This is a genomic window from Saccharopolyspora sp. NPDC002578 (assembly GCF_053592695.1).
Genome location: NZ_JBSFWJ010000027.1, coordinates 1 through 57,671 on the forward strand (window position 1 = coordinate 1; position 57,671 = coordinate 57,671).

Below are 57,671 nucleotides of genomic sequence, written 5' to 3' on the forward strand. Positions count from 1 at the left end.
CGAGGACAGCTTTTTCCCTCGTGGCGGAGCCACTCGGGAAAAAGATCCCGCAGCGAGAGACCGACTGAGGTTCCGCTACCCGGACACCCCAGCAACACCAGCCGTGGAAGCAATCCTGAAACCCGACCTTCCACGCACCACCGCAACCACACGCCCAAACCCGGGAAGGCTCTAAAACCCGACCCCACACGCCAAGCCGAACGCAGCTCTAAAACCCAACCCACACGCCAAGCCGAACCCCACTCCAAACTCGACCCCGCACGCCGAGCAAGGCATTGCTGAGGTGCCCCAGAGGGGGCGTGCGCTGTGAAGTCGGTGCTGGGGCGGCACCGGGCTGTTGCGGACACGTACGCTCTAGGAGTGCTCTCCGTGGTACCCACCCCCATCACCGTGCGTGTCCCGGCCAAGGTGAACCTGCATCTGTCGGTCGGCGATGCTCGCCCGGACGGCTACCACGAGCTGGTCACCGTCTTCCAGGCGTTGTCGCTCACCGATGAAGTGACGGTGCAGACCGCCGACGAACCCGGCATCGAGGTGCACGGCGAAGGCGCCGATTCGGTGCCGACCGGGCCCAGCAACCTCGCGTGGACCGCTGTCCGCCTGCTCGCCGAACATTCCGGGCGCGACCCGGAGGAACCCGGTGTGCGGCTCTCGATCCGCAAGGGCATTCCCGTGGCGGGCGGCATGGCAGGCGGCAGCGCCGACGCCGCGGCCGCACTGCTGGCGCTGAACACCTTGTGGCGCCTCGAAATCGGGCGCGACGAGCTCAGCGACATCGCCGCCAAGATCGGTAGCGATGTGCCGTTCTCCTTGCAGGGCGGCACCGCGTTGGGAACCGGGCGCGGTGAGCGGCTGGTGCCGGTGCTGGCCCGGCACACCTTCCACTGGGTGATCGCGCTGGACCGGCGCGGCCTCGAAACGCCCGGTGTCTACGGCGAACTCGACCGGCTGCGCGGGGACACCGGGCCGCACGGCGTCGGTGAGGTCGAGCCCCTCCTGGAGGCGCTGGCTTCCGGTGATCCGCGGCAGCTGGCGCTGCTGCTGGGCAACGACCTCCAGTCCGCGGCCGTGTCGCTTCGGCCGAACCTGCGCCGCACGCTGCGCGCGGGTGTCGAAGCGGGTGCCCTGGCCGGGATCGTGTCCGGTTCCGGGCCGACGTGCGCGTTCCTGTGCACCGACAACGACGCCGCGGTCCGGGTGGCCGCCGAGCTCTCCGGTGCGGGCGTCTGCCGCACCGTGCGGGTCGCGCAGGGCCCGGTGCCCGGCGCCCGGATCGTCAGCGATGAGCGCGCGGACCGGCCGACCCCGCCCCAGGTCCACGCCTGAACCACCCCTCACGTTCCTCTGGAGATCAACACCCCCGATGGCGAACCTGATCAATCTCGAATCGGTGAGCAAGAGCTACGGAGTGCGACCGCTGCTGGACGGCGTCTCGCTCGGCATCAACGAAGGCGAACGCATCGGGGTCGTCGGCCTCAACGGCGGCGGCAAGACGACGCTGCTGGAAGTCCTCTCCGGGGCGGAGGCCCCCGACTCCGGGCGGGTCAGCCACTCCCGCGACACCCGGATGGCCGTGGTCACCCAGCGCACGGAGCTGCCGCCCGAATCGACCGTGCGCAACGCGGTGCTCGATCCGCACGGATTCACCGCCGAGCACGAGTGGGCGGCCGACGCACGAGTGCGATCGGTGCTCACCGGGCTCGGCATGACGCGGCTCGGGCTCGACACGCCCGTCGCGAACTTCTCCGGCGGGGAACGCCGCCGCGTCGCGCTGGCCGCGGCCCTGGTGCGCGACCTCGACGTGCTGGTGCTGGACGAACCGACGAACCACCTCGACGTCGAAGGGGTGCGCTGGCTCGCCGACCACCTGCTGTCCCGGCGCTGCGCGTTGGTGATCGTCACGCACGACCGCTGGTTCCTGGACACCGTCTGCAACCGCACCTGGGAGGTCACCGGGGGCAAGGTCGAGCAGTACGAAGGCGGCTACGCGGACTGGATCTTCGCGCGGGCCGAGCGCAACCGGCTCGCCCAGCAGGCCGAGGACAAGCGCCAGAACCTGGCGCGCAAGGAACTCGCCTGGTTGCAGCGCGGGGCGAAGGCGCGCACGTCCAAACCGCGCTACCGGGTCGAAGCGGCCGAGGCGCTGATCGCCGACGTCCCGCCCGCGCGGGACACGGTGGAACTCGTGAGCTTCGCCAAGCGCCGGCTCGGCAAGACCGTGATCGACCTCGAAGACGTGGACCTGCGGATCGCGGACCGGACGTTGCTGGAGGGTCTGACCTGGCAGATCGGGCCCGGCGACCGGATCGGCGTCGTCGGGGTCAACGGCTCCGGGAAGACGACTCTGCTGCGGCTGTTAGCCGGTGAGCGCGAACCGGACGGCGGCACCCGCCGCGAAGGCACCACGGTGCGGCTCGCCCACCTCACGCAGGAACTGCACGACCTGCCCGGGGATTGGCGCGTGCTCGAAGCCATCGAGGACGTGGCGGAGCGCGTGCAGCTCGGCAAGTACGAGCTCACCGCCTCCCAGCTCGGCGAGCGGTTCGGCTTCGGCAAGGGCCGCCAGTGGACGCCGGTCGGCGACCTCTCCGGCGGGGAGCGCCGCCGGCTGCAACTGGCGCGGCTGCTGATGGGCGAGCCGAACGTGCTGGTGCTCGACGAGCCCACCAACGACCTCGACATCGACACGCTGCAGCAGCTCGAAGACCTGCTCGACGGCTGGCCGGGCACGCTGGTGGTCGTGTCGCACGACCGCTACCTGGTGGAGCGGGTGTGCGACAAGGTCGTCGCGCTGTTCGGCGACGGCAAGCTCAGCGACCTCGTCGGCGGCATCGAGGAGTACCTGCGGCGGCGCAGCTCGCTGCTGTCGGCCGACGACGGCGCCGTCGGCAAGCAGGCCGAGGACGTCGTGGCGGCCAAGCCGAACAAGCTCTCCGGAGCGGAGGACCGGGCCGCGCGCAAGGACCTCGCGAAGCTGGAGCGCCAGCTCGACAAGCTCGGCCAGCGCGAGGAGAAGCTGCACGTCGAGCTCGCGGAGGCGGCCACCGAGCCGAGCCGCTTGCAGAGCCTCAACGCGGATCTCCGGACCCTCCAGCAGGAGAAGGACGACGTGGAAGCGCGCTGGCTCGAACTGGCCGATCAGCTGGATTGATCCCGCGGCTCCGGGCGTTCGGGGCAAGCGCGGTGCGCCGGTTCCCGCGCCCGATTAGGCGCTGAGACGGTTCCGATGGTCCCGCGACGGACGTAATGTGCGTCACATGAGTCGGTTCGTGGACGGGATCGTGGCCTCGGCGCTCGACTGCGGCGGGGAAGGAGGCCGGGGTCTGGTCACCGGCGAACCCCGGCAGGGGCGACGCCGCACCTGGGCCCAGGTGCACGACGAGGCCCGGCGCATCGCCGCGGCGCTGCGCGACTCGGTCCGGCCCGGTGCCGCCGTCGCGGTGCTCGCCGCCGACCCGGGGCTGATCGCCCCCGCCGTGCAAGGCGGCTGGCTGGCCGGGAACAGCGTGACCATGCTGCACCAGCCGACCCCGCGCACCGACCTCGCCCGCTGGGCGCAGGACGCGGTGCGGGTGCTGGGCGTGGTCGACGCCGAGCTGGTGCTGCTGGGCTCGCCGTTCGAACCGCTCGCCGACCTGCTGCGCGCCCAAGGCATCCGGTACCGCGAACTCGTTGAGCTCGCCGCGCACCCGGAGGCGCTGGATCGGCCGGTGCCCACCGCTGAGGACGCGGCGGCGCTGCTGCAGCTGACCAGTGGTTCCACCGCCGACCCGAAGGCCGTGCGGATCACCCACGGCAACCTGCACGCGAACACGGCGGCGATGGTCACCTCCGCCCGGCTCGACCCGGTGCACGACGTCGCCGTGTCCTGGCTGCCGCTGTTCCACGACATGGGCCTCGTCGGCACCCTCGTCGTGCCGATGACGATCGGGATGGAAGCGGTGCAGGTGACGCCGACGGACTTCCTCACCGCGCCGCTGCTGTGGCCGAAGCTGATCAGCAAGTACGGCGGCACCGTGACCGCCGCCCCGAACTTCGCCTACGCCGTCACGGCGCGCCGGATGGCTCATGCCGAGGACGGCGCGTTCGACCTGTCGGGGCTGCGGTTCGCGCTCAACGGGGCGGAACCCGTCGACACCGGCGCCGTGCGGGCCTTCACCGAGGCCGGGGCCCGCTTCGGGCTCGCGGAGACGGCGATGGTGTGCGCCTACGGCATGGCGGAGGCGACGCTGGCGGTGTCGTTCGCCGCGTTGAACCGGCCGGTGCGGGTCGACACCGTCTCCGCCGACGCGCTGGAACGCCGCCGCCTCGCCGACCCCGCCGACGACGGCGAGGAAGGCGGCACCCGGTCGTTCGCGCTGCTCGGCAGGGCACTGCCGGGGATGGAGATCCAGGTCGTCGACGACGCGGGCACCGAGCTGGGGGAGCGGCAGGTCGGCAGGCTGCGGATCCGCGGCGCGGCCGTCACCCCGGGCTACCTCACGGCGGACGGGCCGGTGGCGGCCCAGGACGCGGAGGGCTGGCTCGACACCGGCGACGACGGCTACCTCATCGACGGCGAGGTCGTCATCTGCGGCAGGCGCAAAGACGTGATCATCATGGGCGGGCGCAACATCTACCCGGTGGACATCGAACGCGCGGCCGGTGAGGTCGACGGGGTCCGCGCGGGCAACGCGGCGGCCGTCCGGCTCGACGCCGGCAGTCGCCGGGAGCGGTTCGCGGTCGTCCTCGAATCGAAGACCGCGGGCACCCTCGACGACGAGAAGGCGCTGCGCGCCGCCGTGGCCTCGCAGGTCGCTCGCGCCGTGGGGGCGCGTCCTGCGGCGGTGGTCGTCGTGGCGCCGGGAGATCTCCCGAAGACCCCGTCCGGCAAGCTCAAACGAGCGGCCACCGCGGCTCTGGTACCGGACTAGGCGCCGGAAGGGGTCAGTGGAACCGGTTCTGCGCGGGCTCCAGGCCGTCGGCCGCGAGCGCTTCGACGGCATCGGCGCAGAGGTCCACGAAGTACCCGAGGTCCTTGCGCTCCGCGCCGGAGAAGTCCTTGAGCACGTAGTCGGCCGGATCCATCCGGCCGGGCGGCCGGTCCACGCCGAACCGCACCCGCAGGTATTCCTTGGTGCCCAGGGACTTGGTGATGGACCGCAGCCCGTTGTGCCCGTTCTCGCCACCGCCGCGCTTCAACCGGACGGTGCCGTAGGGCAGGTCCAGCTCGTCGTGCACCACGATCAGCGATTCGGGCGCGACCTTGTAGAACTTCGACGTCCCCGCGACGGGACCGCCGGAGAGGTTCATGAACGACCGGGGCTTGGCCAGCACCACCCGGCGAGCGCCCAACCGGCCTTCGACGACGTCGGAGCCGGCCTTGTGCGCCTTGAACTTGCCGCCGATGCGGGCCGCGAGCTCGTCGGCGACGAGGAAGCCCACGTTGTGCCGGTTGCCCTCGTAGCGCGGGCCGGGGTTGCCGAGGCCGACGATCAAGGTGGGCGCTTCAGGAGTGGTCACCAGGCTGCATCCTCGGAACGGGGGTCACGACAGGTGGAGCCGGGGTGCGGCGATGCCGCACCCCGGCCACCGGCCCGACGTCGTGGGCTCAGGACTCCGAGTCGGTCGTGCCCTCGGACTCGTCCTCGACGACGCCCGCACCCTCGGCGTCGATCTCGGACTCCATGTCCTCGGCGCTCGGGGCGTCGCTGATGTGGGCCACCAGCACCTCGGCGTCGGCGGACAGCGTGACCCCGTTGGGCAGCTTCACGTCGGAGGCGTGGATCTGGGTGCCGTCCTCGGCGCCGTCGACCGACACCTCGAACTGCTCGGGGATGTGCAGCGCCTCGGCCTCGACCTCGAGCTCGTTGAGGGTCTGGGTGACCAGGGTGCCGGAGGCGGCGTCGCCGACCAGCACGAGCGGCACGTTGACGGTGACCTTCTCGCCGCGCTTGACCAGCAGCAGGTCCACGTGCTCGATGTAGTTCTTGATCGGGTGCGCGGTGACGGTCTTGGTCAGCGCCAGCTCGTTGGCGGAGCCGGCGACCTCGAGGGTCAGCACCGCGTTCTGCCCGTTGTCGCGGACGGCGCGGGCGAACTCGATCGCGGGCAGCGACAGGTGCTTGGGGTCGGAGCCGTGACCGTAGAGCACCGCGGGGATCTTGCCGGCGCGGCGGGTGCGGCGGGCGGCGCCTTTACCGAACTCGGTGCGCGGTTCGACGGAAATACGTACCTCGGACACGGTGGTGCACTCCTCGTGACGTCGGGCGGAAATGAAACTGGTCGGCGGCCTGCGGCGGCGGGTGTGCCACTGGCGTGGGCGGCGCGTACCGGAATGGGGCGGCACCTGGTGCGAACGGCACCGGCGGCGTCCTTCGCGTCCACGAGGGCGAACACCGAGCCGCCGCGTCGATCACGCCGGGTGGAAGGAACCCGGCCTCGCCGAGGCAACCCGAACAGTTTAGAGCCTGCTTTCCCGGCGTGCGTTGCCCGGGGTGGCCCTGCGGCGGTCAGCGCTCGTCGCGGGCCGCGTCGTAGTCGGCGCGCGAGGCGACCACTTCGGCCATGTGCGCCTCGGCCCAGTCGGTGATGGCCTGGATCGGGGTGCGCAGCGAATGGCCGAGTTCGGTGAGCTCGTAGTCCACCCGCGGCGGCACTTCCGCGTGCACGGTGCGGCTGAGCAGGCCGTCGCGCTCCATCGCGCGCAGGGTCTGGGTGAGCACCTTCGGCGCGACGCCGCCGATGGCCGCGCGCAGCCGGGTGAAGCGCATCGGACCGGACGCCAGGTGCAGCACGACCAGCGACGTCCACCGGTCGCCGACGCGGTCGAGCACCGCGCGGGTGGGGCAGGCGGGGTCGTACACGTTCGGGACCAGGTCGGTAACCACGAGGTACTTATAGCACGTTGAAGTCACTGATTACCAATGGTTACCGTCAAGGTCAGGTTCTGGATCGAGGAGGTTTTCATGCGGATCGTTCTGTTCGGTGCCACGGGTTACGCGGGTGGCCGGATCTTGGCGGAGGCCCTGTCGCGCGGCCACGAGGTCGTCGGGGTCGCCCGCGACGTGAGCGGCCTCGCGGAGCGCCGCGGCCTCACGGCGCGCGCGGGTTCGATGCACGACGCGGACTTCGTGGTCGACGTGACGCGCGACGCGGACGCGGTGCTGATCGCGACGCCGGGGCGCCCGCTGGAGGGCGGCAAGAAGCTGCTCGACGCGGTGCCCGCGCTGTTCGACGCCGCGCGCAAGAACGGCTTCCGGCTCGGCGTCGTCGGCGGGGCGGGCAGCCTCCGGGTGGCCGAGGGCGGGCCGCGGGTGATCGACACCCCGGAGTTCCCGGAGGAGTTCAAGCTGGAGGCGAGCTCGCACGCGGAGGTGCTGGACGCGCTGCGCGAGGCCCCGCAGGAGGTGGACTGGTTCTACGTGAGCCCGCCCGCGGTGTTCGGCTCCTACGTGCCGGGTGAGCGCACCGGCGGCTACCGGGTCGGCGGGGACGTGCTGCTGTCGGACGCCGACGGGCGCTCGACGATCGGCGGGGACGACTACGCGCTCGCCTTCGTCGACGAGCTGGACCGGCCCGCGCACCGCCGCACCCGGTTCACGGTCGCGTACTGATCCGACTCCGCTCCGGGGGAGGCGGAGGAGCACCGCCGCCGAGGGGTGCCGGTCCGGCCATGTTGATCGCGCTCAGGCATGGTTCCACCGGACCGGTGTCACTCGCGACAGTGAGCGATCCGCGCGCCGTCGGCGGAAAGTGATCAGCCTCGCCGGACTCCACAGAACCGGGGAAAGCACAAGCCACCGTCACGGTTTGGTCGCTTGCGGATGACCGCCGCCCGACTCGGCGATAGTTTGACGCGCATGTCCGCTGATACGAGCTCTGATCCCGGCTCCGAGAGCACCGCCGCCGGCCCCCCGGAGGTCGAACCGGCCACCGGCTGGGCCCGGTTCAAGCAGGTCGGTCCGGGCATCATGGCCGCCGCCACCGGCGTCGGCGCGGGCGACTTGGTCGCGACCATGGTGGCCGGAGCCCGCTACGGCTACACGCTGTTCTGGGCGATCTTGGTCGGCACGCTCTTCAAGCTGGCGCTCGGCGAAGCGGTCGGGCGCTGGCACCTCGGCGGCGAGCGCACCATGCTCTCCGGCTGGCGTTCCCTCGGCCGGTGGGCCACCACCTACTTCGGCGTCTACATCGTGATCTGGGGCTTCGTCTACGGCGCCACCGCGATGTCGGCCTCGGCGCTGCCGCTGAACGCGCTGTTCCCGGTGCTGCCGGTCGGCGGCTGGGCCGTCGTGTGCGGGCTGCTGGGGATCGCGCTGGTCTGGTTCGGCCGCTACGCCGTGCTGGAGAAGATCATGACCGTGCTGGTGGGGGTCATGTTCGTGACCGTCGTCGGCACCGCGATCCTGGTCGGGCCGAACCTGCCCGCGCTGGGGGAGGGCCTGGTCCCGACGCTGCCGGACGGTTCGGTGGCTTACGTGCTCGGCCTGATGGGCGGCGTCGGCGGCACCATCACGATGGCCGCCTACGGCTACTGGACCTTCGCCAAGGGCTGGCGGACGCCGAAGTGGCTGCCGATCATGCGGATGGACAACGCGGTCGGCTACGTCACCACCGGGATCTTCGTGGTGGCGATGCTGGTGGTCGGTGCGGAGATCCTGCTCGGGCAGGACCTCACCGAGAGCGACAAGGGGCTGCTCAACCTCGGCGACGTGCTCGCCGCGGACTACGGCCAGTGGGCCCGGATACCGTTCCTGGTGGGCTTCTTCGCCGTCGCGTTCAGCTCGGTGATCGGCGTGTGGAACGGCGTGAGCCTGCTGTTCGCCGACTGGTGGCGGACCTGGCGGCTGCCGAAGGACGCGCCGGTGGAGACCGCGGCGGCCTACGACCACAAGGCGGGCATGCACAGCGCCCCGTACCGGATCTACCTGCTGTGGCTGACGTTCCCGCCGATGCTCCTGCTGATCTTCAGCAAGCCGTTCCAGCTGACCTTGGTCTACGGCGTGCTCGGAGCGTTGTTCATGCCGTTCCTGGCGGGCACGTTGCTGGTGCTGCTGAACTCGCGCTCGATGATGCCCGCCGCGCACCGCTCCCGGTGGCTGTCGAACACGTTGCTGACGTTGTGCCTGGTGCTGTTCGTCGGCGTGGCGGTCAACGAGCTGATCGGGCTGTTCTGAGCCGCGGATGTGATCCGGAACGGGTTCCGGAATGCTGGAAGCTTCAAATACGTTGGGCGGAGAAACCCCGAGCAAGGAAGTGATCATGACTTCGACCGACGCCACCACCGGGCTCCAGCTCTCCGCGGAAGCCCAGGACCTGCTGTTCAGGGATGCCCGCACCGCCAACACCTTCAGCTCCGAAGACGTCACCGACGAGCAGCTGCGGGCCATCCACGACCTGGTCAAGTGGGGGCCCACCTCGATGAACCAGCAGCCGCTGCGGATCGTGCTGGTGCGGTCGGACGAGGGCAAGCAGCGCCTGCTGCCGCACCTGTCCGAAGGCAACCGCGCCAAGACGGAGAGCGCGCCGCTGGTCGCGGTGCTCGCCGCCGACACCGACTTCCACGAGAACCTGCCGCGGATGTTCCCGCACGCGCCGAACGCGAAGGACATGTGGGCCGGTGACGACGGCTTCCGCGCCGACCACGCCAAGCTCAACGGCACCCTGCAGGTCGCGTACTTCATCCTCGGCGTGCGCGCCGCCGGCCTGGTGGCCGGCCCGATGACCGGGTTCGACGCGGCCGGCGTCAACGCCGAGTTCTTCCCCGGCGGGCGGGAGAAGGTGCTCGTGGTGGTCAACATCGGCAAGCCCGGCGAGGACCCCTGGTTCGACCGCCTCCCCCGCCACGACTACGACGAAATCGTCACCACCGTCTGAAGCGCGCCCAGAACGGCCTGCGCAGCAGGTCGGGTAGCGGAACCTCAGCGGCTTCCTCGCTGCGGGATCGATTTCTCATGTAGCTGCCTACACAGCGAAATCGCTGTCCTCGCGAGGAAGCCGCTGAGAACCCGCCGGTGGTCTTCTTGCTCAAGCTGGTCACTGCTCAGCGGCTCCGCCGCTGACAAGACGACGACCAATAGATCGTTCTGCACGGACCCCGCGCGCAGCGGCGAGGGCCGGTCCGCGCGCGCGGAAGGCCCGGCCCCGAGGGGGGACCGGGCCTTCCGCGGCTGATCAGGCTCAGGCGTGGCCGTCGAACAGGCTCGTGACGGAGCCGTCCTCGAACACCTGGTGGATCGCTTCCGCGACCAGCGGGGCGATCGAGAGCACGCGCAGCGTGTCGAACTGGTGCTCGTCGGAGATCGGCAGCGTGTTCGTCAGCACGACCTCCTTCGCGCCGCAGGAGGACAGCCGCTCCACCGCGGGGCCGGACAGCACGCCGTGGGTCGCCGCGATGATGACGTCCTTCGCGCCGGACTCCAGCAGCTGCTCGGTGGCCTTGGTGATCGTGCCGCCGGTGTCGATCATGTCGTCGACCAGCACGCACAGCCGACCCTCGACGTCACCGACGACGCGGTTCGCGACGACCTGGTTCGGCTTCGTGGGGTCCCTGGTCTTGTGGATGAACGCCAGCGGGGTCCCGCCGAGGTTGTCCGCCCACTTCTCCGCGACCCGGACCCGGCCGGAGTCCGGCGAGACCACGGTGATCTTCTCGTCGACGTAGGTCTGGCGGATGTAGTCCGACAGCACCGTCTGCGCGAGCAGGTGGTCGACCGGTCCGTCGAAGAAGCCCTGGATCTGGTCGGTGTGCAGGTCCACCGTCATGATCCGGTCGGCGCCCGCGGTCTTGAACAGGTCCGCCATCAGCCGTGCCGAGATCGGCTCGCGGCCCTTGTGCTTCTTGTCCTGCCGGGCGTAGCCGTAGAACGGCATGACCACGGTGATGCGCTTCGCGCTGGCGCGCTTGAGCGCGTCCACCATGATCAGCTGTTCCATGATGGCGTCGTTGAGCGGCGTGCAGTGCGACTGGATCACGAAGGCGTCGCAGCCGCGGACCGACTCGTCGTAGCGGACGAAGATCTCGCCGTTCGCGAACTTGTATGCCGCCTGGGGCGTGACCGTCACGTCAAGTTGCTTGGCCACCTCCTCGGCAAGTTCCGGGTGGCTGCTCCCGGAGAAGAGCTTGAGGCTCTTCTTCGGGGTTGCAGACATGGCACTCACGGTCATCGTCCCTCCCCGTTGACCCCCGTCATCGGGTGTCACTCATCGGATTGGTGGTCAGGTCAGATCCGGACCGCTCCTGCGCCTGCTGAGCGGCCTGGTCGGCGGCGGTGTCCGGGCGGCGTCGAGCCACCCAGCCTTCGATGTTGCGCTGCCTCCCGCGGGCGACCGCCATGGCGCCCGGGGGGACATCTTGGGTGATGACCGAACCGGCGGCGGTGTAAGCGCCGTCCCCGACCTCGACGGGCGCGACGAACATGTTGTCCGCCCCCGTCCGAGCGTGGGAACCGATCACGGTGCGGTGCTTGGCGACGCCGTCGTAGTTCACGAAGACGCTCGCCGCGCCGATGTTGCTGCCTTCACCGATCTCGGCGTCCCCGACGTAGGTCAGGTGCGGCACCTTGCTGCCGGTGCCGATCTCGGAGTTCTTGACCTCGACGAAGGTGCCGATCTTGCCCTTCTCGCCGAGCCGGGCGCCGGGGCGCAGGTAGGCGAACGGGCCGACGGAGGCTCCGGGCCCCACTTCCGCGCCTTCGCCGTGCGTGCGCACGACGGAGGCGCCGGGGTGCACGGTGCAGCCGGTGAGCGTGGTGTCGGGGCCGATCAGCGAGCCTTCGCCGACGGTCGTCCCGCCGCGCAGCTGCACACCGGGCTCCAGCGTCACGTCGCGGCTCAGGGCCACGTCGCAGTCCAGCCACACCGACGCCGGATCGGTGACGGTGACGCCTTCGCGCATCCAGCCGAGCACCAGCCTGCGGTTGAGCTCCGCGCCGAGCCGGGCCAGCTGCACCCGGTCGTTGACGCCCTCGACGAGCCAGGTGTCCGCGCACACCAGCGCGCCCACGGAGTGGCCGTCGGAGCGGGCGATGGAGAGCACGTCGGTCAGGTACAGCTCGCCCTGCGCGTTGTCGGTGGAGAGCCGGTCGAGCGCGTCGGAGAGCACGGTCGCGTCGAACGCGTAGACGCCGGAGTTGATCTCGCCGATGGCGGCCTGCGCCGCGGTGGCGTCCTTCTGCTCGACGATGCCGGTGACCTGGCCGGCGTCGTCGCGGACCAGCCGTCCGTAGCCGGTGGGGTCGTCGACCACCGCGGACAGCACGGTCACGGCGTTGCGGCGTTCGTGGTGCTCGGCGAGCAGCGCGGTGAGCGTGGCGGTGTCCAGCAGCGGTACGTCGCCGTAGCTGACCAGCACGGTGCCGTGGCGCTGGTCCGCCAGCGCGGTCAGCCCGCAGGCCACCGCGTGCCCGGTGCCGAGCTGCTGGTCCTGCACGACGGTGTGGACCTTGCGGTCGAGGTCGTCGGCGACCCGCGCGAGGTGCTCGCCGACGGCGTCCCGGCCGTGGCCGATCACGACGACCAGATCATCCGGCCCGGTGCCCGCCGCGGCCCGCACCGCGTGCTCGACCAGCGGCCGGCCGGCGATGGGGTGCAGCACCTTCGGCGTGGCCGAGCGCATCCGAGTGCCCTCGCCCGCGGCGAGCACGATCGTGCTGACCGCGGAGCCGAGTGCGGAGTGGGAATCGGAGGAAGCCGCGCCGGACGTGCTGCGGGGGGCGGGCCGGGCGTTCTCGCCCTGAGGCATCAACGCACTCCCTTGGGTCTCAAGCGGGTTCGACGCCGACACGCCGGAGTCGCCCTGGTCGGTGCGGTCACGGTGAGCATTCTCGTCGTGAACCGGCTGCTGGTGGCGTCCAAGCGGGTGAAGGGTAACCGGGGCGTTCCGTTCTCGCGCCGGTGGCCCTTGCCGCTTGTCCGGCGGAAGCCGATGCTACCCGTCCGGTCCACCGGCCTCCGGCTGCCACAGCCTTCCCGAGCTGCGGCTTTGTGATCAAGCGCCGTGAAACGTGGCGGGTTGTCGCCAGCCCGGCGGCGCGGTTTCCCCGGCCCGGCGGCGCCTCCCCGGCTCGGCGATACGACGCTCACGCAGAGTGCGCGCGCAAGCATCTCGTAGGCCGATCCGGGTGAATCGACCATTTCGCCTGACCGGGTTCGCGTGCCGTGTAACGAGGCTCACCGGGGAGCCGCGGCAGCGTTCGCGTCGAACCGATCAGCGCGGTTGCGGGGGGATCCAGGACTCCTGGTCGTCGGGATCACCGGAGCCCGAGTCGACCGCGAACGTCGCCACCTGGTTCCCGCCGCCGCGTTTCGCCTGGTACATCGCCGCGTCCGCGCGGGCCTGCACCTGCGCGCCGGACTCCTGCGGTCGCCGCGCGACCACGCCGATCGACAACGTCACCCCGCGCGAGAGCGCCTTGGGCAGCCGCGCGATCGCCTCCACGGTGCGCTGCAACGCCGACTCCGCCGCGTTCAAGGTCACACCCGGCAGCAGCACCACGAACTCGTCGCCGCCGTAGCGGGCCACGAAGTCGTCGACCCGCAGCGTGTCCCGCAGCGTGCTCGCCACGACCCGCAGCACGTCGTCGCCCTCGGCGTGCGAGCAGCGGTCGTTGACCTCCTTGAACCCGTCCAGGTCCACCAGGGCCACCGACAGCGGCTGGGACTCGGGCGTGTCCAGCAGCGAGTCCAGCCGCTCGTCGAGCGCCCGCCGGTTCGACAGCCCGGTCAGCGGGTCCTGCAGCGCCTGCTGGGTGATCGCGTCGTGGCGCAGGTTCAGCCGGGAGTTCTCCAGCCGGGTGCTCAGCGTCAGGTAGCGGCCTTCCCGCATGGCCCACAGCTCGTTCTCCAGGTCCAGCACGTAGTCGTGCACCGCGTCGCTGGTCGGCCGGTCCTGGTCCATCTCGGTGAGCTGCGCGTACTCGCGGGCGAGCGAGATCCGCAGCGTCGGATCGGCCGCGTCGCCGGTGACCTTGGAGCGGGTGTCCGAGAGCATCCGCACCGCCTCGGTCCGCTGCCCGGCGTTGACCAGGCAGCGGGCCAGCGCGATCGCCACGATGATCTTCTCGCGCGGGTGGATGGCGCGGTCCAGCGACCGCAGCCGCCGCAGCCGCTCGATGTGCTCCGAGCTCGGCTGGGCCAACGCGTGCGCCGCGCCGAGCACCGGGATCTGGTCGGCCGCGGAGCGGTCGGCGAGCCGCGGGAACAGCGACTCCCGCCACGGCACCTCCACGCCGAGCGCCAGCCCGGAGGCGGTGGCGAACCGCTCGCCCGCGGCGTCCTGCTGCCCGATGCGCTCCAGCCGCAGGCCCCAGCCCAGGAACATCCGGCAGCGGTTCATCATGTGCAGCGCGATCTCGTGCGGTCCGCCGCTCTCCCGAATGCGGTGCAGCGCGCGGGCCATCACCTCGTCGGCGGTCTCGTACACGCCGAGCTGCGTGAGCACCGACCCCAGGTCGATCAGCGCCGTCGCCAGCAGCCGGTCCCAGGAGCGCCTGCCCAGCGCGGTGTCCGGGACGGGCTCGTCCTCCAGCATCGCGAGGCCGCTGGCCACCTCGGTGATCGCGTTGTCCTCGCTGCCGGTGAGCAGCGCGCGCCTGCCGCGCAGCGCGTAGGCGTCGGCCTCCAGCACGGTGAGCCCGTGCCGCCTGCTGTGCGTGAGGAGTTCGTCGAGCAGCGGTTCCGCGCCGTGCGCGAGCCCGGAGGTGGACAGCCGCATCGCGGCGCAGTGCCGCAGCAGCTGGGCGACGATGCGCGGCTCACCGCGCCGCTGCGCCTCGGCGAGCAGTCCGTCGGCTTCCCGGATGGTGCTGCGCTGGCCCAGGGCGTCGCTGTTCTGGCCGACGGCGTTGAGTTCGCGAGCGCGACCTACCAACCACGCGTCGCTGACCTCGCTCAGCGCGGTTGCCGCGTCGTCGCGTACGTCCGTCGTGTCCTCGCGCAGCGGCGCACACCCCCTGCTGGCATCCAGGCCCGGCCGGGGCCGGGAGGTCGGCGATCGACCACGGTTCCCACCGGGCATCCCGGTGACCACGAGCTCGTCGTACCAGGTTCGCCCGCGGGGACCGTTGCTCCGCCGCCAGGACTCGAACCTGGACCATCAGAACCAAAATCTGAGGTGCTGCCTTTACACCACGGCGGATCGGGCGATGTGGTCCGCGGACCCGGCGCCAGAGCTTACCGCCACGCCGGTCGACCGTGTCCGCCCAGTCGACATCGTGGCATGCCCGTCCAGCGTGATCGTTCCCACGGGTGCACGAACGATCAGCGCCGCCCGACCCGGACACGCCCGACAGGTAGCGACACGCCGTAATTCCGTCGCCGGGGGGTGACGATTGCGCATCCACCAACTTACGCTTGCGTAGGTTACGGTCCCGTAGGATCTGCGGGGTCGACGCCGGATTCCCCCGGCTCTGCCGACCGTTTTCCACCACCCGACCCAGTTGAGGTAGTGAGTATGACCGCAGCGACCGACGTTGCTCCCGAAGCTTCCGGAGCCGAGTCCGCCGGACCGAAACCCCTGACGGCGGGCGACCGTCCCAGGCTCGCCCAGTTCCTCGTCTACGTATTCGTCCTGGTCCCGTGCGTCGCGCTGGTCGCGGCCGTCCCGTTCGCCTGGGGCTGGGGTCTGGGATGGGTGGACGTCGGCTTGGCGGCGTTCTTCTACGTGTTCAGCGGGCTCGGCGTGACCGTCGGGTTCCACCGGCTGTTCACGCACGGCTCGTTCAAGTCCAACTGGCCGGTCCGCGCCACCCTCGCCATCGCGGGCATGACCTCGCTGCAGGGGCCGGTGATCACCTGGGTGGCCGACCACCGTCGCCACCACGCCTACTCGGACCGCGAGGGCGACCCGCACTCGCCGTGGCGCTTCGGCAGCACGCCGGGAGCGCTGGCCAAGGGCTTCTGGCACGCGCACATGGGCTGGCTGTTCGACCGCAGCATGACCAACGAGGAACGGTTCGCGCCGGACCTGCACAAGGAAGAGCGGCTGGTCCGCCTGAACAAGCTGTTCCCGTTGTGGACCTTGCTCAGCCTGGTGCTGCCCGCAGTGCTCGGCGGCCTGCTGACCTGGTCCTGGTGGGGTGCGCTGACCGGTTTCTTCTGGGCCGGGCTGGTGCGCGCGTCGCTGCTGCACCACATCACGTGGTCGGTGAACTCGATCTGCCACATGATCGGTGAGCGCCCGTTCAAGAGCCGCGACAAGGCGTCGAACTTCTGGCCGCTGGCGATCGTGTCGTTCGGCGAGTCCTGGCACAACTCCCACCACGCCGACCCGACCTGCGCCCGGCACGGGGTGCTGCGCGGGCAGCTGGACATCTCGGCGCGGGTGATCTGGTTCTTCGAGAAGGTCGGCTGGGCCTGGAAGGTCCGCTGGCCGAACGACAAGCGGCTGGCCCGGATCGCGGTGACCGACTACAAGGGCTGACGCCCTCGGCTCTGGCTCGGAACGGGGCGGGTGGCGAGACTCCGGGGTCCTTCGCGCGTGATCGCGTGGAGGGCCCCGGATTTCCGCGCCCACGCCGGTGGGAGCGGCGATCCACGCTCGCCGGCCCCGTCAGGACCGAGCCGTTGCACTGGTGAATCCCCCACGATGTGTGCGGCGATCCGGGGAGGTTCGGACTGCTCCCGGCCCGCACGGATAGGGTGAACTCGTGGCGGGACGGCGCAGGCGCAGCTCCCCGGACTCGGAGGCGAGGCGCAGCTCGGCGCGCACGACCCGGGTCCGGATGACCGGTGAGGAACGACGGCAGCAGCTGCTCGACGTGGCCAGGGCGCTGTTCGCCGAGAAGGGCTTCGAAGCCGCCTCCATCGAGGAGATCGCGCATCGGGCGGGCGTGTCCAAGCCGGTCGTCTACGAGCACTTCGGCGGCAAGGAGGGCATCTACGCGGTCGTCGTCGATCGCGAGATGCGCGCGCTGCTGGACTCGATGGTCTCGGCGCTGTCCGCCGGGCACCCCCGGGCGCTGCTGGAGCAGGCCGCCGGGGCGTTGCTGGAGTACATCGACACGTCCACCGACGGATTCCGCATCCTCGTGCGCGACTCGCCGGTGGCCAGCACGACGGGCACGTTCTCGTCGCTGCTCAACGACATCGCCAGCCAGGTCGAGCACATCCTCGGGCTGCAGTTCAGCGCGAAGGGCTACGACGCGAAGCTGGCCCCGCTCTACAGCCAGGCGCTGGTGGGCATGGTGGCGCTGGTCGGCCAGTGGTGGCTGGAGGCGCGCAAGCCGAAGAAGGACGAGGTCGCCGCGCACCTGGTCAACATCGCCTGGAACGGCCTCTCCCACCTGGAGCACAAGCCGAAGCTCGGCAGCTGGCGCTGATCGGTGTCGGCCCAGGCGGGCCGGTGGTTCGAGCGGGCGCGTTGATCCGTTAACCGTCGAGCGAATGCGTAATATCAAGCGCAGGGCCGCGCCGACATGGGGTGATCACAGTGTGCAACAATGATGACACTATGAGTAGTGCACTCGCGTACGCTAGCGGCCCGCCCTTCACGCTGGCCGACTGGGAGTCGCTCGAACACGACCCGGACGGCAACCGGGTGGAGTTGATTGGCGGACATTTCCAGGTGACTCCCGCGCCCAGCTATGTCCATCAGGGCCTGAACGACGAACTGCGGCTCGTGTTGCGCCAAGCGTTGCGCGCGGAAGGGCGATCGGACCTCTTCGCGGTAAGCGGGATCGGGGTCAGCCTGTTCGAGGGTATGGGATTCATCCCGGACATCAGCGTCCTTCAGGCGCAGCGGGACGGAACGGTCAAGGTCGAGGCAGCGGAAGTGCTGCTCGCCGTGGAGATCGTCTCCCCGCGCACGCGGAAGGACGATCGCATGATCAAACCGGACGCCTACGCGCAAGCGGGTGTCCCGTTCTACTGGCGGGTCGAACCGATCCCCGGCGATCCGCCGACGATCTTGTGCTTTGAACTGACCAACGGGGTCTACGTCAAGTCGTGCGTCGTTGAGTCCGGTGTTCCTGCCACGGTCAAGGCCGCGCCCGTTCCTGTGGACCTCGATGTGGATGTTCTGTACGACTTGGTCTTCGGCGGGGCGTGAGGCTCAGGCCGAGGTGATGCGCAGGATGCGGTCGTCGGTGCCGTTGGACGTGGTGACGTAGAGGGCGCCGTCGGGGCCTTGGCGGGCGGCGCGCAGTCGTCCGTGCAGGCCGTCGAGCTCCGGTGGCACCAGCACTTCCCGCACGGTCCCGTCCGGGCCGAGGCCGAACAGCAGCAGCTTCGAGCCCTTCAGCGCGGTGACCGCGAGCATCCCGTCGAACCGGTCCCACCGCGGCCCGGTGAGGAACGTCGCCGCGCACACCGCCTCCGTCGAGCGCCCCGAGGACCACACCGCGGGCACCGCGTCCGGGAACCGCCGCAGGTCCGTCATGGGCACCGACTCGTCGTAGGTGTCCGAGCGGCCGCCGCGCGACGGGTCCCAGCCGTGGTTCCCGCCCGCCCGCAGCAGGTTGATCTCGTCGTCGGAGTCCGGTCCGTGCTCGGCGACGAACACCTGCCCGCCGGGGCGCGGGGCGATGCCCTGCGGGTTGCGGTGCCCGTAGCTGAACAGCAACCGCTCGGCGGGGTTCGGCGCATCGAGGAACGGGTTTCCGGGCGCGGGCTCGCCGGTGCGGGGGTCCATCCGCAGGACCTTGCCGCCGAGTCCGGCGCGGTCCTGCGCGGCTCGCGGATCAGCCGCATCACCCGTGGTGACCAGCAGCGATCCGTCCTCCGCCAAGGTCGGGCGGCAGCCGGAGTGCCTGCCGTTCGCGTTCACCGGAAGGCCCGTCAGCAGCGGAGGGCCGACGCGTTCGGCGCTGCCGCCGTCGTCGGCGAGGCGCCAGGTCACCAGCCGCACGTCCACGGCACGCCCGTCCTCCTGATGAGTCTGGCAGGTGACGAACCGCCTGCTGTCGGCGAAGTCCGGGTGCACCACCAGGCCCAGCAGGCCGCCTTCGCCTTCGGCGAGCACGTCGTCGAGGTCCGCGCGCACCGGGCGCAGCTGCGCGCCGGGGCTGGTGTCGGCGAGCAGCGCCAGCCTGCCGGGGCGCTGCGCGATCAGCGCCGTGCCGTCCGGGAGGAAACCCACGTCCCACGGGTGTTCGAGACCGCGGCCCAGGACCTCCACCCGCAACGTCGACGGGACCGGATCGGGCGCCCGGGTGCTCGGCGGGGGAGGCGCGCCGCCCGGTGCGCCGCACGCCGCGAGCAGGGTGACCAGGGCGAGGGCGGCGACTCGGCAAGCGCGCATCACCACAGTGTGGCACCGGCCGGGCACCGCACGTGGTCATCTCGGCGCGGCGGGTGCGGGGCGGCCGGACGGTGTCGGTGCGGAGTCGTAGGCTGGACGACGACTCCCGTCACCCGGCATCGCGTGGTCCGCCTGGGAAGAGCCGGTCCCGGCTCGGTCGCGAGCGGTCGCCCGGCAGGCCGGTCCCGCCGCGAGCCGGACACGCCCGCGGACTCGTCAGCGGTCGTCCCGGGGACGGGTCCGTGCGCGTTCGGCGATGTTTTCTCGGTGCGAGGGATTGCGATGACCCAGGCTGGTCCTGCCACGGCGACGGATGCGGCTCCGGCCGCGTTGCACGGGCTGCTCGACGCGGTGCTGCGGGAGGAGACCTTCCGCCGCGTGGTGTCGTCGGCGGGCCGCCCGCACCTGGAGCTGGAAGGCCCGGTCGCGGCTCGCCCGCTCGCGACGGCCGCGCTGGCCGCGGACTCCGGGGCGGCGGCGCCGGTGCTGCTGGTGACCGCCACCGGCCGCGAGGCCGAGGAGACCGCGGCGGCGCTGGAGGACCTCATCGGCCCGGACGGCGTGGCGGTGTTCCCGTCCTGGGAGACGCTGCCGCACGAGCGGCTGTCCCCGCGTGCGGACACCGTCGGGCGCAGGCTCGCGGTGCTGCGCAGGCTCGCCCACCCGGAGGAGCACGCCGAAGGCCCGGTCCGGGTGCTCGTGACGACGGTGCGCAGCCTGATCCAGCCGATCGCGCCGGGCCTGGGGGAGCTGGCCCCGGTGCGGCTCGCGCTGGGCGACGAACACGACTTCGAGCAGCTGGTGGAACGGCTCGCCGGCCTCGCCTACAGCCGCGTCGACATGGTGGAGAAGCGCGGTGAGTTCGCGGTGCGCGGCGGCATCGTCGACGTGTTCCCGCCGACGGTGGAACACCCGCTGCGCGTGGAGTTCTGGGGCGACGAGGTCACCGAGATCCGCCCGTTCTCCGTCGCCGACCAGCGGTCCTTGCCGGACGCCCCGGACGCGCTGCTCTACGCCCCCGCCTGCCGGGAACTGCTGATCACGCCCGAGGTCGCGGAACGCGCGGAGGAACTGGCGCGCCTGCACACGGCCGACGCGCAGCTCGCCGAGATGCTCGGCAAGATCGCCGGCGGCGCCGCCGTGGAGGGCATGGAGGCGCTGATCCCGGCGCTGTGCGAAGGCGAGATGCGGTTGCTCACCGAACTCGTCCCGGACGGCACGCACGTGCTGCTGTCGGATCCGGAGAAGGTGCGGGCGCGGGCCGCGGACCTGGTGCGCACCGGCCAGGAGTTCCTGGAGGCGTCCTGGATGGTCGCCGCCGACGGCGGCAAGGCGCCCATCGACCTGGGGGCCTCGGCGTACCGCGGGCTCGCGGAGGTCGCCGAGCGCACCAGGGAGATTGGCCTGCCCTGGTGGACGTTGACCCAGCTCAGCAGCGACAGCGCGGACGACGGCGTGGTGCATCTGGGCCTCAAGCAGGTCGAGGCGTACCGCGGTGAGGTGGAACGCGCGTTCGCCGACCTGCGCGCGCACACAGCTTCCGGCGGCGCCGCCGTGCTGGTGGTTCCGGGGCAGGGAACCGCGCAGCGGGCGGTCCAGCAGTTCCGGGAAGGCGACCTGCCGGTGCGCCACGCGGCCGAGGGGATCGCGGGCGAGCCGGAGACCGGCGTGATCACCGTGGTGCGCGGCGACCTGGAGGACGGGTTCGCCGCACCGGGGGTGGGTCTGGTGGTGCTCACCGAGACCGACCTGACCGGCGGTCGCGGCGGCACGTCCACCAAGGACATGCGCCGGATGCCGTCGCGGCGGCGCAACGCGGTGGATCCGCTGGCGCTGAAGGCCGGTGACTTCGTGGTGCACGAGCAGCACGGCATCGGCAAGTACGTGGAGATGGTGCAGCGCACCGTCGGTGGCGCGACCCGCGAGTACCTGGTGCTGGAGTACGCCTCCAGCAAGCGCGGCCAGCCCGGCGACCGGCTGTTCGTGCCGACCGATCAGCTCGACGAGGTGTCCCGCTACGTCGGCGGCGAGCTGCCGACGCTGAACAAGCTCGGCGGCTCCGACTGGAAGAACACCAAGGCCAAGGCTCGCAAGGCGGTCAAGGAGATCGCCGCCGAACTGGTGCAGCTCTACGCCGCGCGCCAGTCCGCCCCCGGTCATGCGTTCGGCCCGGACACCCCGTGGCAGCGGGAGTTGGAGGACGCCTTCCCGTACACCGAGACCGGTGATCAGATGGCGGCGATCGACGAGGCCAAGTCGGACATGCAGCGGCCCGTCCCGATGGACCGGGTGATCTGCGGCGACGTGGGCTACGGCAAGACGGAGATCGCGGTGCGCGCCGCGTTCAAGGCCGTGCAGGACGGCAAGCAGGTCGCGGTCCTGGTGCCGACGACGCTGCTGGCGCAGCAGCACCTGAACACCTTCGCCGACCGGATGCGCTCCTTCCCGGTGACGATCAAGGGCCTGTCCCGGTTCACCGATCCGCGGGAGTCGGAGCAGACGGTGCAGGGCCTCGCCGACGGTTCGGTCGACATCGTGATCGGCACGCACCGGTTGTTGCAGACGGGCGTGCGCTACAAGGACCTGGGTCTGGTCATCGTCGACGAGGAGCAGCGCTTCGGCGTCGAGCACAAGGAGCACATCAAGGCGCTGCGCACCCACGTGGACGTGCTGACGATGTCGGCGACGCCCATCCCGCGGACGCTGGAGATGAGCATGGCGGGCATCCGCGAGATGTCCACGATCCTCACCCCGCCGGAGGAGCGACACCCGGTGCTGACCTACGTCGGCGCCTACGACGAGAAGCAGGTCGGCGCCGCGATCCGCCGCGAGCTGCTGCGCGACGGCCAGGTGTTCTTCGTGCACAACCGGGTCTCGACGATCGAGAAGGCCGCCCGGTCGCTGCGCGAGCTGGTGCCGGAGGCGCGGATCGTCACCGCGCACGGCCAGATGAACGAGGAACGGCTGGAGAAGATCATCCAGGGGTTCTGGGAGCGCGAGCACGACGTGCTGGTGTGCACCACGATCGTCGAGACCGGGCTGGACATCTCGAACGCGAACACGCTGATCGTGGAGCGTTCGGACATGCTCGGGCTCTCCCAGCTGCACCAGCTGCGCGGTCGCGTCGGCCGCGCTCGCGAGCGCGGCTACGCGTACTTCCTGTACCCGGGCGAGAAGCCGCTCACCGACACCGCGCACGACCGGCTCGCGACGATCGCGCAGAACTCGGAGCTGGGCGCGGGCATGGCCGTGGCGATGAAGGACCTGGAGATCCGCGGCGCGGGCAACATCCTCGGCGCCGAGCAGTCCGGGCACATCGCGGGCGTCGGGTTCGACCTGTACGTGCGGCTGGTCGGGGAGGCCGTCGAGGCGTTCAAACAGCACGCGGGCGCGGAAACCGGTGACTTGGAACGGGAATTGGCCGAGGTGCGGGTGGACCTGCCCGTGGACGCGCACATCCCGCACGACTACGTGCCGGGCGAGCGGCTGCGGCTGGAGGCGTACCGCAAGATCGCCGCCGCCGCCGATCAGGAGGCGCTGGACGCGGTGCGCGCCGAACTGGAAGACCGCTACGGCCCGCTGCCGGAGCCGGTGCAGCGCTTGCTCAAGGTCGCCACGTTCCGGCAGGTGTGCCGCGAGCACGGCGTCACCGAGGTGACCTTGCAGGGCTCCTCGCTGCGCATCGCACCGGTGGAGCTGGCCGATTCCCAGCAGATGCGGCTCAAGCGCCTGTACCCGAAGGCCGTCTACAAGGCCACGGTCCGCACGATCTCGGTGCCGCGCCCCACGGAAGGAGCCGCCGGTGGCCGCATCGGAGCTCCCGCACTGCGGGACGAGGCGTTGCTCGACTGGTGCGCCGACCTCCTCGCAGCCCTAGCAGGCCGCCCAGCCCTGACCGTCTGACCAACCCCCGCACCTCAACAAGCGGCGGACGAAGCCACGCCTGCCTCGCGGCCGAAGGCCGTGCTCTTGCGGCGAAGCCGTGCAGTGGGCGGGCGAAGCACGCCTGCTCTGCGGCCGAAGGCCGTGCTTCGCGGCGAAGCCGTGCAGTGGACGAGCGAAGCGAAGTCCGCCTTGCGGCCGAAGGCCGTGCCTGTAATCGCGCAGCGATTCGCCCACGTCGAAAAGCCGACCACCCGCGGGTTCTCGGCGTTCTTCTCGCGAGGACGGCTTTTTCCCTCGTGGCGGAGCCACTCGGGAAAAAGATCCCGCAGCGAGAAGAACGCTGAGGTTCCGCCACCCGACCACACGCCCAAACCGACCGGGCGGGCCTGGCAAACCCCCGACCAACGGCGCATGATCGACCTGCGTTAAGACGGGGCCGATCGGTGGTCATCCTCCGCCACGAGGCAACCAACGCGCCCGTGACGCGTCTGCATTCGTGGGTGGACTCGCCGGTTCGACGTGCCGCCTGGTTCTGCCGGTAGGGGAAAGGACGAGGTGTGGATCGTGCGAGAGGACAGCGGCGGCCGAGTGCTCCTCGTCGTCCGGGACCGTCCCGGCCGGGGGAGGAGACGACGGTCCGCAGGCCCGTCGTAGCGCGCGTGGACGAGCGGGATCATCGCAGGCCCAAGCCGAAGCGCCGCGCGGGGCGGGTGTTCGGCCGCGTGCTGATCGCCCTGCTGTCCGTCGCGGTCCTGAGCACCAGCGCGTACGCGTGGGGCACGCTCAAGGGCTGGACCGGGGGGATCACCGGGAGCGACGTGATCGGCGGCGGGGTCAGCGCCCCGGACGGCGCCGTCGACATCCTGCTCGTCGGCAACGACAGCCGCACCGACGCGGAGGGCAACCCGCTGCCGGAGGACGTGCTGCGCGAGCTGCGCACCACCGATGACGAGGGTGGCGACCTCACCGACACGATGATCCTGATGCGCATCCCCAACGGGGGGCAGCGCGCCAGCGCCGTGTCCTTCCCGCGCGACACGCTGGTCGGCCTCGGCAACGGGCACGGCGAGCACAAGCTCACGGAGGCCTTCAACACCGAGCGCATGGCCGCGTTGCAGGAGTTGGAGGACGACGGCGTGACCGATCCGAAGGAGCAGGAGCGGCAGGCGCGGACCGCGGGCCAGAAGTTCCTGATCGAGACGATCGAAGACCTTTCCGGCGTGACCATCGACCACTACGCCGAGGTGAACCTGCTCGGGTTCTACGAGATCACCAAGGCCGTCGGCGGCGTCGATGTGTGCCTGGTGGACGACGTGGACGACAGCAGGTTCTCGGGCGCGGTGTTCAACGCGGGCCCGCAGACCGTCGCCGGCGCCGACGCGCTGGCATTCGTGCGCCAGCGCCACGGCCTGCCGCGCAACGACCTGGACCGCGTGGTGCGCCAGCAGGTGTTCATGTCCGGTCTGGCGAGCAAGATCTTGTCCGCGGGAACGTTGAGCAACCCGGTGCGGCTCGGCGAGCTGATGGCGGCGCTGCGCAAGTCGGTGGTGCTCGATTCGGGCTGGGACGTCGTGGACTTCGCGCAGAACATGCAGGGCATCGCGGGCGGCGACATCGATTTCCAGACCATCCCGGTGGAGCTGGTCGGGGAGTCCGGCAAGGAGGACGTGACGGTCGACGAGGCGGAGGTGCGGCGGTTCGTGGCGAACCTGCTGCTGTCCCCGCAGGAACGCGCGGTGCGCCAGCAGGCGGAGCGCGCTCCGCAGGAGCAGACCTCGCAGGCGGAGACCTCGTCGGAGGAGACGAGCCGGAGCCCGTCGAAGACGACGGTGAGCGTGTACAACGCTTCGAGCGTCACGGGGCTCGCGGCGAGCGTGCTGGAACGCCTCACCGGTGAGGGGTTCCGCTCCGGTGCCACGGGCAACGCCGAGGCGATGAGCTCGTCGTCGGTGCGGGTCGCGGTGGGTGAGGAGGCCGCGGGCGAGCAGGTCGCGGAGGCGCTCGGCGGCCTGCCGGTGCGCACCAGCGGCGCCGTGGAGTCCGGCAGCGTCGAGGTGTACTTGGGCGCGGACTACGCGGGTCCGGGGGCGCAGAACTTCGCCGGTGCGCGTCCGCTGCGCCTCGACGGGCTCCAGCGGGCGCAGGTCCCGGACCAGCCGATCACCGCGGCCGGTGTGCCGTGCGTGAATTGACGGGGCGGGGATGAGGGTTCACCCCGAGATGATCTCGTGAGAGGGTGATCGCTGTGAGCTCCGTCATCTCCCGCCTCCGTCCGCTCGCGTTGGTCGCGCTCTCGTGCGCGCTGCTCGCCGGTTGTGGTGTCGAACCCGGCCGGGTCGGTGCGGCGGCCTTGGTGGGCGACGCGCGGATCCCGGTCAGCGAGGTGCAGGGCCGGTACCGCGCCGTGCTGGACAAGGAGCCGGAAGCCAAGGCGCAGCTCGCGGAGCAGGAGCAGCTCGGCGAGTTCGGCCGCAGGCTCGCCGGTGATCTGGCGCGCCGGGCGCTGGTGGACCAGGCTGCGAAGGACGAGGGCCTGCGGGTGGACGAGCGGCGGGTCCGCGAGGTGATCGACTCCGCGGGCGGCGAGCAGGCCGCCAGCGCCGGGCAGATCTACACCGCCGACGACATGGCGGCCGTGGTGCGCAGCAAGCTGCTGACCGCCGAGCTCGGCCGCCGCTACATCGACCGGGTCTCCATCACCTACGACGTCACTTCCGCCGCCACCCGCGGTGAGGCGGAGCAGAAGGCGCGGCGGATGGCGCGCGGCGACGCGGAGTCGACCGCCGTCGTCACGGCCGATCAGCAGGCCGGCCAGGGCGCGGCGGCGGATCAGCGGCTGCGTTCGGCGGATGTGCCCGACTTGGCGGCGGGCACTCCGCTGTTCGGTGCGCAGGCGGGCACCGCGATGGCCTTCGAGCTGCAACCGCAGTCCGGCCAGTGGTCGGTGGTGCGGATCAAGCGGCGCGACGTCGCCCCGGCACCGCCCAAGCCGAGCGCGGCGGGTGCGGACGAGATGCGGATGCAGTCCTTCGGCGATCAGCTGCTGCGGGTGACCGCCCAGCGGGTCGGTGTCGAGCTGAGCCCGCGCTACGGAGTCTGGGACCAGCTCGCGCTGGGGGCGGCTCCGAACAAGGACGAGACGATCGGGTTCGTCTTCCCCGCCGCCGACCGCTCCTGATCGCCGGTCCGCTGCCGGTTTCCGGGCGGCCGCGCCGATCTCGATGAGCCGCCCGACCACCGAAGATCACCCGCATGGGGTGACGCGCCGGTGTGTCGGACGGGGTGCGCCGGTGCGCCGGGGGCAGGCTCGGCGATATGGATCAAGCGTTGCGGCGAGGGCGAGAATCGTGGTTGCGACAATCGCACCATGCAGAGTGCACGTTCGGCGGATCACGTGACCGGCGACCGTCCGAACACCCCGTCCGGGGCGTTCGGGACGAGCGCGGATTCCCCATCCCGGCCGGTGGTTCCGGGGTCGGCGGTGGTCGTCGTGGACGACCGGCTCGGGGACGTGATCCCGGCGGCGGCGGTGCCCGCGCTGCGCCGTGCGGCGGCGGTCTACGTCGCACCGGGTCTGTCGGCGGCGACGGTGGAGGCGCTCGACGAACCCCCGGCTCCGGCCGTGGAGGCGTTGCTGGACCAGGCCGCGCGGGAGCCGATCGTCCTGGTCGCGCCGGACCTGAAGTCGACGCAGGCGCAGGCGTTGCGCGAAGCCGGTGCGGCGTTGCTCGGTTCGCATCCGCCGGTGGGCGTCGAGCTGCTGGACGCGGTGACGGTGATGGATCGGCTGCGCTCTCCGGGCGGTTGCCCGTGGGACGCGGAGCAGGACCACGATTCGCTGCGCCGCTACCTGGTGGAGGAGACCTACGAGCTGCTGGACGCGATCGACCAGCGGGATCGCCCGTCGTTGCGCGAGGAACTGGGCGACGTGCTGCTGCAGGTCCTGTTCCACGCCCGGATCGCGGCCGAGGACGCCGCCGATCCGTTCGGGGTGGACGAGGTGGCCGCCGACCTGGTGGGCAAGCTGGTGTCCCGGCACCCGCACGTGTTCACCGAGGTCGAGTCCGTGCACGACGCGGAGTCCCAGCAGCTGCGCTGGGATGAGCTCAAGCAACGGGAGAAGCAGCGGGAGTCCATCGTGGACGGTGTCGCGACCGGTCAGCCCGCCGCCGCGCTGGCGGCGAAGCTGGTGCAGCGGGCCGAGCGGGCCGGAGTGCCGCGCGAACTGGTCGCGGTCGGGGAATCACCCGGTGCGGTCTTGTTCGACCTCGTCGCCCGCGCCAGGCTGGCCGGAGATGATCCGGAGGACGACCTGCGCACCGCCGCGCTCGCCTTCGCCGGCCGGGTCCGGGACGCCGAGGCCGCCGCGCGCAACGACGGTCAGGACCCGCACGCGCTCGGCTCCGAGCAGTGGAGCCGCTACTGGAGCACGGCCGTCGGGGAGTGACGCGGAACGCGGGCTCCTTCGCGCCACGCCGCGGGAGGAGTCGGCTCGGCTTCGAGGATTGACGGGCCGATGGGCCACCACCTGCGGAGATCGTTCCGATGTGTCCTCAGTGGACAGATGTGGTCGCCTTCGCTCACGGGGCGAACCGCGAGGCCGCCGGAATCGTTGTCCTGGTCGGTGCTCGCATCGCAACGTGCGAAAAGTCCGGTTCGCCACTGAGCACGACCTGACATGTGCACACTGGAGTGGGAGAGGGAGGACATTCGTGTCGCAGCAACTGAGCACGTGCAGACCGTGGCGGCTCGCCGGAGTGGTACCGATCATCGCACTGCTCGTCTCGTGCGGCTCGGAACCGAGCAGTTCTCGCCAACAGACCCAGCCGAGCGTGCAGGCCGATCCCCCCACCGCGGTGGCGCCCCCGGACGGCGGCGTCACCCCGCCACCGCTGACGGTCCTGCCCGCGGGTACCCCGCCGCTGCCTACCACCGAGCGACCGCAGCTCCAGCTCGAAGCCTGGTCGGAGTCGATGTCCGACGAGCTCAACATCCCCCGGGCGGCATTGCAGGCCTACGGCTACGCGGCCCGCGCGGCCGAGGCCAGCCACCCGGGTTGCGGGCTGACCTGGACGACGCTCGCGGGCATCGGCGCCATCGAATCCAGCCACGGCCGCTTCAACGGTGCTCGCCTGGACGAGACGGGCAGGCCCAGCGTGCCGATCATCGGCCTGCCGCTGGACGGCAGCCACGGCGTCAAGCGCATCGACGACACCGACGGTGGACTGCTCGACGGCGACCCGGTGTTCGACCGGGCCATCGGGCCGCTGCAGTTCATCCCCACGACCTGGGAGCGGTGGGCCGCCGACGCGGACGGCGACGGCGTCGCGGACCCGCACGACATCGACGACGCGGCGCTCGCCGCGGCGCAGTACCTGTGCACCGTCGGCGGCGACATGAACGACCCGGACCGGTTCTGGGCCGCGTTGCTCGACTACAACGAGAGCCACGACTACGGCCAGGACGTGCTCGACCACGCCGACCACTACGGCAAGACCAGCCGGACCCTGAGCGCGGAGGGCGGACGATGATCCCGTGGCGCGCGGAGGGACGGTTTCCGCTGGGTGCGGTCGTCTCCGGAAGTGGGTCGATTTGTGCTCGCTCCTAGTTCTCCCGGATACCGCCAAGTAACCTGATCGCGTGACCGTCCCCACCGCATCCCGGCTGCGTGGCGTAGTCGCCGCCGTCGGGCGGTTGGCCGTCGCGCTGGCCCTCGTAGCCGCGATGGGGGCCGGCGTCGCGCTGGCCTCGACCCTGAGCCGCCCGGAGGCCGCGCCCGAAGCCGGTCCGCCGCCGGAACAGGTCGTGGAACCGGCGCCGGTCCTGCCCGGCTCCGCCGCGCCGCTCGCGCAGGAACCCGCGCAGCAGCCCGCCCCCGTCGGTGAAGACCCCGTGCGGGAGTGGGCGGATCAGGTCGCCTCCGTGGTCGACGTGCCGTCCCGCGCGCTGCTCGCCTACGTCAACGCGGACCTGGCGATGCGCCAGTACAAGCCGGACTGCCGGATCTCCTGGGCCACCATCGCCGGGATCGGCCGCATCGAGTCCAACCACGGCCGCTACGGGAACCGGGTGCTCGGCGACGACGGAATGCCCTCGCAGCCGATCATCGGGATCGCGCTGGACGGCACTCCCGGCGTGCGTGCCATCGGCGACACCGATGGTGGCGCGCTGGACGGTGACCCCACGCACGATCGCGCGGTCGGGCCGATGCAGTTCATCCCGTCGACCTGGCGGAAGTGGGCCACCGACGGCAACGGCGACGGGCTCGGCGACCCGCAGAACCTCGACGACGCGGCGATGGCCGCCGGTCGGTACCTGTGCTCCAGCGGGCGCGACCTGACCACCGGTGACGGTTGGTGGGGCGCGGTGATGTCGTACAACAACTCCGTCGAGTACGGGCAGAAGGTCTACGCGATCGCCGAGAGCTATTCGAAGGCCGCCAGCAGGCGGCAGTGACCCTCCCGCGCGGAGGAGCACGCCGCGTCCGGATCACCGCGACCCGCCGGGCACGACGTGCTCGGCGGATCGCGGTCAGCCGTCGCGGCGGGCGAGCCTGGCGTTGATCTCGCCCAGCGCTTCCTGGTACGCGGGAACGGGGTGCATCGTGGCGGCCATCTTCACCTGGCTGCGGGCTTCCCGGAGCCGGCCCTGCCGCTGGAGCGTGCGGCCCAGGACCAGCCGGGCGTAGTGGTCGGACGGGTCGAGTTCGATCACCCGCAGGAACGCGAGCTCGGCCCGGCGGAATTGGGCGGAGAACAGGTAGGCCCTGCCGAGCAGCAACTGCACGGAGGGCTTGTCCTCGGCGATGTCGAGTACGGGTTGCAGTGCGCGGAGAGCTTCCCAAGGTCGGCGCTGGGCTACCAGGCTCTCCGCCCGGCGGAACGCTTCAACGGTGCCTTCGCTGCTCATGACCCGGACAACGGTACGTGCCGACCCCGGTGCGCATCGACGTCCGAGCGGATGTTATCGCCCGCCGTCCCAGCATGTGGTGATCACGCCCCGTGGTGATCTGATCGATCACGACGGGCGGGGCGTACGACACACCAAGTCGGCCGCGTCGACGCCGACGCCACCGATAGGCTCATGGTCGGTCGTCGGGCGTTCGGCGCCCGCTCGCGCGTCCAACGGCGAGGCGGGCGGGCCGCCCATACCTCAAACCCTGGTTAGGAGCACACGTGGCGATCATCGAGCAGGTCGGCGCCCGCGAGATCCTGGACTCGCGCGGTAACCCCACCGTCGAGGTCGAAGTGGCACTGGAAGACGGCACGCTGGCCCGCGCCGCGGTCCCCTCGGGCGCCTCCACCGGTGAGCACGAGGCGGTCGAACTGCGGGACGGCGACGCCGAGCGCTACGGCGGCAAGGGCGTCGAGAAGGCCGTGGAAGCGGTGCTGGACGAGATCGGCCCCGAGCTGGCCGGTCTCGACGCGACCGAGCAGCGCGTGGTGGACCAGAAGCTCGTCGACCTCGACGGCACCCCCGGCAAGTCCCGGCTGGGCGCCAACGCGATCCTCGGCGCCTCGCTCGCGGTCGCCAAGGCCGCGGCGGACTCCGCGGGGCTGGAGCTGTTCCGCTACGTCGGCGGACCGAACGCGCACGTGCTGCCGGTCCCGATGATGAACATCCTCAACGGCGGCGCGCACGCCGACACCGGTGTGGACGTGCAGGAGTTCATGATCGCCCCGGTCGGCGCGGACTCCTTCTCCGACGCGCTGCGCTGGGGCGCGGAGACCTACCACGCGCTGAAGTCGGTGCTCAAGGCCAAGGGCCTGCCCACCGGCCTGGGCGACGAGGGCGGTTTCGCCCCGGACCTGCCGAACAACCGCGAGGCGCTGGACCTCATCGCCGTCGCCGTGGACAAGGCCGGCTTCAAGCTGGGCACCGACATCGTGCTCGCGCTCGACGTGGCCGCCACCGAGTTCTTCGAGGACGGCGCCTACACCTTCGAGAAGGCCAAGCGCAGCGCCGAGCAGATGACCGGTTACTACACCGAGCTGCTCGACAACTACCCGCTGGTCTCCATCGAGGACCCGCTGGGCGAGGACGACTGGGACGGCTGGGTGCAGCTGACCAGCGAGCTCGGCGAGCGCGTGCAGCTGGTCGGCGACGACCTGTTCGTCACGAACCCGGAGCGCCTCGAAGAGGGCATCAACCGCCGCGCGGGCAACGCGCTGCTGGTGAAGGTCAACCAGATCGGCACGCTCTCGGAGACGCTGGACGCGGTCAACCTGGCCAACTCCTGCGGTTACAAGAGCATGATGAGCCACCGCTCCGGCGAGACCGAGGACACCACCATCGCCGACCTCGCGGTGGCCACCGGCTGCGGCCAGATCAAGACCGGTGCCCCGGCGCGCAGCGAGCGGGTCGCCAAGTACAACCAGCTGCTGCGCATCGAGGAAGCGCTCGGGGATGCCGCCCGCTACGCGGGTGAACTGGCTTTCCCGCGGCTCAACCCCGAGGCGTGACATCCTGGTCACCAGCGGTCGGAACGGCCGGGTGACCACGACGACAGGTGCGGACGATGCCGAGCGGGCGATCTTCTGATCGACAGCAGCGCCGTCGGGCAGGCACGGCCTCCTCGACGCGCGGGAACGGCGCGAAGCGCCGTTCGGATGCGCAGACCCCTGCGAAGCGGTCCGGGACGCGGCCGGGAACCCAAGCGGGTTCCCGGCCGCGGCCGAAGAACAAGTCCCGGTCGGAGACCGCGGGTGCGTTCAAGCTGTCGTCGACCAGGCGGGCCGCGCTGCTGGCGCTGCTGCTGTGCGCGATGGCGCTGAGCGTGTCCGTCCCGCTGCGCACCTACCTCAGCCAGCGCGGCGAGCTGGCCGCGCAGGAGCAGCACCGCGCCGAGCTCACCCAGCAGGTGCGGGAGCTGGAGATGCGCAAGGAGCAGCTTTCCGACCCGGAGCGGGTGGAAGCCGAGGCCCGCTCCCGGCTGGGTTACGTCCGGCCCGGCGAGACGCCGTACATCGTGGAACTGCCCGGCCGACCGACGGCGCCGCCGGCGACTCCGGCACCGGAGGACGACGGTGCCTGGTATTCGGATCTGTGGAAGTCGCTGACAGGGAACTGACGTGATCAACACTTCGACGGTCGCCGCGAGCGACCGGGACAGCATCGCCCGCCAGCTGGGCAGGCCGCCGCGCGGTCTGCGCGCGGTCGCGGCGCGCGACGTGGCGGGGGAACCCACCGTCGTGCAGACCAACCCGCGGCTGGAGGACGGCACGCCGTTCCCGACCTTGTACTACTTGACCTCGCCGAGGTTGACCGGTCACTGCTCCACGCTGGAGGCGGAGGGCCTGATGCGGGAGATGCAGGACCGGCTCGCCGAGGACCCGGAGCTGGCGCGGCGCTACGCCGAGGCGCACGAGGCGTACCTGGCCGAGCGGGACGCGATCGAATCGCTGGGTACCCGGGTCACCGCGGGCGGCATGCCGGACCGGGTGAAGTGCCTGCACGTCCACGTGGCGCACTCGCTGGCCAAGGGCCCCGGCGTGAACCCGTTCGGCGACGAGGCGCTGGAGATCATCGAGCGGCGCTGGCCGGAGAAGCCGAGCACCGATCCCGCGAGCTGAACCGCCCTCCGGTGATCAGCTCGCGGGCGTGACGCGGTCGAGCAGGTCGAGGCCGAGGCCGTCCGCGGCGGTGCCGAAGGAGCGTCCCACGTCGGGGACCAGCCGCGTCGCCACGAAGGCGTCGGCGACCTCGTTCGGCGCGTGCCGCCGCAGCAGCGCGGCCTGCAGGGTCAGCGCGATCAGCTCGGCCAGGCGCCGGGCCCGGACAGGGCTCGGCGCGGCCAGTTCCGCCCGCAGCCGCGCCAGCGCCTCGTCGTAGCGGGCGTCGCCGCCGCGGGCGGTGTCGAGCTCGGCGAGCAGCGCCGCCGCCGACTCGGGCTGCTTCTCCAGCGCGCGCAGCACGTCGAGCGCGGTGACGTTGCCGGAGCCCTCCCAGATCGACATCAGCGGCGCCTCCCGGTAGAGCCGCGGAAGGCCCGACTCCTCGACGTACCCGTTGCCGCCGAGGCATTCCAGCGATTCGGCGACCGCGGTCGAGGCGCGCTTGCACACGTGGAACTTCGCCGCGGGCAGCGCCAGGCGCAGCAGGGCGCGTTCGGCGGGGTCGGCCTGCCCGTCGACCGCCGCCGCCAGCCGCAGCGCGAGCACCGTCGCCGCCTCCGACTCCAGCGCCAGGTCCGCGAGCACCGCCCGCATCAGCGGCGCGTCGGCCAGCGGTGCGCCGAACGCGCTGCGGTGCCGGACGTGGTGGGCGGCCTCGGACAGCGCGATCCGCACGTTCGCCGCCGAGCCGAGCACGCAGTCCAGCCGCGTCATCGACACCATCTCGATGATGCAGCGCACGCCGCGGCCCTCTTCGCCGACGAGGTGCCCGAGCGCGCCGGTGTACTCCAGTTCGGCGGAGGCGTTGGACTTGTTGCCGAGCTTGTCCTTGAGCCGCTGCAGCCGGATCTCGTTGCGCCTGCCGTCGGGCAGCACGCGGGGGAGCACGAAGCAGCTCAACCCGCCGGAGGTGCGCGCCAAGGTGAGGAACAGGTCGTTCATCGGCGCGGAGGTGAACCACTTGTGCCCGGTGAGCCGGTAGGTGCCGTCGGCGAGCGGTTCGGCCGCGGTGCTGTTGGCGCGCACGTCCGAGCCGCCCTGCTTCTCGGTCATCGACATGCCCGCCAGCAACCCGGCCTTGTTCGCGGCCGGCCGCAGCCCGAAGTCGTACGTCGTGGAGCGCAGCCCCGGCTCGTACTGCTGGGCCAGCGAGGGGGAGTGCCGCAGCGCGGGGACGGCGGCGAAGGTCATCGAGATCGGGCAGCCGTGCCCGGCTTCGGCCTGCGACCAGAGGTAGAACCCGGCGGCCCGGCGGGCGTGCGCGCCGGGCCCGGCGTCCGGTGCCCAGGGCGCGGCGTGCAGTCCGTGGTGGACGGCGCGCTCCATCAGGTGGTGCCAGGAGGGGTGGAAGTCGACTTCGTCGGCCCGGTGCCCGTAGCGGTCGTGGGTGCGCAGCGCGGGCGGGTTGTCGTTGGCGGCGCGGCCGTGCTCGCGGAGGGCGGCGGAACCGGCTTCGGCGGCGATTTCCCGCAGTCCGGGCAGCGCGTCGGCCCCGGCGTACCGGGTGATCGCGTCGCGCAGCGCCGGGTCGCAGGCCAGCGGGTCGAAGCCGTCGAGCGGCGGCGGCTGGTTGGTCACCCGGTGGGTGGACCAGCGTGCGGCGTCCGGATCCGCGGGACGGGAGGAACTGGAGCGAGGCTCGCCGCTGAGCATCATGCTCCGCAGCGTAGGTCACGTGGCTACCGTTGAGTAGCCTCCGCGATCTTGCCGGGTGGCCGCACGAGTGGAGATCCACTCCATCGTGTTCACGAGGACTCGATCAGTCGGCGTTGATCACAGTGCATGATCGAACCCGCTATTAATGCCACTCGATGGAGTGAGCGCGAGAGTCGCAACGCGCCGCTTCGTGCCACCGTAGTGACGGATCCACCGCTGGGAGCGATGCCCGAGCGCGGACGATCTCGTGGGGGCTGGAGGCACCGTGGCAGTTCGCAACACCCGTCCCACCGCTCGCCGCCGGAACCGGCGCAGGTGGCGGGCGGCCACCGCGCTCACGCCCACGCTGCTCCTCGTCGCCGCCTCCAGCACCCTGCTGTCCTTGCCACCGCCCACCATTCGCGACGGTCGCGCCGAGTCCGCTCCGGACGGCGGCCTCTACGGAGCCAGCGGACACCTGCCGCAGACCAGGGAACCCGGCACGCACGTCCTCGACCTCGCCGGACGACCGCAGCGGATGCCGGGCCCGCCCGACGACGCGCCGCGCGGACGCCTCGACATCCCCGAACCGATGATGGCCGCCTACGTCGGCGCCGCCGACCGGCTCGCCGGATCCCATCCCGGCTGCGGAGTGCACTGGTCGGTGCTCGCGTCCATCGGCCGCATCGAATCCGGGCACGCCCGCGGCGGGGAGATCGACGTCAACGGCACCACCCTCTCGGCGATCCTCGGGCCGCGGCTCAGCGGTGGCCCCGGCGTCGCCGCCATCCCGGACACCGACGGCGGCACCCTCGACGGCGACCCGGTGTGGGACCGCGCGGTCGGAGCCATGCAGTTCATCCCGGGCACCTGGAACAAGTTCGCCATCGACGGCAACGACGACGGCGAGCTCAGCCCGCACAACGTGCACGACGCGGCGGCCACCGCGGGCGCCTACCTCTGCGACGGCGGCGGGGACCTGCGGGAACCGCGCGCGCTCGCCGAGGCGGTGTTCCGCTACAACCACTCCGACGACTACGTGCGCACCGTGCTGCGCTGGGCGGACGCCTACGCGGGCGGCGCGTTCCCGCTGCCGCTGGAACCGCTGCCGGAGGTCGACGGGCACGACGTGCTGGCGGGCAGCCGGTTGCCCGCCGCGCAGTCCGAGCGCCCGGTGGCGGCCTCGCCGGAGGCCTTCGGCTCGGGGGCGTCGGCGCTAAGCCCGCCGTCGCCCGCCGCGCCGCCGGAACCGACCGTGGACGCGCGCCCCACGTGGCCGGGCGCCTCGGCCGGGCCGGTGGACGTCGAACCGTGGCCCGGCGCGGCGCCTCCGCCGGCGAGCGGCGAGACCGTGCCGCCCGGCGACGCCGACCCGGTCGTACCGCCCGGTGCGCAGGACCCGGTCCCGCCGCAGCCCCCGGCGAGCGAAGTGCCGCCGTCGGAGGGCGCACCGCCCGTCGAACGGCCGCCGTCCACCGAGGCACCGCCCGAGCCGCACCTCCCGCCGGCCGATGGCGCCGCGCCTCCGGTGCCGCCCGCGTCCGAGGTGCCGCCGGAACCGGGCTCGTCGACCACGGCTCCCGGATCGGCGACGACGCCACCTCCCGGCTCGCAGCAGCCGGAGCCGTCCGGCTCGCAGCCGGTCCCGCCTCCTCCGGCGGGCGCGGTGACGCCGCCGTCCGCGGAACCGAGCTCGCAGCCGTCTGCGACGTCCGAACCTTCGGAGTCGTCGGCGAGCCCGTCCACCGAGCCCTCGCACCTGCCCGGTTCGGTGCCGCCGAGCCAGAGCGGAACCTCGACCCAGCCGAGCACGCCGGTCGCGACGGAGCCGGTGGCGCCGGTGCCGTGCGAGATCACCGCGCTCGACGAAGGCCGGTTCGTCCCGCGCGAGCAGGCCGAGACCGCGGGCACTCGCCTGGAGCCCGGCACCACCGACCCGCGCACCGCGGTCCCCGGCGAGGTCGTGTTCGTGGAGTCCGCGACGTCCGGACCGCTGGAGCCGTGCGAGATCCCCGCGGAGTTCAGGCCTGCCTCGTGATCATCCGATCAGGTGATCGAGTTCTGCTGCGGAGCCGGTGCGTCCGGTCCGCGGGACCTGGTTGCGCAGGGGTCGACGGCGTTCACCCTGGTCGGTGATGATCTCGGTGGCACGCGGTGCCGACACGCCACCGGTGAGTCCGCGCACGTCGATTCGGGGCAGCCGCTAGCGTGGTCGCCGATCGAGGACGGGGCGCCCGCGCGCCGCCTCGGAGCACCGACCAGAGCAAGGAGTACCCCATGTCACGGGTGGCCGCGATCGACTGCGGAACGAACTCGATCCGGCTGCTGGTGGCGGACGTGACCACGAGCTTCGACGGTGCCCGCGACCTGCGCGACGTGCACCGCGAGATGCGCGTGGTGCGGCTCGGCCAGGGAGTGGACGCCACCGGCAGGCTCGCCGAGGAGGCGCTGGAGCGCACCCGCGCGGCGCTCGTGGACTACGCCGCGATCGCGCGGCGCAAGGGCGTGGAGCGGGTCCGGATGGTCGCCACCTCCGCCACCCGCGACGCGGCCAACCGCGAGGACTTCTTCGCGATGGTCCGCGACACGCTCGGCGTGGACGCCGAGGTGATCACCGGCGACGAGGAGGCGCGGCTGTCGTTCATCGGCGCCGTCGGCGACTTCGACCCGTCCGACGGTCCGTTCGTGGTCACCGACGTGGGCGGCGGCTCGACCGAGCTCGTCGTGGGCCGCTGGGACGGCGCGCGGGCCGAGATCGAGGCGGCGTACTCCGCCGACATCGGCTGCGTGCGGCTCACCGAGCGGTGCCTGCACACCGATCCCGCGTCCGAACAGGACGTCGCCGAGGCCGAGCGGGTCGCCCGCGTGATCCTGGACGACGCCTTCGCCGCGGTCGACGCCTCCGGTGCTCGAACCTGGGTCGGAGTGGCCGGAACGGTCACCACGCTGTCCGCAGTGGCGCAGAACTTGCCGGACTACGATCCGGCGGCAATTCACCTTTCCCGTTTATCCCAGAAACAGCTCGAAGAAACGACTTCGGAGCTGTTGACGATGAGTCATGAAGAACGCGCCGCGATCGGTTCCATGCATCCCGGGAGAGTCGACGTGATCAGCGGCGGAGCGCTCGTCGTCAAGGTCATCGCCGACGAGCTGGCCGAACGCGCCGGTATCCGCGTGATGTCGGTCTCCGAGCACGACATCCTCGACGGCATCGCGCTGTCTATCAGCTAGTTCTCACAGTGTGGTCGTCCGGCTCCGGGGCGTGGGTCCTGGGTTTCTGGACCGAACCAGAAAGTGACGGATTTGTGACAGGGCAACGCAAGTGAGGGTTTCTCACATATGTTTACGCTCGTCTATCGCGGCGGTGAACAACTCCGTCGTGCGTGATGCCCCCAAGAATGGTCCTCGGGGCAGGGGTGGAAGTGGGAGGGTATTGATGCGTAAGCGACGTTTGACCGCCTGTGTGGCGGTCCCGCTGGCAGTCGGGCTGCTTGCCAGCGGTTGCGGCGGAGGGGGCAGCGCGACCGAGGAGGGCTTCATCTCGGTCAACTCCACGGAGCCCGAGAACCCGCTGGTTCCCGCCAACACCACCGAGACCGGCGGAGGCAACGTCGTCGACGCGATGTTCACCGGTCTGGTCGGCTACGACCCCGAGACCAGTGAGCCGTACAACGAGGTCGCCGAGTCGATCGACACCCAGGACAACAAGGTCTTCACCATCAAGCTGAAGCCGGGATGGACCTTCCACGACGGAAGCCCGGTCACCGCGAACAGCTTCGTGAAGGCCTGGAACTACGCCGCCTACGCGCCCAACGGCCAGTCCACGACCTCCTTCTTCGAGCAGATCCAGGGCTACCGCGACGTCAGCCCCGCCGACCCGGACGGCGACACCGGCCCGCAGGAGCCGCCGCAGCCGACCGCCCAGGAGATGTCCGGGCTGCGCGCCGTGGACGACAGCACCATCTCGGTCACCCTGGACGCGCCGTTCGCCACCTGGCCGACGATGCTCGGCTACACGGCCTTCTCGCCGATGCCGGAGAGCTTCTTCGCCGATCCCGAGGCGTTCGAGGAGCACCCGGTCGGCAACGGGCCGTTCAAGTTCGAGTCCCGGCAGCCGAACACCGACATCAAGCTGGTCACCAACGACCAGTACGCGGGGCAGAACAAGCCGCAGATCCGCGGCGTCGAGTTCCGCATCTACAACGAGCTGGAGACCGCCTACCAGGACCTGGTCTCGGGCAACCTGGACTTCGTCGACCAGGTCCCGCCGTCGGCGCTGGTCGGTAACAAGTGGCGCACCGATCTGCAGGACCGGGTCGTGGACAAGGAGATGCTGAGCAACAACGCGCTCCAGCTCCCCCTGTACGACCCGAAGCTCAAGGACCCGCGCGTCCGCCACGCGCTGTCGATGGCGATCGACCGCAAGCAGATCACCGACACCGTCTTCGAGGGCTCCTACCTGCCCGCGACCGGCTGGGTGCCCAGCGGCCCGATCAAGGGTTACGAGGCCGGCGGTTGTGGCCAGTACTGCGAGTACAACCCGCAGGAGGCCAAGAAGCTGCTCGACGAAGCTGGCGGCTTCAACGGTCCGCTGACGATCACCTCCAACGCCGACGGCGGGCACAAGGAGTGGGTCGAGGCGATCTGCAACCAGCTCAACACCAACCTCGGCGTCCAGTGCGCGTTCAACCCGGTGCCGACGTTCGCCGAGTTCCTGAAGATGCACGACGAGAACGCCCACACCGGCCCGTTCCGGTTCGGCTGGCTCGGTGACTACCCGGCGGCCGAGACCTTCCTCGGCAAGATCTACCGCACCGGCGCTTCGTCGAACTACATGCGCTACTCCAGCCCCGAGTTCGACGCGGCGATGAGCCGGGCCGACCAGGCTCCGAGCGAGGAGGAGGGCCTGCGGCTCTACCGCGAGGCGGAGAACATCCTGGCCAAGGACATGCCGTCGATCCCGCTGTGGAACCAGAAGGCCCAGTCCGGCTACTCGGACCGGATCAGCGACGTGCACGTCAGCTTCGACCGGAAGCTCGACCTGGAACTGGTCAAGCTCAATCCCTGATCGCATTGCTGCGGGTCCGGTCCGCGAAATCGCGGGCCGGACCCGCCTGCGTCCTAGAGGAGGTTCGGCGTGGGGCGCTACGTACTGCGGCGGTTGCTGCAGCTCATCCCGGTGTTCATCGGGACCACTTTCATCATCTACTGCCTGGTGTGGGCGCTCCCCGGCGACCCGTTCGCGGGTCGGTGCGGCGATCGGCCGTGCCCGCCCGCCTACATCGCGGAGATGACCGAGAAGTACAACCTCAACGATCCCGTCTACGTGCAGTACTTCAAGTACCTGTGGCAGCTGCTGCAAGGCGACTTCGGCGACACGTACTCGGGGCTGGCGGTCAACGAACTCGTCGGCAACGCCTACCCGATCACCATTCGGTTGGCGATCGTCGCGCTGGTCATCGAAGCGGTGATCGGTATCGGAGCCGGCATCCTCGCCGGTCTGCGGGGACGTGGCTTCCTCGACAGCCTGGTGTTCATGTCGACGCTGTTCCTGATCTCGCTGCCGGTGTTCGTGACCGGCTTCGTGCTGCAGGTGCTGCTGGGCACCGAGTGGGGGCTCATCCGGCCGAGCGTCAGCTCGCAGGCCACCTGGGGTGAGCTGATCGTTCCCGGACTGGTGCTGGGCAGCCTGTCGATGGCCTACGTGTCGCGGCTGATGCGCACCTCGATGATCGAGAACAAGCGCGCCGACTACGTGCGCACGGCCACCGCGAAGGGCCTGCACCCGCGCCGCGTCGTCGGGGTGCACCTGCTGCGCAACTCGATGATCCCGGTGATCACGTTCCTGGGCACCGACCTCGGGGCGCTGATGGGCGGTGCGATCGTCACCGAAGGCATCTTCAACATCCGGGGCATCGGCGGGCTGATCTACGACGCGGTGCTCACCAAGGAGGGCACCACCGTCACGGGCATCGTGACCTTGCTCGTGCTGGTGTACCTGCTGATGAACCTGTTGGTCGACCTGCTCTACGCAGTGCTGGACCCGAGGATCCGATATGCCTGAACCGACTGTCTCCGCCACCACCGCGCAGCCGACCGACTCCGAGCGGACGGCGGCCGAGCCTGCCTCGGCCGCTCGCCCCGAGAAGCCCCGCGGGCTCTGGGGCGATGCCTGGCAGGACCTGCGCAGGCGACCGATGTTCCTCGTCGCCTCCGCGATCATCCTGCTGCTGCTGGTGATGGCCGCGTTCCCGCAGCTGTTCACCTCGCTGGACCCCACGCGGGGTTCGCTCTCGCACGCGCGGGAGCTGCCTTCGGCCGAAGCGTGGTTCGGCTACGACACCCAGGGGCGCGACATCTACGCGCGGGCGATCTACGGAGCGCGCGCCTCGATCATCGTGGGTGTGCTCGCCACGGTCGTGACCGTGCTGATCGGCTCCATCTTCGGCCTGGTGGGCGGCTACCTGGGCGGCTGGCTGGACAACCTGCTCTCGCGGTTCGCCGAGATCTTCCTCGGCCTGCCGTTCGTGCTGGGCGCCATCGTCATCCTGACCACGCTGAACCCGGCCACGGGCATCCCGGACCCGGTGCGGATCATCACGCTGGTGATCCTGTCGATCTCGGCGCTGTCCTGGCCCATCGCGATGCGGATCATGCGTTCGGCCGCGATCTCGGCCCGCGAGCAGGACTACGTGAAGGCCGCGCGAGCGCTCGGTGCGAGCCCGGCGCGGATCATCTTCCGGCACATGCTGCCGAACTGCCTGGCTCCCGTGCTGGTCTACGCGACCATCGCGCTGGGCGGTTTCATCGGCGCCGAGGCGACGTTGTCGTTCCTCGGGCTGGGCCTGCGCTCACCGGTGGTGTCCTGGGGCGTGATGATCGCGGATTCGCGCGATTACATCTCCGTCGCCCCGCACCTGCTGATGTTCCCCGCAGGCTTCCTGGTGGTGACCGTGCTGGCATTCGTGATGCTCGGTGACGCCGTCCGCGACGCGCTCGACCCGAAGCAGAAGTAGGAGGTACCGCTGTGTCCGAGAAGGACGACAACGCAGGCGGACGGCTGCTCGACGTCGAGGACCTGCACGTGGAGTTCCGCACCCGCGACGGCGTCGCGAAGGTGCTCAACGGCGTGAGCTACCACGTCAAGGCCGGTGAAACGCTGGCGGTGCTGGGCGAATCCGGTTCCGGCAAGAGCGTCACCGCGCAGACGGTGATGGGCATCCTCGACACCCCGCCGGGGTTCGTCACCGGCGGCGCGATCCGCTACGACGGCGAGGACCTGCTCACCGCCACCGAGGACCGGCGCAGGCAGCTGCGCGGCGAATCGATGTCGATGATCTTCCAGGACGCGCTCTCGGCGCTGAACCCCGTCTACACGGTGGGGTTCCAGATCGCCGAGCAGCTGCGCACCCGGCGCGGCATGTCCCGCAAGGACGCCACGGCGCGCGCGGTGGAGCTGCTGGACCAGGTCAAGATCCCGAACGCCAAGCAGCGCGTGAAGGAGTACCCGCACCAGTTCTCCGGCGGCATGCGGCAGCGCGCGATGATCGCGATGTCGCTGGCGCTGGACCCGGAGCTGCTCATCGCGGACGAGCCGACGACGGCGCTGGACGTGACGGTGCAGGCGCAGATCATGGACCTGCTCGACGAGCTGCGCCGGGACCGCGGGATGGGCCTGATCCTCATCACCCACGACCTGGGCGTGGTCGCGGAGGTCGCGGACCGGATCGTGGTGATGTACGCGGGTCGCATCGTGGAGTCCGCGGACGCCTACGGGCTCTACGAGCAGCCCGGCCACCCGTACACCGAGGGCCTGATGCGGTCCATCCCGCGCCTGGACCTCAAGGGCCAGGACCTGGAGACGATCAAGGGCCTGCCGCCGAACCTGATGAAGATCCCGAGCGGCTGCCCGTTCCACCCGCGTTGCCCGCGCGCCGAGGACCGCTGCCGCGAGCAGGTGCCCGAGCAGCACCAGCTGGGTTCGGGCCGGACCAGCGCCTGCCACTTCGCCGAGGAGCTGATGACCAGTGAGTGAGCCGATCCTCGAAGTGCGGGACCTGGTCAAGCACTTCCCGATCAACCGGGGCGTCGTCTTCCAGCGGACCGTCGGGCACGTTCGGGCCGTCGACGGCGTGTCCTTCGACCTGAACAAGGGCGAGACGCTGGGCATCGTCGGCGAGTCCGGCTGCGGCAAGTCGACGCTCGCACAGGTGCTGATGCGGCTGGAGAAACCGACCAGCGGCACGGCCACCTTCGAGGGCCGCGACATGTTCAAGATGAGCGGTCCGGAGCTGCGCAAGTTGCGCCGCGACATGCAGATCGTGCTGCAGGACCCCTACACCTCGCTGAACCCGCGCCGCACCGTCGGCGACATCATCGGGGAGCCGTTCGAGATCCACTCCGAGGTGGCGCCGAAGGGCGATCGGCGGCGCAAGGTGCAGGAGCTGCTGGACCTGGTCGGGCTCAACCCGGAGCACATCCAGCGCTACCCGCACCAGTTCTCCGGCGGTCAGCGCCAGCGCATCGGCATCGCGCGGGCGCTGGCGCTGCGGCCTAAGGTGATCGTGTGCGACGAGCCGGTGTCCGCGCTCGACGTCTCGATCCAGGCCCAGGTGATGAACCTGCTCGGTGAGCTGCAGCAGGAGCTCGGGCTGTCGTACGTGTTCATCGCGCACGACCTCGGCGTGGTGCGCCACCTGTCGGACCGGGTGGGCGTGATGTACCTGGGCAAGATGGTCGAGGTCGGCACCGACGAGCAGATCTACGAGCACCCGCAGCACCCGTACACGCAGGCGCTGCTGTCCTCGGTCCCGGTGCCCGATCCGACGTTGCGCGGCAAGCGCGAGGTCATCCGGCTCACCGGTGACGTGCCCAGCCCGGCGAATCCGCCGTCGGGCTGCCGGTTCCGCACCCGCTGCTGGAAGACGCAGGACATCTGCGCGGAGAAGGTCCCGGAGCTGGAGGTCCGGCTGGGAGACCACCCGTCGGCCTGCCACTTCGCGGAGGAACACCCGCACGTCGTGGCGTGACGGTCCGGACGGCGCCGGGTGGCGGGATCGAATCCCGTGCCCGGCGCCGTTCGTTTTCTCCGGGGCGTTGAGCGGATCTGCTCAGCCGTCGAGCAGGCCCACTCCGCCGTAGGCGTTGGCCTGGGCGGCCTCGCCGAAGCTGATCTGGGTGTCCGGGCGCCACAGCGGTGAGAGCACCAGGCCCGGATCGGCGAGCCGGTAGCCGTTGAACAGGCTCGCGATGCGGTCGCGGTCGCGCCACAGCACGGGCGTCGGGGTGCGGCCCATCACCTCGTGCGCCACCCGCACCTGCTCGTCGGTGGCCGACACCTGCGAGATGTGCGAGATCGCCAGCCAGCTGCCGGGAGCGCTCACCGCGCGGTAGCTCGCGACCAGCGCGTGCGCTTCGGCGTCGTCGGGCACGAACGGCAGGATCGCGATGGCCAGCACCGCCACCGGGCGGGAGAAGTCGAGCATCCCGGCGACTCCGGGCGCGGTGAGCACGCTTTCCGGGTCGCGCACGTCGGCTTGGGTGATCGTGACGTTCGACTGGCCGGCGAGCATGCGCTGCGCGTGCGCCACGGCGACCGGCTCGTGATCGACGTAGCCGACCTTGGCGGCCGGGTTGATCCGGTGCGCGATCTCGTGCACGTTGCCGACGGTGGGGATGCCGGAGCCGAGGTCGAGGAACTGGTCGACGCCCTGGGAGAGCAGGAAGCGCACCGCCCGGCCGAGGAACGCGCGGTTCGCCTTGGCGTACACCGCCGACTGCGGCAGGACTTCCAGCGCGTCGTCGGCGGCCTTCCGGTCGATCGCGAAATGCGCGGAGCCGCCCAGGTAGTAGTCGTACATGCGGGCCGAGTTGGGACGGTCGGTGTCCGGTACCGAAGGCATCGACGGTGGCCCGGTGCGTTCGTTCTCGCCCATACCTTTGATGTTGCAACAAAAAATCGATCTTGACCATGCCGTGTTGGTCACTCCGCCGGGACCATGGCGGATTTCCGCCACGTCAACGCGGTGGTGCAACCGAATCGTCTTGATGCAATTCGTGATCGCATTTTCACGGAAAGTGAATAATGGTCGCGCGAAATGAGACCGCACCGTCGTCCGGGGCCGCCCGCGCATCTGCGGCAGGCGGCCCCGGAATCGCCGGCTAGGAGTCCTGCCGGATGAATTCGGCCAGATCAGCGGACTGCTGGAGCCGGGACGGCTCGTGCACGTACATCATGTGGCCCGCGTCGTAGTAGCGGACGTCGATGTTCGCGCGCAGCTCCTCCGGAATCGGCAGCCGGGCCAGCACGTGCTCCGCGGCGTAATACGGCGTCGCGCCGTCGGTGTAACCGGCGGCGACGTGCACCCGCAGATGCGGATTGGCGCGCATCGCGGCCCCCAGCTTGTCCACCACCGAGACCGAGGAACCTTCGAACTCCTTGTACGACCACGGCTGCACCCGATTGCTCAGCAATGCGTAGGGCAGGTCGTTGGCGTAGTCGAGTTCCTGGCGCAGGTAGTGGTTGATCGCCGCCGAATAGGCGCCGATGATCCCGGACACGCTCGGATCGTCGGTGAGGCGTTCCCCCGCGGAGTCGGGTTCCCAGCCGAGGAAGCGCCCGTCCATGCGGCCCACGGTGCGCCGCTCGTCGCGCAGCAGCTCGGTGAAGAACCGCAGGTGCTCGATGCGCAGGTTCGCGCGGTCCACGTACTCCTCGGACAGGCCGGTGAGCTCCGCGGTGCGCCGGATGATGTCGGCGCGCTCGAACGCGGGTAGCCGCGCGCCGCGGGACAGCGCCCACGCGTAGTCCCCGGAGGCGAACTTCTCCGCCTCGTCCAGCACTTCCCGCAGCGGCCGGTCGCCGTGCCTGCCGTGGTGGTGCGCGATGGCCGCGTACGTCGGCAGGTACAGCTGGTACGGCAGGTCGTTGCCGTCGGTGAACCGGATCGTGCCCATGTCCAGCACGGACGAGATCAGCAGCAGCCCGTTGAGGTACAGCCCGTGGCGGTCCTGGAGGTGCTCGGCGAGCGCCGCCGCGCGCAGCGTGCCGTACGACTCGCCCGCGAGGTACTTCGGCGACAACCAGCGCCCGTTGCGCGAGGTCCACAGCCGGATGACCTCACCGACCGATTCGATGTCGCGCTGGTAGCCGTGGAAGTCGGCGGGTTCGCCGCCGTTGACCGCGCGGGAGTACCCGGTGGAGACGGGGTCGATGAACACCAGGTCGCTGTGCGCCAGCAGGGTTTCCGGGTTGTCGGCGAGCCCGTAGGGCGGGGCGGCGAGCGACCCGGTGTCCCCGGACACCACTCGTCGCGGCCCCAGCACCCCGAGGTGCAGCCACACGCTCGCCGATCCGGGACCGCCGTTGAAGGCGAAGGTCACCGGGCGCGGCTCGGCGCTGTCCACGACGTAGGAGGTCAGGTGGACTTCGGCCTTCGCCTTGAGCCCGTCGAACTTGCCGTCGGTGGTCGCCTCTTCGCGCAGCACGATGCGGCCGGTCGTGGCCGTGTAGGAGAGCTCACCGCCGTCCGCGGTGATCGTGTGGTGCGTGCTGACCAGGTCATCCGCCGGCTCCGCCGGGGTCGTCGTTTCCTGCCCGGCTTCGCCGGTGCTCGTTTCGGTGGCTGCCATGACCGAACTCTACGTGCCGGAACCCGCGCCCCGGCGCGGATTCTGCGACGGTGGACGCGTGATCCCCGAGCTGATCGACGACCCCGTCACCGACCCCGCCGGCGCGGCGCGCGGTGCCCGCGACCTCGGAGACCTCGACGACGCGGTGCCGCACTGCGCGGCGTGCCCGCGGCTGGTCGAGTGGCGCGAGCGGGTCGCGCGGGAGAAGCGGGCGGCGTTCCGCGGCGACACCTACTGGGGTCGCCCGGTTCCCGGTTTCGGCCCGCCGGACGCGGCGATCGCGATCGTCGGTCTCGCTCCCGCCGCGCACGGCGCGAACCGGACCGGCCGGATGTTCACCGGTGATCCTTCCGGTGACGTGCTCTACCAGGCCCTCTACGACGTCGGTCTCGCCTCGCAACCGGACGCGCACCGGCTCGGCGACGGATTGTCCTTGCGCGGCACCAGGATCACCGCGCCGGTCCGGTGCGCCCCACCGGAGAACAAGCCGACTCCCGCCGAGCGCGACACGTGCCGCCCGTGGCTGGCGCGCGAACTCCTGCTGCTGCGCGAGACGGTGCGGGTGGTGCTGGTGCTCGGCGGTTTCGGCTGGCAGGCCGTGCTGCCGGTGCTGGGGGCGGCGGCGTGGCAGGTGCCCGCGCCGCGCCCCAAGTTCGGGCACGCCGCCCAAGTCGTCCTCCCCGCCACCGACGGCGGCCGAGATCTCCACCTGCTCGGCTGCTACCACGTCAGCCGGCGCAACGTGCAGACCAAGCTGATGACACCGGCGATGCTGCGCACCGTCCTGGAACAGGCGAAAGACCTGGCGGGCCTCGGCTGATCGCGGTCGCTGGCCGACGGAGGCCGATCGATCCGGGCTGATCTCCACGGCACCGCCGGGGGCACGTATCAGGCGGAGTGGTCGTCAGCGGTGCGCAGTGCGGTGACGAACGCCGGGTGCGGGGCCGTCAGCACGACTTCGGAACCGTCCTCCGAGGTGCGCGCGCCGGTGATCCGGGGCAGCGATCCGAGCACGAACGGCACGACCGAGACGATCGCCGCGAAGAAGCCGCCGAGCAACGCCGCGCCGAGGGCAGGGCTCTGCACCCCGGTGATCAGCCGCGCCGCAAGCGCCCCGGCGATCAGCACCACCCCGCCCCAGAACAGCGCGTTCGCCAGCACCAGCCCGGCGGTCCGCTGCCGAGCGCACGTCGTGCACAGCGGCCAATCGCGCACTCTGGTGATCCGCACCTTCTGCGCGCGTTCACCGAGCCTGCCCGCCACGCCGAGCGGGTTGGCGCTCATGGCTCGGCTGCCCTGTGGTTCGGCGCGCGACTGGAGGGCGAAATCGACCGAGCGGGCCGAATTCCGCCCGTGCCGAGCGCAGCACCCCGGCAGCGCGCCAGGGGTCTCCGCCACCTGCGCGGGCACTCTGACCTGCTCCGGCAGCTCGTTCTTCCGCATGTTGACCCCCGTACGACGAGACGGACATTTCACTCTATCGGTGTGGTAAAAAGCAGCCGCCAAGCGGTTTCCTGCGAGGGTGCGGCTGCCCGCCGGGCACTCGCGGGAGCGCACATCTGGGGGAAGGAGTACCGCGCTGAGATGGGTTTCACCGCGGATCCGAAGAGCATCGGTGACTTCGCCAGCAGTCTTGGTGAACGCGTCAGCGACGCCAACAAGGCCGTCGACTACGTCGAGGAGTGGATCAGTTTCGGCTACTCCGAGGGGCGCATGTTCGTCACGGCGGTCGAGGCGGCAGAGGACGCGAAGGCGGCCTTGACCGCCAACTACCGGAAGTTGGCGGAATTGCAGCGAACCGCGTCCTCCGAGGTGGACAAGGCCGCGCAGTTCTACCGGGACACCGACAGCGACCAAGCCGAGCGGCTCGACCGCTCCTACGAATGAGAATCAGAGGTTTCCGCGATGGGGGATTCACCTGCGTCGGTGCTGACCGCGCCGACGCCGTCCGATCCGATACCCGACCTGGTCGAGAACGTGCTCGGGGCGAGCCAGTACATCAGCTTGTCCTACTGGGTCGGTCAGGCCGCGGACATGGTGTGCGGGACGAATCCGTGGGCCTGGGTCGCCGAGCAGTTCGCCGGTGACTGGGAAACCGTGCAGAAGGCCGGGGTGGCGCTGGAGAACTTGGCCGAGTTCAACGTCGAGTTCGCCCGTGCCAACACCACCGGGATGGACGGGGTCGCGCACGACTGGACGGGTATCGCAGCCGACGGTGCTGCCGCCTACTTCGGTGAGTTGAGCAAGGCGATCAGCGCGCAGGAAGAGACGTTGCGCCAGCTCTCCTCGCAGTTCAACGACATGGCGGTCGGCATGTACGAGGCCGCGAACTCGATCAAGAGCTTCCTCGAGATGTTGTTGGACCTGCTGATCGCGATGGGCCTGGAACTCGCCGCCGCGGCTGCGAGCAGCTGGACCGTCATCGGCCCGGTCCTGTCCGGGGCGGCGTTCGCGGCGACCTTGACCAAGGCGATGGGGGTGTGGGGTCAGGCACTGCAGGCGCACACGATCGCGTGGAACGCCGCCCAGGGTTTCGTCGGCCTGGTCGCGGGCTACGCCACCGCGCTGCGGGACCTGGACCAGCACGAGCTGCCCGAATCCGGCTACCACCACCCCGGGGTGTGACGTGCGGGAAGAGGACGAGGCCACGCTCGACGTGGCGCGTGGCGACGTGGCGTTGTCGAAGCACCTGAAGAACTCGCTGGGCGTGCTGCGGGACAAGGTCGACGACCCGAACTTCAAGCGTCTGGTCGACGACGTGCTGGCCGGGAAGCAGGGGCTTCGGGACGCGTTCACCTCGGATGCTTTCTCGGCCGCGCTCGACCCGCTGGTCCGCAAAGGTGCGGAGGACTACGACAAGCTCTCCGAGCAGGAACGCTCCGAGCTGGCCAAGACCGGCGAGCAGCAGTTCGCCGAACTGCGCGAGCAGGAGCGGACCGCGGCACCGCCGAACCGGTCGCGTCCCGAGGTGCCGGAGGAGGACGAGGACTTCAGCCAGCGAAGCTGGCTCGAATGATCCCCTCGCGCGCGGACGTGCCTGCGTCGGCTGCGTCAGCGACCGGGCGCACCTGACGGGCAGGTCTCGGCTCGAGGGGCGAGCAGCACGAACCCGGCAGGTCCGCCCCGGGCAGCACGGTGCTGGAGATGATCGGCGAGGGCTGGCCGCGGCTGCTCTCGGACCTCAAGACCCTGCTAGAGACCGGTGACGTCCTGCCGTCCGCTTGATCGGAACGGCGCTGTCGACGCTGATCACTTGATGGGGTGATCTGCGGGTTCGGTGCTGGATCGGCGGTTACCACCGCCGGTAGCATCGAGTCATGGATGCGGAGACGAACGGCGAAGGCGACCTGCGGACCCCTGCTCTGCAAGGGCGGAAGTTGCCCGAATTGGCGGATCGGCTGGCGGAGCTGCTCGACCGGTACCGGGCGGCGGATCCACCGCCCGGTACCGCCGATGTCGTGCTGCCCGCGGCGGCCGGTGAGATCCGGACGTCGGGTCGGGCGCGCAAGGTGAGCGTGTCGATCCCGGAGGACCTCACCGCGGCGGTGCAGCGCCGGGCCGGGCCGGGCGGGTTCAGCCAGTACGTCACGGACGCGGTGGCGCGACAGCTGGAACTGGACCTGCTCGCGGAGCTCGCCGACCTGATGGAGGGCGAACACGGCCCGGTTTCGGCGACGGCGTTGGCGGAGGCGAGGTGCGCATGGGCGGACCGCGAATAGCGGCGGGCGGAACGCTGATCTTGGACGGATCCGCGGTGGCCGAGCTCGCCGCGGGTGGTGCACGAGTCCGCGCGCATCTGGAGATCGCTCGTGAGCGCCGAGCGCGGGTGGTCATCAGCGCGGTGACGCTCGCCGAGTCGTTGCGCGGGGATGCGGTCGGGGCGGCGCTCGACGAGGTGCTCGCTCGGATCACTGTGCTGCCCGTGATTTCGGAGATCGCTCGACTTGCGGGAAAGCGCTCGGCCCGCGGACCGGGTGATCAGGCCGAACGGTCAGGTGTCGATGTGGATGCGCGGACCGAGTCCACAGTGGACGCCATCGTTGCGGCGACCGCACTGCGGTGCGCCCGTCCGGTCGTGCTGCTCACCGCGGTGCCCGAGGTGATGCGTCGCCTGCTCGCGGAACTTGCGGTGCTCGGGGAAGTCGAGCCGTCGGGGATGTCGGAGACCGCGAAAGTGCAGGCAGGAGAGGAGATTTTCATGGACGAACGCGGCGGCGGGGCGGTCCGGCGAGCGGGTCGGCCACGGGTGGCCATCGCGCAGGCGTGACCGGTGTTCGTGACCGATGTTGCCGCGTCAGATGATCGGTACCGGTTCAGGTCGTCTGACCACTGGTGTTGTGATCGAAAGTCTGCGTGGTCTTCGGTCGAATCAGCGGCCGCGTTGATCAAGCTGGCAGTGATTCACCTGGTCAGTGCCGCTGAAAGCCGAACAATCGCCGAAGTCGCCGGAACGCGGGAGATGCTGCGGCGAGTTGGCTTTCCGGCCGCAAAAGTCGGTAGGGTGGCGATCACTCCGGCCCTCTCGTCCACCGCGCGATCCATACCGAGCGCAGCCGTCCGCGCACAGCCTGTTGATCGTGATCAGTGCCACGCGCGACTGGCGTCACATTAGGGGGGGTCTGCGGAGTGTGTCCCACTCCAGTGGTGCGACCATGTCGGCATGGCTGGTAAATCCGAACCCACCCGGATTCTCATCCTCGGCGGCGGCTATGTAGGCATGTACACGGCACTTCAGCTTCAGTCGAAGCTGGGGCGTCGCGAAGCCTCCGTCACCGTGGTCGACCCTCAGCCGCACATGACCTACCAGCCCTTCCTTCCGGAAGCGGCAGCGGGCTCGGTCGAGCCTCGCCACGTGGTAGCGCCACTGCGACGAGTCCTGAAGCGGTGCCATGTGATCACCGCCAGTGTCACCGAGATCAAGCACGCCGATCAGGTCGTGACGATCGAGAACCCGCAGACAGGCCCCGAAGAGCTTGCCTACGACGTCCTCGTCGTGGCGCTCGGTTCGGTGTCCCGACTTCTGCCCATCCCCGGCCTGGCGGAACAAGGCATCAGCCTCAAGACCGTCGGTGAGGCCATCTACCTGCGCAACCACGTGCTGGCGAAGATGGACGCCGCGGCCAACACCTCCGACGAGGAGCTGCGCAAGCGGCTGCTCACCTTCACCTTCGTCGGCGGCGGATTCGCCGGCGCCGAGGCGTTGGCGGAGCTGGAGGACATGGCCCGCTACGCCACCCGCTACTACGAGTCCATCTCGCCGGAAGACATGCGGTGGGTCCTCGTCGAGGCCGCCGGGCGCGTGATGCCCGAGGTCAGCGAGAAGATGGGCGTCTACGTCGTCAAGGCCCTGGAAGAGCGCGGCATTCAGGTCTACCTGAACACCTTCCTGAAGTCCGTCGAGGGCGGGCACGCCATGCTCTCCGACGGGACCGAGTTCGACACCGACACCTTGGTGTGGAACGCGGGCGTCAAGGCGAACCCGGTGCTCAAGAACACCGACCTGCCGCTCGACGAGCGCGGCCGGATCAAGTCCACCTCGCACCTCCAGGTCGAAGGCCTGCCGGGCGTGTGGGCCGCCGGTGACTGCTCCGCGGTCCCGGACCTGTCGAAGATCGACGACGACCCGAACGCGACCTGTGCCCCGTCCGCGCAGCACGCGGTGCGCCAGGCCAACCAGCTCGGCAAGAACCTGCTGGCGAGCCTGCGCAACAAGCCCACCAAGGAGTACCGCCACGCCTACGCCGGTTCGGTGGCGGGCCTCGGGCTCTACAAGGGCGTCGCCGACGTCTACGGCTTCAAGGCCAAGGGCTTCATCGCGTGGTTCATGCACCGCACGTACCACGTGAGCCGGATGCCCACGTTCAACCGCAAGATGCGGATCGTCATCGACTGGACGCTGGCGTTCCTGTTCAAGCGGGAAGCCGTGTCGATGGGTCAGATCCAGAACCCGAAGGCCGACTTCGAGCGGGCCGCTGCGAGCTGATCCGCACTCCGAGTGATCACCGCGTGCTCCCTGAGCACGCGGTGATTCGCGTCCGAGTTGGGGACTGCTCCGTGCAGGCGATCAGGTGACCCGCTACCCTTGACAATGAGTAGCGAGTAATCGAAGACTGACGGGGCGTCTTCACCTGAAAGGATGCCTCACGTGGGGAAGGGGTGAATCCTTTGACTCTCCAGGAGTTAGCGGCTCTGCTGCGCAGCGGCGAAGTGCAGGACGGCCCGCTCGCCGATTTCGCGACCGAGTACCAGGCCGCGTCCGAGGTGTTCCGCAAGAAGGACGATTGACGCCGACCCGCATCACCGGCCACCGATGATCGCGGCATCGCAGGAGGACTGGGGCTATGACCGAGGGGGCGGACGACTTCGCGCACCCGTTCGGCCCCATCCCCGGCCCGTCCACCGCTGACTTCCGGCCCGGCCCGCTGCTGCTGCAGGGGCAGGACTACTTCTTCCGCTCCGACGACACCAGCCTCGACTTCCAGGAACGCGTGCACAGCGCGGACCTGGTCAACGACGGCGACGGTGACCCGATCCCGTGCGTGCTGGTGCTGGCGCGGGCCGCGGACATGGAGATGAACGAGCTGTCGCTCGCCCTGGCGGAGCGCGGCATCCGGATGGTCCGCATCGACGCCGACCGCTGCCTGGACATCGCGCTCACCGTCTACACCGACACCCCGCTGATCGAGTTCGAGCGCTGGCTGCTGCGGCCCGTCGTGGTGTGGCGGCGGCACTTCGACATCACCGCGCTGCCGGTCGACCCGACGACGGTGCACGGTGCCTACGTCCGCGAGCAGTGGCGCGCGGTGTCGAACTGGCTGTCCTGCCGGGCCGACTGGGAGCAGATCAATCCGGTGCGCTCCAGCTCGCACCTGGATCGGCTCACGCAGCTGCGCGACGCCACCGCGTTCGGTTTCCTGGTGCCGCGGACCGCGGTGACGACCCTGCCCGGGCGCAGCCGGCCGGGCGGTGGCCGGTGCATCGTCAAGACCGCCGGACACCACATGCTGGAGCCCGAACCCGGCGCGCTGCGCGGCCTTTTCCCGCGCCCACTGGACATCCGCCACTCCGCCGAGGCCAGGGAGCCCGCGCCGGTGCTGGTGCAGCAGTTCGTGGACTCCGAGCACGAGATCCGCGCGTTCGTGGTGGGCGACGAGGTCATCGGCTACCGGGTGGACAAGCTCGACCCGGCGCAGCTGTGGGTGGATCCGGATTCGGTCGTGGTGGAGCGGATCGAACTGCCCTCCGGCCTGGTGACGCGGCTGCTGGCGCTGTGCCGGTTCTGGCGGCTGCACGTGGCCGCGTTCGACCTGCTGGCCACCGGTTCGGAGCACGTGTTCCTGGAGGTCAACGTCAACTGCGATTGGCGCTGGTTCGAGCACCGGGCCCAGGACGACGCGGTCTCCACCGCGGTGCACGCCTGGGTCGGGGAGCGGTTCGAACACCTCGCCGCGTCCGCTCCGGCGCCGCGGTGGGACCGATGATCCGCGTCCGCGGTCGAGCACCGCGCGGACGGGGGCACGGCTTGCTCTGCTCGGCGGTTTTCGATCACCGGGAACCAGGTGCAGAGTCGGTGCGTCCGATCCGGCGACCGAGATCCGGCCCGGCGGTACCGAGCCGGTGTCCAGGACGCGCGTCCCCGGACGTGCGCTGAGGACCCAGCCCCCGTAGCCCAATTGGCAGAGGCAGACGACTTAAACTCGTCAGAGTGTCGGTTCGATCCCGACCGGGGGCACCACGAACCGCGCGTGCACCGCGCGGAACTCCGCGCCGCGCGGCGTGATCCGCGCCGGCTCGCCGGTCGCGCAGGATCCGCGTGCAGCGAACTCGCCGAGCCCCGGCCGCCGCCCACGAGAGGCCCGGTCCGGTCCCATTAGGGTCGTTACTCCAAGTGATGCAACCGTTGCGCCCGTTCGGTCGTCGCCATTCTGCGGTGCGGTTTCGCCGTTCGGGTCGGGTCCGGTTTCCGGCAAGGCGGATACCCCGACCACCGTGGGTGGTCGGGGTATCTCCGCGTACTCTCGTGATCGTCGGTGGCGGTCGGTTCGATGCGGGTCGTGACGGGTCGGACTTCGCCTGCTATCGGCGAGGCCATGTGGTGTGGTGTGCCGCTGACGAAACCCCCAGGCACCTCAGCGGCACACCTCCCGCCACTTGACTGCTGTCCGGATCCTTCGGACGATTCGCGCGCTCGACCGTCCGTGGCCCGTTCGGCGCAGCATGTGACAGAGCATGGCAGGCAACGGAGCGGACGTGGACCAGCTCGCGTCCGGAGCTCGGTGAAGTACCTGCTCAACGGCGGGTACCGGATTTTCCGGTCCGGATCCGGACCGGAGGAGGACGGGGATGACGGACCGGAAAGCGGGAACTTCGGCGGCGGGCTCCGGCACTCGTGCGCTGTTCGCGGAACGGTTCGCCCTGCTCTACGTCACGGCCGGAGATCCACCGCTGAAGCGGGTCGCCGACGCCGTGGAACGGGTCCGGCGGCTCGACGAGCGGGGCAGGCCGATCCGTTCGACGGCCCAGCGGATCAGCGACTGGCGCCGGGGACGCAACGTGCCCGCCAGGTTCGCGGCCCTGTCGGTGGTGCTGGAGATCCTGATCGGCGAGGCGCGGAAGAACCAGCCGCAGCCCCCGGTGGACGGACTCTACGACCTGGCGGTGTGGCGGGCCCGGTGGGAGGAAGCGCTGACCAGCCCGCTGGCCGCGCCGGAGGCGCCACCTGCGGCCGAAACCGGTGAGACGAACGGGACTCGGCCGGACGGCGGCCTGCCGACCGACGAAGGGCTCTGCCCGTACCGCGGGCTGGCCGCGTTCCACGAGGGCGACTCCGGATGGTTCTTCGGCCGGGAACGCGCCACCACCACGCTGGTGGAGCGGCTCGCCACCGCGGCCGACGACGGCGGCATCACGATGCTCGTCGGCGCTTCGGGAGCGGGGAAGTCCTCGCTGCTGGGGGCGGGCCTGCTCCCAGCGCTGACCGGTGGGGCGCTGGCGGACCAGGGGTCCTCCTCGTGGCCGGTGCGGACGATGACGCCGGGCGAGGATCCGCTGCGCTCGCTGACCGAGCTGATCCCCGAGCTCAACGAGGTCCTGGCCGCAGCGGAGCGTGACGACGCGGAATCGGACGACGACGACTCCGACGAGGAATTCCGGTTCGCGGAGTCGGTGCGCGACGCCGTCGCCGGGCACGTGCGGGACGCGGTCGGTGACGAGGCCCGGCTGGTCCTGGTGGTGGACCAGTTCGAGGAGACGTTCACGGTGTGCCGGGACGAGCACCGGCGAGCCCTGTTCGTCCGGGTCCTGCAGGCCTGCTGCACCACGGGATTCGCGGGCGGCACCTCGCCGGGGCTGGTGGTGCTGGGGTTGCGCGCCGACTTCTACGCGCGGTGCCTGGACTTCCCCGAGCTCGCGGAAGCGCTGCAGCACCGGCAGATGGTGCTCGGCGCGATGACCGTCGCCGAACTGCGCAAAGCCATCACGGGCCCCGCGAAGGCCACCGGGCTGCAGATCGAACCGGGCCTGGTGGACGTGCTGCTGCGCGACCTCGGGGTGAGCGTGGGCCGCGCCTACGGCAAGCCGTCGCAGCGGGCGTACGACGCGGGGGCGCTGCCGCTGCTCTCACACGCGCTGCTGGTGACCTGGCAGCGCAGGCAGAGCGGCAAGCTCACCATCGCCGGGTACCGCGCGGCGGGCGGCATCCAAGGTGCGGTGGCCGCCACCGCGGAACGGGCGTGGGCGGAGCTCGCCGAGGACGGGCAGGCCGCGGCGCGGCAGGTGCTGCTGCGGCTGGTGCACGTCGGCGAGGACACCCAGGACACCCGCAGGCGCGCGACGTACGCGGAGATCGTCGAGCACGCCGAGAACCGCGAAGCGGCCCGGCAGGCGCTCAACGTGCTGACGGCGGCGCGGCTGGTGACGCTGGACTCCGAATCGGCCGAGATCAGCCACGAGGCGCTGCTGTACGCGTGGCCCCGGTTGCGCGGCTGGATCGACCAGGACCGCGCGGGGAACCTGGCGCGGCAGCGGCTGGAACGCGACGCGGAAGCGTGGCGCCAGGAAGATCGGGACGTCTCGCTGCTCTACCGCGGGGCGCGGCTGGAAACCGCCCGGCACTGGGCGGCGCAGGTGGATTCGGCGGAGCTCTCGGCGGTCAGCCACGAGTTCCTCGCCGCCTCGCTGCGGCACCTGCGCCGGACGGGCTGGTTCCGGCGGGCCACGGCGGCGGCGGTGTGCGTATTCGCCGCGGTGGCCGCGGTGGCGGCGGTGCTGGCGGTCCGCGAGCGCGACGACGCCGAGTTCCGCCAGGTGCTCGCGCAGGCCGACCGGTTACAACCGGTCGATCCCTCCGCGGCGGCGAAGCTGGACCTGGTGGCCAAGCGGCTCCGGCCGGACGACCCGGCGGTGGACACCCGCCTGCTGTCCACCCAGAACTCCGCGCTGGGCACGCCGCTGCACGGGCACCAGAGCTCGATCTACCTGACCACGTTCAGCCCGGACGGCCGGACGCTCGTGACCGCCGGCTACGACCGGACCGTGCGGCTGTGGGACGTCACCGACCGGAACCGGCCGAAGGCCCTGGGCGAGCCGCTTCGGGACTTCGGCAGCTGGGTGACGTCGGCCGTGTTCAGCCCGGACGGGCGGACGCTGGCGGCGGCGGGCGACGACCACCGCGTCCGCCTCTACGACGTGGCCGATCCCGCTCGCCCGAAGCCGCTCGGAGCCCCGCTGAGCGCCGACGACGGCACGATCTACCTGATCGAGTTCAGCCCGGACGGGCGCACCCTGGCCACGGCGAACGAGAACAAGACCGCGCGGTTGTGGAACGTCGCCGACCCGGCCCACCCCGCACCGCTGGGCGGCCCGCTGACGGGGCACACCGCGCAGGTGCGGACCTTGGCCTACAGCCCGGACGGGCGGACGCTGGCGACCAGCGGTGACGACCGGACCATCCGGCTGTGGAACGTGGCCGACCCGGCTCGGCCGGTGCCGATCGGGGCGCCGCTGGAAGGGCACACCGAAGGCATGCACTCGGTGGCGTTCAGCCCGGACGGGCGGACGCTGGCCTCCGGCAGCGTCGACAAGACGATCCGGCTGTGGGACGTGCACGACCCGGGCGACGTGCGCCAGCTCGGGCCCGCCCTCATCGGGCACGACGCGCCGGTGTGGTCGGTGAAGTTCAGCCCGGACGGTCGGACGCTGGCCTCCGGCAGCGCGGACAGCTCGGCGTTGCTGTGGAACGTGACCGACCCGTCGAACGCGACGCAGATCGGGCAGAGCCTCAGCGCGGGCAGCAGCACGGTGTTCGCCGTCGGCTTCAGCCCGGACGGGCGCACGCTGGCCACCGGCGGCGACGACGGGGCCGTGCGGTTGTGGTCGGTGCCGGAGCAGGTCCTCGCCGGGCACAGCTCGAGCGTGAACGACGCGGTGTACCGCCCGGACGGCAAGGTCCTCATCACCGCGAGCGAAGACCGCACGGTGCAGGTGTGGGACACGACGAACCCGCGGCTGCCGCGTCCGCTGGGCGCTCCGCTGACGGTCTACTCCGGCCCGGTCGGTTCGGTGTACGCGGCGGCGTTCAGCCCGGACGGGCAGGTGCTGGCGACCGGCGGCGGAGCCGGGACGGTGCGGTTGTGGGACATGCGCGATCCGGCGGCGCCGAAACCGCTCGGCGCCCCGCTGGAGGTCGG

Annotated in this window: 46 protein-coding genes and 2 tRNA genes (1 of these 48 running past the window's edge); 35 read left to right on the forward strand and 13 right to left on the reverse strand. The window is 70.8% G+C overall.

Annotation, left to right across the window (positions count from 1 at the left end; genetic code table 11):
* Window positions 1-369 precede the first annotated feature (369 nt).
* The 3 genes from ACWD38_RS15055 (at window position 370) to ACWD38_RS15065 (ending at window position 4,913) form a co-directional block, all read left to right on the forward strand.
* Window positions 370-1,326 (forward strand): 4-(cytidine 5'-diphospho)-2-C-methyl-D-erythritol kinase, encoded by a 957-nt coding sequence (locus ACWD38_RS15055; RefSeq protein WP_184484638.1) that lies wholly within the window; start codon window positions 370-372, stop codon window positions 1,324-1,326.
* A gap of 37 nt (window positions 1,327-1,363) precedes the next feature.
* The gene (locus ACWD38_RS15060; protein WP_184476677.1) at window positions 1,364-3,151 is read left to right on the forward strand and encodes an ABC-F family ATP-binding cassette domain-containing protein; all 1,788 of its coding nucleotides are present in this window, start codon (window positions 1,364-1,366) and stop codon (window positions 3,149-3,151) included.
* A 106-nt stretch (window positions 3,152-3,257) separates the two neighbouring features.
* Complete coding sequence (locus ACWD38_RS15065) at window positions 3,258-4,913, forward strand: fatty acyl-AMP ligase (protein ID WP_450124259.1); 1,656 nt, start codon at window positions 3,258-3,260, stop codon at window positions 4,911-4,913.
* Window positions 4,914-4,926: 13 nt separating this feature from the next.
* On the opposite strand, the gene pth is transcribed toward ACWD38_RS15065, so the two are convergent.
* The 3 genes from pth to ACWD38_RS15080 all read right to left on the reverse strand — a co-directional run bounded on the left by pth (window position 4,927) and on the right by ACWD38_RS15080 (window position 6,869).
* On the reverse strand, window positions 4,927-5,502 hold the full coding sequence (gene pth, locus ACWD38_RS15070; protein ID WP_450124260.1) for an aminoacyl-tRNA hydrolase: 576 nt from the start codon (window positions 5,500-5,502) through the stop codon (window positions 4,927-4,929).
* Between the two features lie 88 nt (window positions 5,503-5,590).
* The gene (locus tag ACWD38_RS15075; RefSeq protein ID WP_184476683.1) at window positions 5,591-6,223 is read right to left on the reverse strand and encodes a 50S ribosomal protein L25/general stress protein Ctc; all 633 of its coding nucleotides are present in this window, start codon (window positions 6,221-6,223) and stop codon (window positions 5,591-5,593) included.
* A 268-nt stretch (window positions 6,224-6,491) separates the two neighbouring features.
* A complete protein-coding gene (locus tag ACWD38_RS15080) occupies window positions 6,492-6,869 on the reverse strand; it encodes a winged helix-turn-helix transcriptional regulator (RefSeq protein ID WP_184476685.1) in 378 nt (125 codons plus the stop codon).
* A 78-nt stretch (window positions 6,870-6,947) separates the two neighbouring features.
* Between ACWD38_RS15080 and ACWD38_RS15085 the strand changes: the two genes are divergently transcribed.
* The 3 genes from ACWD38_RS15085 to ACWD38_RS15095 all read left to right on the forward strand — a co-directional run bounded on the left by ACWD38_RS15085 (window position 6,948) and on the right by ACWD38_RS15095 (window position 9,858).
* Entirely contained in the window at window positions 6,948-7,595 is a 648-nt protein-coding gene (locus ACWD38_RS15085) for an NAD(P)-dependent oxidoreductase (RefSeq protein ID WP_450124261.1), read from the forward strand.
* 246 nt (window positions 7,596-7,841) lie between these two features.
* Window positions 7,842-9,158, forward strand: coding sequence for an Nramp family divalent metal transporter (locus ACWD38_RS15090; RefSeq protein ID WP_184476689.1), 1,317 nt, complete (start codon window positions 7,842-7,844; stop codon window positions 9,156-9,158).
* An 85-nt stretch (window positions 9,159-9,243) separates the two neighbouring features.
* Window positions 9,244-9,858 (forward strand): malonic semialdehyde reductase, encoded by a 615-nt coding sequence (locus ACWD38_RS15095; RefSeq protein WP_184476691.1) that lies wholly within the window; start codon window positions 9,244-9,246, stop codon window positions 9,856-9,858.
* Window positions 9,859-10,161: 303 nt separating this feature from the next.
* Here ACWD38_RS15095 and ACWD38_RS15100 read toward each other — a convergent pair whose 3' ends face one another.
* From ACWD38_RS15100 to ACWD38_RS15115, 4 genes are all read right to left on the reverse strand, one after another.
* On the reverse strand, window positions 10,162-11,133 hold the full coding sequence (locus ACWD38_RS15100) for a ribose-phosphate diphosphokinase (protein WP_221315679.1): 972 nt from the start codon (window positions 11,131-11,133) through the stop codon (window positions 10,162-10,164).
* A 37-nt stretch (window positions 11,134-11,170) separates the two neighbouring features.
* Entirely contained in the window at window positions 11,171-12,598 is a 1,428-nt protein-coding gene (gene glmU, locus ACWD38_RS15105) for a bifunctional UDP-N-acetylglucosamine diphosphorylase/glucosamine-1-phosphate N-acetyltransferase GlmU (RefSeq protein WP_450124283.1), read from the reverse strand.
* Window positions 12,599-13,189: 591 nt separating this feature from the next.
* Window positions 13,190-14,851, reverse strand: a complete 1,662-nt coding sequence (locus ACWD38_RS15110) for a GGDEF domain-containing protein (RefSeq protein WP_450124262.1) — start codon at window positions 14,849-14,851, stop codon at window positions 13,190-13,192.
* A gap of 196 nt (window positions 14,852-15,047) precedes the next feature.
* Window positions 15,048-15,118, reverse strand: a tRNA-Gln gene (locus ACWD38_RS15115).
* Window positions 15,119-15,433: 315 nt separating this feature from the next.
* Between ACWD38_RS15115 and ACWD38_RS15120 the strand changes: the two genes are divergently transcribed.
* From ACWD38_RS15120 to ACWD38_RS15130, 3 genes are all read left to right on the forward strand, one after another.
* Entirely contained in the window at window positions 15,434-16,402 is a 969-nt protein-coding gene (locus ACWD38_RS15120) for an acyl-CoA desaturase (protein WP_184476694.1), read from the forward strand.
* Window positions 16,403-16,703: 301 nt separating this feature from the next.
* On the forward strand, window positions 16,704-17,300 hold the full coding sequence (locus ACWD38_RS15125) for a TetR/AcrR family transcriptional regulator (RefSeq protein WP_184484644.1): 597 nt from the start codon (window positions 16,704-16,706) through the stop codon (window positions 17,298-17,300).
* 131 nt (window positions 17,301-17,431) lie between these two features.
* Entirely contained in the window at window positions 17,432-18,028 is a 597-nt protein-coding gene (locus tag ACWD38_RS15130; protein ID WP_184476696.1) for a Uma2 family endonuclease, read from the forward strand.
* Window positions 18,029-18,031: 3 nt separating this feature from the next.
* On the opposite strand, the gene ACWD38_RS15135 is transcribed toward ACWD38_RS15130, so the two are convergent.
* Window positions 18,032-19,219, reverse strand: a complete 1,188-nt coding sequence (locus tag ACWD38_RS15135; protein ID WP_450124263.1) for a PQQ-dependent sugar dehydrogenase — start codon at window positions 19,217-19,219, stop codon at window positions 18,032-18,034.
* 282 nt (window positions 19,220-19,501) lie between these two features.
* Here ACWD38_RS15135 and mfd point away from each other — a divergent pair, with 282 nt between their 5' ends.
* The 6 genes from mfd to ACWD38_RS15165 all read left to right on the forward strand — a co-directional run bounded on the left by mfd (window position 19,502) and on the right by ACWD38_RS15165 (window position 29,560).
* Window positions 19,502-23,122 carry a transcription-repair coupling factor gene (gene mfd / locus ACWD38_RS15140; protein ID WP_184476700.1) on the forward strand — a complete coding sequence of 1,207 codons (3,621 nt, stop codon included), beginning with the start codon at window positions 19,502-19,504 and terminating at the stop codon, window positions 23,120-23,122.
* Window positions 23,123-23,763: 641 nt separating this feature from the next.
* Window positions 23,764-25,296 (forward strand): LCP family protein, encoded by a 1,533-nt coding sequence (locus tag ACWD38_RS15145; protein ID WP_450124264.1) that lies wholly within the window; start codon window positions 23,764-23,766, stop codon window positions 25,294-25,296.
* Between the two features lie 53 nt (window positions 25,297-25,349).
* On the forward strand, window positions 25,350-26,282 hold the full coding sequence (locus ACWD38_RS15150) for a SurA N-terminal domain-containing protein (RefSeq protein ID WP_450124265.1): 933 nt from the start codon (window positions 25,350-25,352) through the stop codon (window positions 26,280-26,282).
* Between the two features lie 189 nt (window positions 26,283-26,471).
* Window positions 26,472-27,551, forward strand: coding sequence for a MazG family protein (locus ACWD38_RS15155; RefSeq protein ID WP_450124266.1), 1,080 nt, complete (start codon window positions 26,472-26,474; stop codon window positions 27,549-27,551).
* A 265-nt stretch (window positions 27,552-27,816) separates the two neighbouring features.
* The gene (locus ACWD38_RS15160; RefSeq protein WP_343071176.1) at window positions 27,817-28,635 is read left to right on the forward strand and encodes a lytic murein transglycosylase; all 819 of its coding nucleotides are present in this window, start codon (window positions 27,817-27,819) and stop codon (window positions 28,633-28,635) included.
* Window positions 28,636-28,744: 109 nt separating this feature from the next.
* Window positions 28,745-29,560 carry a lytic transglycosylase domain-containing protein gene (locus ACWD38_RS15165; protein WP_343071177.1) on the forward strand — a complete coding sequence of 272 codons (816 nt, stop codon included), beginning with the start codon at window positions 28,745-28,747 and terminating at the stop codon, window positions 29,558-29,560.
* A 75-nt stretch (window positions 29,561-29,635) separates the two neighbouring features.
* On the opposite strand, the gene ACWD38_RS15170 is transcribed toward ACWD38_RS15165, so the two are convergent.
* Window positions 29,636-30,013: a tetratricopeptide repeat protein gene (locus ACWD38_RS15170; RefSeq protein WP_184476704.1), complete on the reverse strand. Its 378-nt coding sequence runs from the start codon at window positions 30,011-30,013 to the stop codon at window positions 29,636-29,638.
* A 266-nt stretch (window positions 30,014-30,279) separates the two neighbouring features.
* On the opposite strand from ACWD38_RS15170, the gene eno reads away from it, so the two are divergent.
* Genes eno through ACWD38_RS15185 form a run of 3 tightly spaced genes read left to right on the forward strand, consistent with a single transcriptional unit; the run spans window position 30,280 to window position 32,676 of the window.
* Window positions 30,280-31,566 (forward strand): phosphopyruvate hydratase, encoded by a 1,287-nt coding sequence (gene eno / locus ACWD38_RS15175; RefSeq protein WP_184476706.1) that lies wholly within the window; start codon window positions 30,280-30,282, stop codon window positions 31,564-31,566.
* Window positions 31,567-31,622: 56 nt separating this feature from the next.
* Window positions 31,623-32,174 (forward strand): FtsB family cell division protein, encoded by a 552-nt coding sequence (locus ACWD38_RS15180; protein ID WP_184476708.1) that lies wholly within the window; start codon window positions 31,623-31,625, stop codon window positions 32,172-32,174.
* A 4-nt stretch (window positions 32,175-32,178) separates the two neighbouring features.
* The gene (locus ACWD38_RS15185) at window positions 32,179-32,676 is read left to right on the forward strand and encodes a DUF501 domain-containing protein (protein ID WP_184484654.1); all 498 of its coding nucleotides are present in this window, start codon (window positions 32,179-32,181) and stop codon (window positions 32,674-32,676) included.
* Between the two features lie 15 nt (window positions 32,677-32,691).
* Here the strand turns inward: ACWD38_RS15185 and ACWD38_RS15190 are convergent, their stop codons facing one another.
* Window positions 32,692-34,374: an isovaleryl-CoA dehydrogenase gene (locus ACWD38_RS15190; protein WP_450124267.1), complete on the reverse strand. Its 1,683-nt coding sequence runs from the start codon at window positions 34,372-34,374 to the stop codon at window positions 32,692-32,694.
* A 265-nt stretch (window positions 34,375-34,639) separates the two neighbouring features.
* Between ACWD38_RS15190 and ACWD38_RS15195 the strand changes: the two genes are divergently transcribed.
* From ACWD38_RS15195 to ACWD38_RS15225, 7 genes are all read left to right on the forward strand, one after another.
* A complete protein-coding gene (locus ACWD38_RS15195) occupies window positions 34,640-36,391 on the forward strand; it encodes a lytic murein transglycosylase (RefSeq protein ID WP_450124268.1) in 1,752 nt (583 codons plus the stop codon).
* 239 nt (window positions 36,392-36,630) lie between these two features.
* Window positions 36,631-37,584: a Ppx/GppA phosphatase family protein gene (locus ACWD38_RS15200; RefSeq protein ID WP_450124269.1), complete on the forward strand. Its 954-nt coding sequence runs from the start codon at window positions 36,631-36,633 to the stop codon at window positions 37,582-37,584.
* 205 nt (window positions 37,585-37,789) lie between these two features.
* Entirely contained in the window at window positions 37,790-39,421 is a 1,632-nt protein-coding gene (locus tag ACWD38_RS15205; RefSeq protein ID WP_184476713.1) for a peptide ABC transporter substrate-binding protein, read from the forward strand.
* Between the two features lie 69 nt (window positions 39,422-39,490).
* Window positions 39,491-40,417, forward strand: coding sequence for an ABC transporter permease subunit (locus ACWD38_RS15210; RefSeq protein ID WP_184476715.1), 927 nt, complete (start codon window positions 39,491-39,493; stop codon window positions 40,415-40,417).
* Entirely contained in the window at window positions 40,410-41,369 is a 960-nt protein-coding gene (locus ACWD38_RS15215) for an ABC transporter permease (protein WP_184476717.1), read from the forward strand. The genes ACWD38_RS15210 and ACWD38_RS15215 overlap by 8 nt, the downstream gene beginning before the upstream one ends.
* Window positions 41,370-41,380: 11 nt before the next feature.
* Window positions 41,381-42,388, forward strand: a complete 1,008-nt coding sequence (locus tag ACWD38_RS15220) for an ABC transporter ATP-binding protein (RefSeq protein ID WP_450124270.1) — start codon at window positions 41,381-41,383, stop codon at window positions 42,386-42,388.
* Window positions 42,381-43,382 carry an ABC transporter ATP-binding protein gene (locus tag ACWD38_RS15225; protein WP_450124271.1) on the forward strand — a complete coding sequence of 334 codons (1,002 nt, stop codon included), beginning with the start codon at window positions 42,381-42,383 and terminating at the stop codon, window positions 43,380-43,382. Before ACWD38_RS15220 ends, ACWD38_RS15225 begins: the two co-directional genes overlap by 8 nt.
* 81 nt (window positions 43,383-43,463) lie before the next feature.
* Here the strand turns inward: ACWD38_RS15225 and ACWD38_RS15230 are convergent, their stop codons facing one another.
* Complete coding sequence (locus ACWD38_RS15230; RefSeq protein WP_246456656.1) at window positions 43,464-44,288, reverse strand: SAM-dependent methyltransferase; 825 nt, start codon at window positions 44,286-44,288, stop codon at window positions 43,464-43,466.
* A gap of 226 nt (window positions 44,289-44,514) precedes the next feature.
* Window positions 44,515-45,984, reverse strand: a complete 1,470-nt coding sequence (locus ACWD38_RS15235) for a S10 family peptidase (RefSeq protein WP_184476723.1) — start codon at window positions 45,982-45,984, stop codon at window positions 44,515-44,517.
* Between ACWD38_RS15235 and ACWD38_RS15240 the strand changes: the two genes are divergently transcribed.
* Window positions 45,983-46,804: a uracil-DNA glycosylase gene (locus ACWD38_RS15240; RefSeq protein WP_450124272.1), complete on the forward strand. Its 822-nt coding sequence runs from the start codon at window positions 45,983-45,985 to the stop codon at window positions 46,802-46,804. The genes ACWD38_RS15235 and ACWD38_RS15240 overlap by 2 nt on opposite strands.
* A 68-nt stretch (window positions 46,805-46,872) precedes the next feature.
* Here the strand turns inward: ACWD38_RS15240 and ACWD38_RS15245 are convergent, their stop codons facing one another.
* On the reverse strand, window positions 46,873-47,427 hold the full coding sequence (locus tag ACWD38_RS15245) for a hypothetical protein (protein ID WP_184476727.1): 555 nt from the start codon (window positions 47,425-47,427) through the stop codon (window positions 46,873-46,875).
* A 141-nt stretch (window positions 47,428-47,568) separates the two neighbouring features.
* Here ACWD38_RS15245 and ACWD38_RS15250 point away from each other — a divergent pair, with 141 nt between their 5' ends.
* The 9 genes from ACWD38_RS15250 to ACWD38_RS15290 form a co-directional block, all read left to right on the forward strand.
* Window positions 47,569-47,871, forward strand: coding sequence for a type VII secretion target (locus tag ACWD38_RS15250; RefSeq protein ID WP_184476729.1), 303 nt, complete (start codon window positions 47,569-47,571; stop codon window positions 47,869-47,871).
* An 18-nt stretch (window positions 47,872-47,889) separates the two neighbouring features.
* Window positions 47,890-48,609, forward strand: coding sequence for a hypothetical protein (locus ACWD38_RS15255; RefSeq protein ID WP_184476731.1), 720 nt, complete (start codon window positions 47,890-47,892; stop codon window positions 48,607-48,609).
* A 1-nt stretch (window position 48,610) separates the two neighbouring features.
* A complete protein-coding gene (locus ACWD38_RS15260; protein WP_184476733.1) occupies window positions 48,611-49,000 on the forward strand; it encodes a hypothetical protein in 390 nt (129 codons plus the stop codon).
* Window positions 49,001-49,301: 301 nt separating this feature from the next.
* The gene (locus ACWD38_RS15265; RefSeq protein WP_450124273.1) at window positions 49,302-49,703 is read left to right on the forward strand and encodes a hypothetical protein; all 402 of its coding nucleotides are present in this window, start codon (window positions 49,302-49,304) and stop codon (window positions 49,701-49,703) included.
* A gap of 35 nt (window positions 49,704-49,738) precedes the next feature.
* Entirely contained in the window at window positions 49,739-50,251 is a 513-nt protein-coding gene (locus ACWD38_RS15270) for a type II toxin-antitoxin system VapC family toxin (RefSeq protein WP_450124274.1), read from the forward strand.
* A 393-nt stretch (window positions 50,252-50,644) separates the two neighbouring features.
* A complete protein-coding gene (locus ACWD38_RS15275) occupies window positions 50,645-51,967 on the forward strand; it encodes an NAD(P)/FAD-dependent oxidoreductase (RefSeq protein WP_184476739.1) in 1,323 nt (440 codons plus the stop codon).
* 358 nt (window positions 51,968-52,325) lie between these two features.
* Window positions 52,326-53,465: an ATP-grasp domain-containing protein gene (locus ACWD38_RS15280; protein ID WP_184476741.1), complete on the forward strand. Its 1,140-nt coding sequence runs from the start codon at window positions 52,326-52,328 to the stop codon at window positions 53,463-53,465.
* Window positions 53,466-53,642: 177 nt separating this feature from the next.
* Window positions 53,643-53,719 (forward strand) — tRNA-Leu (locus ACWD38_RS15285).
* 608 nt (window positions 53,720-54,327) lie between these two features.
* Window positions 54,328-57,671 carry the 5' portion of an nSTAND1 domain-containing NTPase gene (locus tag ACWD38_RS15290; protein ID WP_450124275.1) on the forward strand. The gene runs 754 nt beyond the window's last position, so only the first 3,344 of its 4,098 coding nucleotides appear in the window; its start codon is at window positions 54,328-54,330; its stop codon lies beyond the right edge, outside the window.

Excerpts from the sequence above, each read along its gene's own strand:
- ACWD38_RS15060 (WP_184476677.1), top strand. The coding sequence starts at position 1,364 with ATGGCGAACCTGATCAATCTCGAATCGGTGAGCAAGAGCTACGGAGTG.
- ACWD38_RS15065 (WP_450124259.1), top strand. The coding sequence starts at position 3,258 with ATGAGTCGGTTCGTGGACGGGATCGTGGCCTCGGCGCTCGACTGCGGC.
- ACWD38_RS15085 (WP_450124261.1), top strand. The coding sequence starts at position 6,948 with ATGCGGATCGTTCTGTTCGGTGCCACGGGTTACGCGGGTGGCCGGATC.
- ACWD38_RS15090 (WP_184476689.1), top strand. The coding sequence starts at position 7,842 with ATGTCCGCTGATACGAGCTCTGATCCCGGCTCCGAGAGCACCGCCGCC.
- ACWD38_RS15095 (WP_184476691.1), top strand. The coding sequence starts at position 9,244 with ATGACTTCGACCGACGCCACCACCGGGCTCCAGCTCTCCGCGGAAGCC.
- ACWD38_RS15100 (WP_221315679.1), bottom strand. The coding sequence starts at position 11,133 with ATGTCTGCAACCCCGAAGAAGAGCCTCAAGCTCTTCTCCGGGAGCAGC.
- glmU (WP_450124283.1), bottom strand. The coding sequence starts at position 12,598 with ATGCGCTCGGCCACGCCGAAGGTGCTGCACCCCATCGCCGGCCGGCCG.
- ACWD38_RS15120 (WP_184476694.1), top strand. The coding sequence starts at position 15,434 with ATGACCGCAGCGACCGACGTTGCTCCCGAAGCTTCCGGAGCCGAGTCC.
- ACWD38_RS15125 (WP_184484644.1), top strand. The coding sequence starts at position 16,704 with ATGACCGGTGAGGAACGACGGCAGCAGCTGCTCGACGTGGCCAGGGCG.
- ACWD38_RS15130 (WP_184476696.1), top strand. The coding sequence starts at position 17,432 with ATGAGTAGTGCACTCGCGTACGCTAGCGGCCCGCCCTTCACGCTGGCC.
- ACWD38_RS15135 (WP_450124263.1), bottom strand. The coding sequence starts at position 19,219 with ATGCGCGCTTGCCGAGTCGCCGCCCTCGCCCTGGTCACCCTGCTCGCG.
- mfd (WP_184476700.1), top strand. The coding sequence starts at position 19,502 with ATGACCCAGGCTGGTCCTGCCACGGCGACGGATGCGGCTCCGGCCGCG.
- ACWD38_RS15155 (WP_450124266.1), top strand. The coding sequence starts at position 26,472 with ATGCAGAGTGCACGTTCGGCGGATCACGTGACCGGCGACCGTCCGAAC.
- ACWD38_RS15170 (WP_184476704.1), bottom strand. The coding sequence starts at position 30,013 with ATGAGCAGCGAAGGCACCGTTGAAGCGTTCCGCCGGGCGGAGAGCCTG.
- ACWD38_RS15180 (WP_184476708.1), top strand. The coding sequence starts at position 31,623 with ATGCCGAGCGGGCGATCTTCTGATCGACAGCAGCGCCGTCGGGCAGGC.
- ACWD38_RS15190 (WP_450124267.1), bottom strand. The coding sequence starts at position 34,374 with ATGATGCTCAGCGGCGAGCCTCGCTCCAGTTCCTCCCGTCCCGCGGAT.
- ACWD38_RS15200 (WP_450124269.1), top strand. The coding sequence starts at position 36,631 with ATGTCACGGGTGGCCGCGATCGACTGCGGAACGAACTCGATCCGGCTG.
- ACWD38_RS15205 (WP_184476713.1), top strand. The coding sequence starts at position 37,790 with ATGCGTAAGCGACGTTTGACCGCCTGTGTGGCGGTCCCGCTGGCAGTC.
- ACWD38_RS15215 (WP_184476717.1), top strand. The coding sequence starts at position 40,410 with ATGCCTGAACCGACTGTCTCCGCCACCACCGCGCAGCCGACCGACTCC.
- ACWD38_RS15230 (WP_246456656.1), bottom strand. The coding sequence starts at position 44,288 with ATGGGCGAGAACGAACGCACCGGGCCACCGTCGATGCCTTCGGTACCG.
- ACWD38_RS15240 (WP_450124272.1), top strand. The coding sequence starts at position 45,983 with ATGACCGAACTCTACGTGCCGGAACCCGCGCCCCGGCGCGGATTCTGC.
- ACWD38_RS15235 (WP_184476723.1), bottom strand. The coding sequence starts at position 45,984 with ATGGCAGCCACCGAAACGAGCACCGGCGAAGCCGGGCAGGAAACGACG.
- ACWD38_RS15245 (WP_184476727.1), bottom strand. The coding sequence starts at position 47,427 with ATGCGGAAGAACGAGCTGCCGGAGCAGGTCAGAGTGCCCGCGCAGGTG.
- ACWD38_RS15250 (WP_184476729.1), top strand. The coding sequence starts at position 47,569 with ATGGGTTTCACCGCGGATCCGAAGAGCATCGGTGACTTCGCCAGCAGT.
- ACWD38_RS15255 (WP_184476731.1), top strand. The coding sequence starts at position 47,890 with ATGGGGGATTCACCTGCGTCGGTGCTGACCGCGCCGACGCCGTCCGAT.
- ACWD38_RS15265 (WP_450124273.1), top strand. The coding sequence starts at position 49,302 with ATGGATGCGGAGACGAACGGCGAAGGCGACCTGCGGACCCCTGCTCTG.
- ACWD38_RS15275 (WP_184476739.1), top strand. The coding sequence starts at position 50,645 with ATGGCTGGTAAATCCGAACCCACCCGGATTCTCATCCTCGGCGGCGGC.
- ACWD38_RS15280 (WP_184476741.1), top strand. The coding sequence starts at position 52,326 with ATGACCGAGGGGGCGGACGACTTCGCGCACCCGTTCGGCCCCATCCCC.